Source organism: Paucilactobacillus suebicus DSM 5007 = KCTC 3549 (assembly GCF_001434475.1).
Taxonomy (GTDB): domain Bacteria; phylum Bacillota; class Bacilli; order Lactobacillales; family Lactobacillaceae; genus Paucilactobacillus; species Paucilactobacillus suebicus.
This window is the reverse complement of the sequence record NZ_AZGF01000008.1, coordinates 57672-108794: the sequence shown is the minus strand read 5'-3', so window position 1 is coordinate 108794 and position 51123 is coordinate 57672. Positions and strand designations below refer to the sequence as shown.

49 protein-coding genes, 2 pseudogenes and 1 riboswitch (1 of these 52 cut by a window edge) are annotated in these 51123 nt (G+C 40.4%); of the genes and pseudogenes, 35 read left to right on the top strand and 16 right to left on the bottom strand.

The genetic code is table 11. The features are described from left to right. Positions 1-191: 191 nt before the first annotated feature. Positions 192-767, bottom strand: coding sequence for an LOG family protein (locus tag FD16_RS05145; RefSeq protein WP_010621213.1), 576 nt, complete (start codon positions 765-767; stop codon positions 192-194). A gap of 286 nt (positions 768-1053) precedes the next feature. Here FD16_RS05145 and FD16_RS05140 point away from each other — a divergent pair, with 286 nt between their 5' ends. The 6 genes from FD16_RS05140 (at position 1054) to FD16_RS05115 (ending at position 7618) form a co-directional block, all read left to right on the top strand. Continuing rightward, complete coding sequence (locus FD16_RS05140; protein WP_010621214.1) at positions 1054-1818, top strand: threonine/serine exporter family protein; 765 nt, start codon at positions 1054-1056, stop codon at positions 1816-1818. A gap of 10 nt (positions 1819-1828) precedes the next feature. Next, complete coding sequence (locus FD16_RS05135) at positions 1829-2275, top strand: threonine/serine exporter family protein (RefSeq protein WP_010621215.1); 447 nt, start codon at positions 1829-1831, stop codon at positions 2273-2275. 68 nt (positions 2276-2343) lie between these two features. After that, on the top strand, positions 2344-3192 hold the full coding sequence (locus FD16_RS05130; RefSeq protein ID WP_029508295.1) for a helix-turn-helix domain-containing protein: 849 nt from the start codon (positions 2344-2346) through the stop codon (positions 3190-3192). A 259-nt stretch (positions 3193-3451) separates the two neighbouring features. Next, a complete protein-coding gene (locus tag FD16_RS05125) occupies positions 3452-4201 on the top strand; it encodes a glucose 1-dehydrogenase (protein ID WP_010621217.1) in 750 nt (249 codons plus the stop codon). A gap of 608 nt (positions 4202-4809) precedes the next feature. After that, positions 4810-6270 carry an APC family permease gene (locus FD16_RS05120; RefSeq protein WP_010621218.1) on the top strand — a complete coding sequence of 487 codons (1461 nt, stop codon included), beginning with the start codon at positions 4810-4812 and terminating at the stop codon, positions 6268-6270. Positions 6271-6274: 4 nt separating this feature from the next. After that, positions 6275-7618, top strand: coding sequence for an aspartate aminotransferase family protein (locus tag FD16_RS05115; RefSeq protein ID WP_010621219.1), 1344 nt, complete (start codon positions 6275-6277; stop codon positions 7616-7618). Between the two features lie 482 nt (positions 7619-8100). On the opposite strand, the gene FD16_RS05110 is transcribed toward FD16_RS05115, so the two are convergent. After that, positions 8101-9003 carry a metal ABC transporter solute-binding protein gene (locus FD16_RS05110; RefSeq protein WP_010621220.1) on the bottom strand — a complete coding sequence of 301 codons (903 nt, stop codon included), beginning with the start codon at positions 9001-9003 and terminating at the stop codon, positions 8101-8103. A gap of 180 nt (positions 9004-9183) precedes the next feature. Here FD16_RS05110 and FD16_RS05105 point away from each other — a divergent pair, with 180 nt between their 5' ends. After that, the gene (locus FD16_RS05105) at positions 9184-10359 is read left to right on the top strand and encodes an MFS transporter (protein WP_010621221.1); all 1176 of its coding nucleotides are present in this window, start codon (positions 9184-9186) and stop codon (positions 10357-10359) included. A 322-nt stretch (positions 10360-10681) separates the two neighbouring features. On the opposite strand, the gene FD16_RS05100 is transcribed toward FD16_RS05105, so the two are convergent. Continuing rightward, positions 10682-13030, bottom strand: coding sequence for a LysM peptidoglycan-binding domain-containing protein (locus FD16_RS05100; protein ID WP_010621222.1), 2349 nt, complete (start codon positions 13028-13030; stop codon positions 10682-10684). Positions 13031-13334: 304 nt separating this feature from the next. Then, positions 13335-13520: an LBP_cg2779 family protein gene (locus FD16_RS05095; RefSeq protein ID WP_010621223.1), complete on the bottom strand. Its 186-nt coding sequence runs from the start codon at positions 13518-13520 to the stop codon at positions 13335-13337. Between the two features lie 160 nt (positions 13521-13680). Here FD16_RS05095 and FD16_RS05090 point away from each other — a divergent pair, with 160 nt between their 5' ends. The 6 genes and pseudogenes from FD16_RS05090 (at position 13681) to FD16_RS05065 (ending at position 19781) form a co-directional block, all read left to right on the top strand. Continuing rightward, complete coding sequence (locus tag FD16_RS05090; RefSeq protein WP_010621224.1) at positions 13681-14307, top strand: LVIS_2131 family protein; 627 nt, start codon at positions 13681-13683, stop codon at positions 14305-14307. Positions 14308-14439: 132 nt separating this feature from the next. Continuing rightward, entirely contained in the window at positions 14440-15501 is a 1062-nt protein-coding gene (locus tag FD16_RS05085) for a YdcF family protein (protein WP_010621225.1), read from the top strand. A 12-nt stretch (positions 15502-15513) separates the two neighbouring features. Next, positions 15514-16128, top strand: a complete 615-nt coding sequence (locus FD16_RS05080) for a uracil-DNA glycosylase (RefSeq protein WP_010621226.1) — start codon at positions 15514-15516, stop codon at positions 16126-16128. Between the two features lie 226 nt (positions 16129-16354). Then, positions 16355-17662, top strand: coding sequence for an ammonium transporter (locus FD16_RS05075; protein WP_010621227.1), 1308 nt, complete (start codon positions 16355-16357; stop codon positions 17660-17662). 563 nt (positions 17663-18225) lie between these two features. Next, positions 18226-18894: pseudogene (locus FD16_RS05070) on the top strand (response regulator transcription factor). Then, positions 18891-19781 carry a sensor histidine kinase gene (locus FD16_RS05065; protein ID WP_010621229.1) on the top strand — a complete coding sequence of 297 codons (891 nt, stop codon included), beginning with the start codon at positions 18891-18893 and terminating at the stop codon, positions 19779-19781. The pseudogene FD16_RS05070 and the gene FD16_RS05065 overlap by 4 nt, the downstream one beginning before the upstream one ends. A 158-nt stretch (positions 19782-19939) precedes the next feature. On the opposite strand, the gene FD16_RS05060 is transcribed toward FD16_RS05065, so the two are convergent. After that, a complete protein-coding gene (locus FD16_RS05060; protein ID WP_010621230.1) occupies positions 19940-20716 on the bottom strand; it encodes an ABC transporter permease in 777 nt (258 codons plus the stop codon). Further along, complete coding sequence (locus FD16_RS05055; RefSeq protein WP_010621231.1) at positions 20709-21632, bottom strand: ABC transporter ATP-binding protein; 924 nt, start codon at positions 21630-21632, stop codon at positions 20709-20711. Before FD16_RS05055 ends, FD16_RS05060 begins: the two co-directional genes overlap by 8 nt. 201 nt (positions 21633-21833) lie before the next feature. On the opposite strand from FD16_RS05055, the gene FD16_RS05050 reads away from it, so the two are divergent. Next, positions 21834-23378: an ABC transporter substrate-binding protein/permease gene (locus FD16_RS05050; protein ID WP_010621232.1), complete on the top strand. Its 1545-nt coding sequence runs from the start codon at positions 21834-21836 to the stop codon at positions 23376-23378. Between the two features lie 195 nt (positions 23379-23573). Here the strand turns inward: FD16_RS05050 and FD16_RS05045 are convergent, their stop codons facing one another. Continuing rightward, positions 23574-23822, bottom strand: coding sequence for a hypothetical protein (locus tag FD16_RS05045; RefSeq protein WP_010621233.1), 249 nt, complete (start codon positions 23820-23822; stop codon positions 23574-23576). 261 nt (positions 23823-24083) lie between these two features. Here FD16_RS05045 and FD16_RS05040 point away from each other — a divergent pair, with 261 nt between their 5' ends. Both FD16_RS05040 and FD16_RS05035 read left to right on the top strand, forming a co-directional pair. Continuing rightward, positions 24084-24665, top strand: a complete 582-nt coding sequence (locus tag FD16_RS05040; RefSeq protein ID WP_029508297.1) for a sugar O-acetyltransferase — start codon at positions 24084-24086, stop codon at positions 24663-24665. A 163-nt stretch (positions 24666-24828) separates the two neighbouring features. Continuing rightward, positions 24829-26412: a BCCT family transporter gene (locus FD16_RS05035; protein ID WP_033385482.1), complete on the top strand. Its 1584-nt coding sequence runs from the start codon at positions 24829-24831 to the stop codon at positions 26410-26412. On the opposite strand, the gene FD16_RS05030 is transcribed toward FD16_RS05035, so the two are convergent. Both FD16_RS05030 and FD16_RS05025 read right to left on the bottom strand, forming a co-directional pair. Then, positions 26402-27037: an NAD(P)H-hydrate epimerase gene (locus tag FD16_RS05030; RefSeq protein WP_155804317.1), complete on the bottom strand. Its 636-nt coding sequence runs from the start codon at positions 27035-27037 to the stop codon at positions 26402-26404. The genes FD16_RS05035 and FD16_RS05030 overlap by 11 nt on opposite strands. 5 nt (positions 27038-27042) lie before the next feature. After that, positions 27043-27951 carry a linear amide C-N hydrolase gene (locus FD16_RS05025; protein WP_010621237.1) on the bottom strand — a complete coding sequence of 303 codons (909 nt, stop codon included), beginning with the start codon at positions 27949-27951 and terminating at the stop codon, positions 27043-27045. 134 nt (positions 27952-28085) lie between these two features. On the opposite strand from FD16_RS05025, the gene FD16_RS05020 reads away from it, so the two are divergent. The 5 genes from FD16_RS05020 (at position 28086) to FD16_RS13015 (ending at position 30242) form a co-directional block, all read left to right on the top strand. Next, the gene (locus FD16_RS05020; protein ID WP_010621238.1) at positions 28086-28478 is read left to right on the top strand and encodes a hypothetical protein; all 393 of its coding nucleotides are present in this window, start codon (positions 28086-28088) and stop codon (positions 28476-28478) included. A 189-nt stretch (positions 28479-28667) separates the two neighbouring features. After that, the gene (locus tag FD16_RS05015; protein WP_010621239.1) at positions 28668-29003 is read left to right on the top strand and encodes a DUF7671 family protein; all 336 of its coding nucleotides are present in this window, start codon (positions 28668-28670) and stop codon (positions 29001-29003) included. A gap of 50 nt (positions 29004-29053) precedes the next feature. Further along, entirely contained in the window at positions 29054-29374 is a 321-nt protein-coding gene (locus FD16_RS05010; protein ID WP_010621240.1) for a hypothetical protein, read from the top strand. Between the two features lie 6 nt (positions 29375-29380). Then, a complete protein-coding gene (locus FD16_RS05005) occupies positions 29381-30094 on the top strand; it encodes an NAD(P)H-dependent oxidoreductase (protein ID WP_010621241.1) in 714 nt (237 codons plus the stop codon). Then, positions 30072-30242: a hypothetical protein gene (locus FD16_RS13015; RefSeq protein WP_010621242.1), complete on the top strand. Its 171-nt coding sequence runs from the start codon at positions 30072-30074 to the stop codon at positions 30240-30242. The genes FD16_RS05005 and FD16_RS13015 overlap by 23 nt, the downstream gene beginning before the upstream one ends. Positions 30243-30671: 429 nt before the next feature. Here FD16_RS13015 and FD16_RS05000 read toward each other — a convergent pair whose 3' ends face one another. Next, positions 30672-32063 carry a glutamate--cysteine ligase gene (locus tag FD16_RS05000; RefSeq protein ID WP_010621243.1) on the bottom strand — a complete coding sequence of 464 codons (1392 nt, stop codon included), beginning with the start codon at positions 32061-32063 and terminating at the stop codon, positions 30672-30674. 147 nt (positions 32064-32210) lie between these two features. Here FD16_RS05000 and FD16_RS04995 point away from each other — a divergent pair, with 147 nt between their 5' ends. The 6 genes and pseudogenes from FD16_RS04995 to FD16_RS04970 all read left to right on the top strand — a co-directional run bounded on the left by FD16_RS04995 (position 32211) and on the right by FD16_RS04970 (position 37737). Next, a complete protein-coding gene (locus FD16_RS04995; RefSeq protein ID WP_010621244.1) occupies positions 32211-33395 on the top strand; it encodes an ATP-binding protein in 1185 nt (394 codons plus the stop codon). Then, positions 33395-34753 (top strand): vWA domain-containing protein, encoded by a 1359-nt coding sequence (locus FD16_RS04990; protein ID WP_010621245.1) that lies wholly within the window; start codon positions 33395-33397, stop codon positions 34751-34753. Before FD16_RS04995 ends, FD16_RS04990 begins: the two co-directional genes overlap by 1 nt. Continuing rightward, positions 34750-35043: a hypothetical protein gene (locus FD16_RS04985; protein WP_010621246.1), complete on the top strand. Its 294-nt coding sequence runs from the start codon at positions 34750-34752 to the stop codon at positions 35041-35043. The genes FD16_RS04990 and FD16_RS04985 overlap by 4 nt, the downstream gene beginning before the upstream one ends. A gap of 185 nt (positions 35044-35228) precedes the next feature. Continuing rightward, on the top strand, positions 35229-36539 hold the full coding sequence (locus tag FD16_RS04980; protein ID WP_010621247.1) for an NCS2 family permease: 1311 nt from the start codon (positions 35229-35231) through the stop codon (positions 36537-36539). A 139-nt stretch (positions 36540-36678) separates the two neighbouring features. Then, positions 36679-36936, top strand: a pseudogene (locus tag FD16_RS13340) (cysteine hydrolase family protein); the annotation flags it as partial. A gap of 147 nt (positions 36937-37083) precedes the next feature. Then, complete coding sequence (locus tag FD16_RS04970; RefSeq protein ID WP_010621248.1) at positions 37084-37737, top strand: sugar O-acetyltransferase; 654 nt, start codon at positions 37084-37086, stop codon at positions 37735-37737. Positions 37738-37905: 168 nt separating this feature from the next. Here the strand turns inward: FD16_RS04970 and FD16_RS04965 are convergent, their stop codons facing one another. Continuing rightward, on the bottom strand, positions 37906-38118 hold the full coding sequence (locus FD16_RS04965) for a heavy-metal-associated domain-containing protein (RefSeq protein WP_010621249.1): 213 nt from the start codon (positions 38116-38118) through the stop codon (positions 37906-37908). 145 nt (positions 38119-38263) lie between these two features. Here FD16_RS04965 and FD16_RS04960 point away from each other — a divergent pair, with 145 nt between their 5' ends. Both FD16_RS04960 and FD16_RS04955 read left to right on the top strand, forming a co-directional pair. After that, the gene (locus tag FD16_RS04960) at positions 38264-40165 is read left to right on the top strand and encodes a M13 family metallopeptidase (RefSeq protein WP_010621250.1); all 1902 of its coding nucleotides are present in this window, start codon (positions 38264-38266) and stop codon (positions 40163-40165) included. A gap of 132 nt (positions 40166-40297) precedes the next feature. After that, positions 40298-41728 carry an MFS transporter gene (locus FD16_RS04955; RefSeq protein ID WP_010621251.1) on the top strand — a complete coding sequence of 477 codons (1431 nt, stop codon included), beginning with the start codon at positions 40298-40300 and terminating at the stop codon, positions 41726-41728. Between the two features lie 72 nt (positions 41729-41800). Here the strand turns inward: FD16_RS04955 and FD16_RS04950 are convergent, their stop codons facing one another. Beyond that, a complete protein-coding gene (locus FD16_RS04950; protein ID WP_010621252.1) occupies positions 41801-43156 on the bottom strand; it encodes a nucleobase:cation symporter-2 family protein in 1356 nt (451 codons plus the stop codon). Between the two features lie 73 nt (positions 43157-43229). Then, positions 43230-43328, bottom strand: a riboswitch (purine riboswitch). Positions 43329-43438: 110 nt separating this feature from the next. Between FD16_RS04950 and FD16_RS04945 the strand changes: the two genes are divergently transcribed. Then, the gene (locus tag FD16_RS04945; protein WP_010621253.1) at positions 43439-43954 is read left to right on the top strand and encodes an O-acetyl-ADP-ribose deacetylase; all 516 of its coding nucleotides are present in this window, start codon (positions 43439-43441) and stop codon (positions 43952-43954) included. On the opposite strand, the gene FD16_RS04940 is transcribed toward FD16_RS04945, so the two are convergent. Then, positions 43944-44792, bottom strand: a complete 849-nt coding sequence (locus tag FD16_RS04940) for a PfkB family carbohydrate kinase (RefSeq protein WP_010621254.1) — start codon at positions 44790-44792, stop codon at positions 43944-43946. The two genes, FD16_RS04945 and FD16_RS04940, sit on opposite strands and share 11 nt — an antisense overlap. A gap of 106 nt (positions 44793-44898) precedes the next feature. Then, entirely contained in the window at positions 44899-45390 is a 492-nt protein-coding gene (locus FD16_RS04935) for an ECF transporter S component (RefSeq protein ID WP_010621255.1), read from the bottom strand. Positions 45391-45613: 223 nt separating this feature from the next. On the opposite strand from FD16_RS04935, the gene FD16_RS04930 reads away from it, so the two are divergent. Continuing rightward, positions 45614-46798 (top strand): MFS transporter, encoded by a 1185-nt coding sequence (locus tag FD16_RS04930; protein ID WP_010621256.1) that lies wholly within the window; start codon positions 45614-45616, stop codon positions 46796-46798. Continuing rightward, on the top strand, positions 46791-47987 hold the full coding sequence (locus tag FD16_RS04925; protein WP_010621257.1) for an MFS transporter: 1197 nt from the start codon (positions 46791-46793) through the stop codon (positions 47985-47987). The genes FD16_RS04930 and FD16_RS04925 overlap by 8 nt, the downstream gene beginning before the upstream one ends. A 51-nt stretch (positions 47988-48038) precedes the next feature. Here FD16_RS04925 and pnuC read toward each other — a convergent pair whose 3' ends face one another. Next, complete coding sequence (gene pnuC / locus FD16_RS04920) at positions 48039-48812, bottom strand: nicotinamide riboside transporter PnuC (RefSeq protein ID WP_010621258.1); 774 nt, start codon at positions 48810-48812, stop codon at positions 48039-48041. A 352-nt stretch (positions 48813-49164) separates the two neighbouring features. Here pnuC and FD16_RS04915 point away from each other — a divergent pair, with 352 nt between their 5' ends. Then, positions 49165-49956 (top strand): zinc ribbon domain-containing protein, encoded by a 792-nt coding sequence (locus tag FD16_RS04915; protein ID WP_010621259.1) that lies wholly within the window; start codon positions 49165-49167, stop codon positions 49954-49956. Here the strand turns inward: FD16_RS04915 and greA are convergent. Further along, positions 49953-50420: a transcription elongation factor GreA gene (greA, locus tag FD16_RS04910; protein ID WP_010621260.1), complete on the bottom strand. Its 468-nt coding sequence runs from the start codon at positions 50418-50420 to the stop codon at positions 49953-49955. The genes FD16_RS04915 and greA overlap by 4 nt on opposite strands. Positions 50421-50586: 166 nt before the next feature. Here greA and FD16_RS04905 point away from each other — a divergent pair, with 166 nt between their 5' ends. Then, positions 50587-51045: a CopY/TcrY family copper transport repressor gene (locus FD16_RS04905; protein WP_010621261.1), complete on the top strand. Its 459-nt coding sequence runs from the start codon at positions 50587-50589 to the stop codon at positions 51043-51045. Between the two features lie 14 nt (positions 51046-51059). After that, positions 51060-51123: the 5' portion of a heavy metal translocating P-type ATPase gene (locus tag FD16_RS04900; protein ID WP_010621262.1), read on the top strand. The gene runs 2357 nt beyond the window's last position; only the first 64 of its 2421 coding nucleotides appear in the window; it begins with the start codon at positions 51060-51062; the stop codon falls past the right edge of the window.

The window sequence follows — 51123 nt, the reverse complement described above, 5'->3', positions numbered from 1 at the left end:
TATCAGTACCAAATATTGTAGAACCAAAAAAACGGGAATCCATGAACTTAGGATTCTCGTTTTTTGTGCTTATATGAACGGAGTCAGCCCTTTTTATCACGTTTCAGCCAAGCAGCAGAAAAGAGATGGGAATCCATGAACAGACAAAAAAGTCGGAGACTATAGTCCCCGACAAATTATCAATATCATCTTTAATTAGAACCCGCAGCATCCAATCCATTTTGTACTGCTTCATTAACAATATCTTCAAGCAAATCTTGATAATTATTGCTAAACAAACAGTTGTCGACAATGGCTGGGTTCATAAATTGTTCTTCGCTGCACGTATCTAGTAATTGGCGAAGAGAATCATAGTAACCATTCATGTTTAGAACGCCCATTGGTTTAGTTTTAATAAGCCCAATGTCCATCCATGATAATGCCTGCATCAATTCTTCAAGGGTTCCAATACCTCCTGGGAAAACAAGGAAAGCATCAGCCTCAGTTAGCAACAATTTCTTTCGTTCATCGATCGTCTTTGTTGTAATTAAGCGTGTTGCGTTGTGTCGTGGTAATTCGGATTTGAATAGATTTTCTGGATAGATACCTAATACGTCACCATTATTATCAAGCGCAGCCTGACTGATGGTCCCCATGATACCAGATTGTGAGCCACCATAAACAAGTTCAATATGGCGAGCAGCTAGTTGGGTACCCAATTGTTTAGCAACCAATTGATATTGATTAGCACGTCCAAAGCGAGAACCACAAAAGACAGTTAGTTTCATAAAGATCACCTCTTTTTTTAAATTAATAACTCATGAGGCAATTTTACACGGAAGTTGGGTGAAAAGCTATCAGAACGCGAAAGAGACTGGTTAGGACACGAGCATTAATGTGACAAATATCTTGTTCCATGGTCTTTGGAACGAGATATTTGTCGGATTAAGCGGAATGTCCTAGTCTCTTTCGCGTATTTCAGCTCACCTCCCGTGATTTATCCAAAACACAACACCAATATTTTCCAATGTGCTAGTATAAATGAGTCATATAAAAACGGAGGTGGTGGTCAAAGTGGATCGTAATCACGAAAATCAAGTTATCGAGTTATGTGGTCAGGTTGGCAAAATATTGCTGGTTAATGGAGCAGAAATTCCCCGAGTTGAGGAAACTGTTGAGTATATCGGCCATTCTGCAGGTGTCGCAATTTCATGTTATGTCACGCTAACTGCCATTTTTATTTCAGTTGACACCGAACCGATGACCCATGTTGTAAAAACTAATCCAGGAAGCTTCAACCTACAGAAGGTTGATGAAATTAATGAATTGTCACGCGAATTTGTGGCCCAGGAAATTGGTTTTGATGAATTATCTAGACACGTTGCTCAAGTAGATCGTAAAGTAATTGATTTTAACTGGCCAAGTAAAATTATTGGTGCGGGATTAGTTTCGGTTGCACCAATGTTATTGTTTCGGACCGCATGGTCGGATCTAGCAATGGCATTCTGGATTGGTATCGTGGGTTATTTAGCGGCAATGTACGTGAAGAAAATTGCCGCAATTCCATTTATCGGTGAAGTAGTTGGCGGGTTCTCGGTAGCACTGTTAGCATTATTGGTTGTTCATTTTGGCTGGGCTAACAATAGTAATAACATCATTATTAGTGCACTAATGCCCCTGGTACCAGGTGTTCCAATTACAAATGCCTTCAGAGAGATTATTGCCGGTCATCTAATTTCTGGGGTGATGCGCACAATTAATGCTCTTTTAGTAGCTGGATTCATTGGATCTGGAGTGATATTAGCTGGTTTATTATTCAGAGCAGTTTTTGGTGTCTAGGAGGAACATGATGAAATTATTAATTGAATTTATCGTTAGTTTTTTATCTACGGTTGGATTTGGCATCATCACGAATGTACCTCGTAGGGCCTTACTTCCAGCCGGCATTGCGGGATCAATATCTTGGATTTGTTATTATCTCTTGATTGGCAACGGCACCCATATATTCTTACCAAACTTCGTAGCAGCAGTCGTTATTGGTGTTTTAGGTAATATTGGAGCGGTTCTAAGAAAGGTCCCTGTGAACACAATTTACGTGCCAAGTCTAGTTTCTTTGGTTCCAGGTGCCATTATTTTTCTAGGTATGAAAAATTTTACAAGTGGCAATACAGGTATTGCACAACAAGAATTTTTGAATACGGTACTGATTGCATTGGCTCTAGCACTGGGTTTCCTGTGTTCTGAAGCAGTAGCAAAGCCAATTCGGGCAAAAATTCAAGAATTAAATCGTTCTTAAGCAATTTTAATTATTTTATTATTCTGATAGAATGTACGTATAATAACTTAAATTGGAATGATTATATTATGAATATAGATCGATTCATAGAAGCAAGAAAACAAATGGGACTGTCACAAGCAGAACTGTGCGAAGGTATTTGCACACAGGCAACTCTCAGTAAATTTGAAAATTCAGGTAAGGCTCCAGCAATTAGAATCCTAATTAAGCTGTGTGCTCGTTTGCACTTGACCTTGGACGATGTTTTTCCAATCACACTGCATTCGCAAACTAAGCAAGAGCGGATGTTAGATGAAGCTGAGTTTACGCTTATCACTAGTGATTTCGACAGCGCCCGTGACAAATTAGCACAAATTCAAGCAAACAAGCTGTCACCTATGATTAAGATGCAATATTTTTACGTTATGGGTTATGTTTCGGCACTTACGGATCGACCAATCATCGATACGCTATTTTATTTTGACCAAATCATTAATGGTTTGGACGAACATCATGAGACGATCTATTCGCAATTGGCGTTTACGGGAATTGGTATTGCTTATAGTCATAACCAAGAGTATGACAAAGGTGAATTTTATTTCCAGAAAGTTTTCGAGGGTCTACATGAACTGCCACTAAACGATGATAAGGCACTGTGGCGTGCTTTAAATATGATTTTCTACACGGCTGAGTTTTTTGCACAAATTGAGGATTATAGTACTAGCGATTCACTACTAGATTATGGCTACGATGTGTGTTCCAAGAATCATGTTACGTATTATGTGGCGCGAATTAGATTCCGCCAAGCTCAGAATGCCAAAGCGAATAACAAATCGCAAGCCGAGATTATTGAATTGCTGAATGATTCAAGGGCGTTTGCTAAAATTAATGGTAATCAGAAATTGTTGGAACGGGTTAATGATAGTGAATTAGTTTAGTTGGTTTGTGGGACTGGCCTTTTGGGGTTGGTCCTTTTTTTGGTTGGGATTTGATTAAACGTGCAAAAGACGCAGATACTCATTTTATAAGGCACACCAACACATCAACTGCATAGACCGCAGTTAATGCATTGGTGTGCCTTATAAAACAGTATCTGAGCGCGTCTTTTTACACTCTTTGTTTGTGTAACCCCTTACAAAATGCTACCATTAAATAAGTAAGAGAGAACCAACTCATACAGGATGGAGGAATTTTTTTATGGCAGATCGTCTTAAAGATAAAGTTGCAATTATCACTGGTGGTGTGGCTGGAATTGGACTTGGTGTTGCTGAGTGCTACGTGCGCGAAGGCGCTAAAGTTGTTTTAACAGCCAACCATAACGTTGATGGTGGTAAGAAGGCAGTTGCACAATTTGGTGATGACAAAGCGTTGTTTGTCCAAATGGATGTGGCCACCGAAGAAGGCTGGAATAAGGTCATTAAAGAAACTATCGCTAAGTTTGGTAAGCTAGATATCTTGGTTAACAATGCGGGTATTGGCGGAGATGGCAGTCCAATTGAGAATATGAGTCTTGATAACTGGAACAAAGTTATTAATGTTAACTTGACCGGTAATTTCTTGGGCGTGAAGGCCGCGATTAACGCAATGAAGGATACAAATGGTGGACACGGTTCAATCATCAATGTTTCTTCCGTTGCTGGCTTAGTTGGATTACCAATGGCGCCAGATTACTCAGCATCAAAGGGTGGAACCAGAATGTTTAGCCATGCGGTTGCTCTATCATTGGCACAACGTAAAATTGATATTCGAGTAAATTCAGTTCATCCGGGATGGATTGACACATCGATTGTGCCAGAACAAGCAAAAGCAGCGATCTTACAAACCATTCCTGTGGGCCACATGGGTGAACCAAAGGACATTGGAGAAATCTGTGTATACTTAGGTAGCGAAGAATCCAAGTATGCGAATGGAGCAGAATTCACGGTGGACGGCGGAGTTAGAGCCTAAATCAGAGTGATAAAAAGAGCGGGTTGACCCACATCATATAAGTAGAAAAAGCGGTGCATCACCGATCTGTGGTGATGCACCGCTTTTTCTACTTATATGATGTGGGTCAGCTCTTTTTATCACGTTTCAGACAAAAAGTTAAATTCATCTAAATCTTGATGCTAGACGTTAAGCAACGTGAATCATCCTTTTCATGGATATTTCAGAAAAAGTCTGAAATTTTTCCAACCAAAACCACCACGAATGATATAAATCTCTCATAAATAACAACCTACATATCCAAATATATGAATAAAATAATAACAAATGTTGCAAAAATACATAAATGGCAAATTCAAGATAAAAATTTGAAAAGAATTTTAAATTTTTATAAGTTCCCAATTTATAAGCATGTAAGCGGTACCTGTATAACTATAAATACTGATACTAAGGCTTTCTAAGTTAAAAAAATTCGAAATCAATTTGACCGTTTTTCACTAAGCTGTTAGAATATATTAATCAGATTTTAATATTCATGGGTAGAGTCCGAATACATAAAATATAAATCAGAAAATCTAATCTATTCTATTCACATTACTTTAGGTTCTGCCCTATAGGAGGATATGTGTATGGCAAGTTTGAAGGAAAAGATCTTCCGAAAAGAAGATCCTAGTGTTTATGACACAAAAGATGCGCATTTGGTGCGTTCATTGCGGGTGCGTGATTTCTTAGCACTCGGGGTTGGGACCATTGTTTCAACTTCTATTTTTACTCTACCAGGGGTTGTGGCAGCACAACATGCTGGTCCAGCCGTTGCATTGTCATTCTTGGTTGCTGCGATTGTTGCCGGCTTGGTGGCTTTTGCATACGCTGAAATGTCTGCTGCAATGCCATTTGCTGGTTCAGCTTATTCATGGATTAACGTTATTTTTGGTGAATTTTTTGGTTGGATTGCCGGTTGGGCACTATTGGCAGAATACTTTATTGCCGTGGCCTTTGTTGGGTCAGGGCTGTCCTCTAACTTCCGTGGCTTGATTGCACCTCTTGGACTTAGTTTGCCAAAACAGCTATCTAATGCCGTTGGTGTTAATGGTGGTGTGATCGATTTAGTTGCCGCAATTGCGATTGTGATTGTTGCTTTGCTGTTGTCGCGTGGCGTTTCATCTGCAGCCCGCGTTGAAAACGTGCTGGTTGTTTTGAAAGTTCTCGCCGTATTACTGTTCTTGGCAGTTGGTGTAACTGCAATTAAGGCTCACAACTACGTGCCATTTATTCCTAAATATCGCGCTACTGCTGATGGTGCATTTGGTGGTTGGCAAGGTATCTATGCTGGGGTTTCAGAAATCTTCCTTGCATATATTGGTTTTGACTCAATTGCCGCCAATTCGGCTGAAGCAAAGGATCCACAAAAGACAATGCCTCGTGGTATCTTAGGTTCACTTGTGATTGCCGTGGTCTTGTTCGTGGGTGTTGCTCTTGTCCTAGTTGGTATGTTCAAGTATTCAGATTACGCAAACAACGCTGAACCCGTTGGCTGGGCACTTCGTGAAAGTGGTCATGCTGTGGTAGCTTCAGTTGTGCAAGCAATTGCCGTTATTGGTATGTTTACTGCTCTAATTGGGATGACACTTGCCGGCTCACGTTTGATCTATTCATTCGGCCGTGATGGCTTATTGCCAAAATGGTTGGGCAAATTGGACTCAAAGAAGCGTCCTAACCGCGCACTTGCAGTTATTACTGTAGTTGGTGTTGTTGTTGGCTCACTATTCCCATTTGCATTCTTGGCACAACTTATTTCTGCCGGGACACTAATTGCGTTCATGTTCGTTTCGCTTGGTGTATATGGATTACGTCGTCGTGAAGGTAAGGATATTCAAAATCCAAGCTTTAAGATGCCGTTCTACCCAGTATTGCCAGCCCTTGGTTTTATTGGTTCGTTGATTGTCTTCTGGGGCCTTGGTACAGACGCTAAGATTTATGCTGGTGTTTGGTTCTTACTCGGACTGGTTATTTACTTTGTATACGGTTCACGTCACTCATACTTGAATGACAACGGTAAGCAACAGGCTAAAGACAGCAAAGAAGGTTAATACCATGAGTCAAAGCGAAAATGAGAAATTATTAGCTGAGGAAACTTCTGCGTATTCATCTGCAGCACGGGTCAAGTATTACAATATTGTTATTAAAAGCGGTAAGGGTGCTACCATTACAGACGCCAACGATCGTACCTATATTGATCTGTTGGCCAGTGCTTCGGCAACAAACACGGGGCATAGTCACCCACACGTTGTCAAAGCAATCCAAGATCAAGCAGCCAAGTTGATCGAATACACTCCTGCATATTTTGCTAATGATCAAGGGGCACGGTTGGCTCCACGGTTGACCAAATTAGCACCAATTAGCGGCCCTGTTGAATTAGCCTGGGGCAACTCGGGTTCCGATGCTAACGATGCGATTATTAAGTACTCGCGCGCCTATACGGGTCGGCAGTACGTTGTTAGCTTCACTGGTGCATATCATGGTTCAACATACGGATCAATGACGGTTTCCAGCGTTAGCTTAAATATGAGCCGAAAAATTGGACCGTTGTTACCAGGGGTTGTCAAAGTGCCATATCCGGATCCATGGCAAAAATTAAAGGGTGAGAGCGAAGATGATTTCGTGGAACGCATGTTTAACGCGTTCAAATTACCCTTTGAAACGTATTTGCCGGCTGAAGAAGTAGCTGTTATCTTGATTGAACCAATTCAAGGTGATGGCGGGATCTGCAAGGCGCCTACTGAGTACATCAAGAAGGTTTATCAGTTTGCCCATGAACATGGAATCTTGTTTGCCGTTGATGAAGTTAATCAGGGAATGGGTCGGACAGGTAAGTGGTGGTCGATTGAGCGCTTTGGCGTTGAACCCGACTTAATGTCAGTTGGTAAGTCACTTGCCTCTGGACTACCATTAAGCGCTGTAATGGGTCGTGCTGAAATAATGAACTCTTTGGAATCACCCGCACATGTATTTACAACGGCTGGTAATCCAGTCAGCTGTGCGGCCGCTAATGCAACAATTGACGTTATTGAAGATGAACATTTATTAGATCGTTCAACAAAACTCGGCAAATTGGCCGAAGATTTCTTTAACGATGCTAAGAAAAAATATGATTTCATTGGCGACGTTAGGATGTATGGATTAGACGGTGGAATTGATATCATTGATCCTAAAACAGGTAAGGGTGATGATGAAGCAACAACTAAGTTGATCTACAGAATCTTCGAGTTGGGTGCCATCATTATCAGTTTGAGGGGCAACGTGTTGAGATTCCAACCACCGTTGGTCATAACAGAAGAACAGCTAAAACAAGCGTTTAAAATCATCGATCAAGCATTTTCAGAGTTAAAGGAAGGTAAACTTTCCTTACCTGATAATGCGGATGAGATTGGTTGGTAAACAAATTAGGTGCGGATCTAAGCGATTAGATCCGAGCAATAATTGAGAACCGGGCATCATCGGCACTTTCGATGGTGTCCGGTTCTTGATTATGCACAGGATCTGCTTAGAGGAGCCGGTTATCAAAAAAAGGTGCGGATCTAATCGCTTAGATCCGAGCAATAATTGAGAACCGGGCATCATCGGCACTTTCGATGGTGTCCGGTTCTTGATTATGCACAGGATCTGCTTAGAGGAGCCGGTTATCAAAAAAAGGTGCGGATCTAATCGCTTAGATCCGAGCAATAATTGAGAACCGGGCATCATCGGCACTTTCGATGGTGTCCGGTTCTTGATTATGCACAGGATCTGCTTAGAGGAGCCAGTTATCAAAAAAGGTGCGGAGAGTATCAAACAAACTTGACACCCGAGACTACAATTTAAAGAGACAAAGAGACAAAGTAAACTAATCGCAACTCCAGTGATCAGTTTACTTTGTCTCTTTATTTTTCCAAAACATTGTTTAATTCCTTATACTGACTAGTCATCCACTTAACATAAGTCGTATGAGCTGGCATCGTTTCAGTGACCTTCAATACCGGAACGTTGTGCTTTTTAGCTAATTGTACGAAGTTAGACACAGTGGTACTTGAAACTTGTTTGTTGTCCACAAAAAATCTGATTTTACGATCAGTGATGCCTTGCTGCATTGTTTCAATTGATTTAACAGAGGGGTCTGTACTTTTTTCAATGGCATTTTCAAAACTAACATCCGCAACCTTGAAACCCATCGCTTTGATGGAGTAGTCAAATACAGGTTCACTTACATAGACAGATTTAATTTTACTTGCTTTAGCAGTTTTCTTTAACTGTTTCAGTTCGTCTTGCATTGGCTTTAATGATTTAATATATTTTTTTGCGTTAGCTTCAAAATATTTTTTATGTTGAGGTTGTTGCTTGGCTAGTTTGGCGGCTAAGTAATTGGAATACTTAATCATAGTGGTGGGGTTATACCAAACGTGTGGGTTATCACCTTTTTTAAGCCCCATGATGTCGCTACCTACTTTAATATAGACATGATCTGAGGAATTATTAACTAGTTTATCCATCCATGAATCGTATCCAAGCCCGTTGGCAATGACAATATCAGCCTTGCTAACGGCCTTGGCAGTGTTAGTGGTTGGCTCGAAATCGTGAGGGTCAATTGATGGTTTATTGATGATCGAAGTGACGGTGCCTTTATTACCAACAACGGCTTTAGCTACCTGACCGTAGAAGTTGGTGGTGGCTACAATTCTAATTTTACCAGTGTGGTCGCTGGTTTGCTGTTTGCCACAGCCAGCGAGTACCACCATTAATATTAATCCCAAGCTTAACAGCATGAGACGTTTGAATTTAAATTTCATTTATGCGGCTCCTATATCGTAACTATTACTATCCAAGGTTAACTGAATTATTGAGTAATGTAAATTTAAATTTTTATATTGATTGCATCCATACGTGGTACAACCGGTATTAGTGGACAATCATAATCGTTTACCTATATACTGGTTGTTATGCTGAAAAAATCGTTAGGAGGTATTGATATGCAACGGACAACCAGGCGCGCGATTTTTATCTTGGTGTTTAGTGAATTTTTGGTATGTTTGGGAATCAGTCTTGTGATCCCTGTAATGCCGTTTATTAAAAATGAACTTCATTTAACAGCAACCGACATGGGAATTATGACATCGTTATTTGCTCTCACCCAGTTTATAGCGTCACCGATTATCGGGCGCGTATCCGATCAATTTGGTCGTAAGCCGGTACTAGTTATCGGACTCTTTTTATATATGTTATCGGAATTTTTGTTTGCGATAACGAATTATTTGTGGATGTTTGACATCTCACGAATTGTCGGCGGTTTATCAGCCGCCATGGTGGTGCCGACGGCAATGGCAATGGCCGCTGATATTACAACAAAAAGGCAACGTGCAAAAGTCATTGGCTGGCTTTCTGCTGCGTTTAGTGGTGGTTTGATACTTGGACCCGGATTGGGCGGTTTACTAGCTAAAATCGACTATAAAGCACCATTCTGGGTAGCTGGTGTATTGGGATTGCTCAGCATGTTTGCAATGATTGCGATGTTGCCCAAACAAGATGCATTACCTCACAACGTTGAGGAAAAACAGCATGAGTCTACTAAACAGGGCTGGACGGCCGCTAAGTCTCTATTATTAAGTAGACCGGTGGTACTGCTATTCATTATGATTCTTGTATCTTCATTTGGCCTGCAAGGATTTGAAAGTATTTATAGTATTTATGTCAATGAGGTATTTAAGTTCAGCTTAAATGATATTGCAATTGTACTAACATTTAACGGACTGATTTCTCTATTTTTCCAAGTAGTGTTGTTTGATCGAATGGTATTGTGGTTGAATGAAACGAGATTGATCAGGTATAGCTTCTTTCTCAGCTTTGGGGGGACAATCTGGATTATGGTGGCACATACAAAGATTGAAGTCATGATTGCAACTTTAATTGTGTTTACAGCGTTTGATTTATTAAGACCAGCGATTACTACAATGTTAACGAAGATTAGTCCAAACAACCAAGGCTTGATTAACGGACTCAATATGTCGTTAACAAGTGTCGGCAATGTCATCGGTCCGATCATTTCAGGTAGTTTATTAGATTGGAATTACCACTATCCATACATGGTAGTCGCAGTATTCCTGATCGTATCATTTTTCACTACGTATAGCATCAAGCAGAGAACGTAGTGAGGCGATTAGCTCGTGTAAAATAAGGGAAAGATGGTCATTAAGACGTGAACTTTGTCCTGATGACCATCTTTCCCTTATTTTATGTCGAGTTGCCTCACGGAGTTCATTTTAACAGAGAACGTAGAGGGGCGGTTAGCTCACGAGCATTAACTGAATGAGTCGCGTAATCCCTGAACTTGGGATTGCGTGACTCATTTGGTTAAGCGCAGTGAGTTGCCCCTCGCAGTTCATTTAATCTATATTGAATAAATGAAATACAAATATTTCCAAAAAAACAACCTTACATCACGAAGATGTAGGGTTGTTTGCATTCAATGTATTAAAGCTTAATTTTTTGACCAATCAAAATGGTATTAGTATCTGAAATACCATTGAGTGAAGCCAAGGTACTTACTGAAACGCCATACTTAGCAGCGATAGCTGATAAGGTATCACCACTCTTAACTGTGTAAGCAGATGATGAGCTTGATGAGCTAGTCTTAGAACTGCTTGATGATCCGCTTAACTTAATGGTCTGACCAACCAAGATTGAGTTAGCATTTGAAATGCCGTTCAGTGAAGCTAAGGTACTTACCGAAACACCATATTTAGCAGCGATGGCTGATAAAGTGTCACCACTCTTAACCGTGTAAGCAGAAGAACTTGATGAACTACTGCTTGTTGATGAAGAACTGCTTGATGATCCGCTCAACTTGATGGTTTGACCAACCAAGATTGAGTTGGCATTTGAAATACCGTTTATTGAAGCTAAGGTACTTACTGAAACACCATATTTAGCAGCGATAGCCGAAAGTGTATCACCACTCTTAACAGTGTATGACCCACTAGCAGAAGAGCTAGAAGAACTACTTGATGTTGTTGAGCTTGATGCACTCAACTTAATGGTTTGACCAACATAGATCAAATTAGCATTGCTAATGTTGTTGATTGAAGCAAGTGCTGCCGAAGTAGTTCCGTACTTTGTGGCAATTGCAGAGAGTGAATCGCCGTTCTTAACTGTATATGTGCCTGAAGCACTTGAAGTAGTTGTTGAACTGCTTGATGAAGAACTGCTTAACTTTATCACTTGACCAACGTAAATCAAGTTGGCATTGCTGATGCTGTTAATTGTGGCAAGTGCTGCCGAAGTAGTTCCATGACTTGAAGCGATGCCTGAAAGTGTATCACCACTCTTAACGGTATAAGTACCGGTAGCACTTGAACTTGTTGATGAAGAGCTAGTTGACGATGAGCTTGATGTCGATGCCTTCACGAGTAACTGCTGTCCAATGTAAATCAAGTTGGCATTACTGATGTTATTCAATGATGCTAACGTAGCACTAGTCGTGTTGTAATTTGAAGCAATGCCTGAAAGTGTATCACCACTTTTAACAGTGTAGTACGAAGAGTTAGTTGAACTTGAAGAACTGCTTGAACTAGAAGTTGAACTACCACTTGATTGAAGACTGGCACCAGCAAGAGCAATTGCATCAATCTGAGTTAAGTTATAAGTCTGAATAAGTGAAATTAATGAACTTGCATAGTTTGGATCAGTTGCATAACCATCTGATTGTAAGTCTTGAGCAACTGTTCTGTAGTTTGTAACGCCTAACAAGTTCTTGTACCGTGAGTTTGAATATAGGAAGTAACCATGATCGGCAACACTTTCAGAGTTGTTTGCATAAGCTCTGAATTCTGCGTAGACGGTGATGTACTTGCCATTTACATATTCACGAGTTGGGTAGTTAACGTAGTTGCCGTTATAAGATCCCTTGATTCCAAAGAGGTTATGAGCCTGTGTTGATAATGAAGACTTACCCCAACCACTTTCAAGAATTGCTTGAGCAACTGTAACTGAAGGTAGGACACCATATTCTTCCCAACCTTGGATTGCCCCAGCTTGGACACTTTCAATGAATGCTTGAAGTGAAGCGTTTGAGCTATATGTTGGTTGAGTGGCCGTTGCACTGGCTGCGACCGCGGTAACGGTTTGTGCAACACCAGTTTCTTTGTATACTTCTGCGGCTGCAGATTTTGCGGCTTCAAGTGCATCACTGTTTTCAGTAACCAAAACAGCAGTTTGAACAGCTGATGAAGCGGCGGTGCTTGTTGCTGCACTAGCGCTGGTTAATGTTTTAGCAGCAGATGATGCAGTTGCTGTACTACTTGAAGAAGTTGCTGATGAAGCAGCACTAGCAGAAGTTGCAGATGTAGATGCTGAAGATACGGCGTTTGATTTTACAGCAGAACTGGCTGCACTACTCTGGGCTGTTGAAGCACTTGCGGTGGTTGCTGAACTTGATGCTTGGCTTGCAGAACTTGTGGTAGCCGAAACAGATGAAGTTGCGTCACTTAAAGCAGCTGAGGCACTGTTAGCATCGGCACTACTTGCTGATGTGGCATCCGAGTTAGCTGATGAAGCAGCAGTTGCATCTGAACTTGCAGATGATGATGCATCAGAACTAGCACTTGCTGTAGAAGTAGCGGTTGAACTTGATGCGCTTAATACTGCAACATTACTTGTAGTGCTTGAATTCTGGTCGGCAGCTGATTGAGTCGTATCGGCATGAGCTGTAACACCCGTTGCACCAAGGCCGATTGAAATGGCTGCAATACTTGCAAAGACCCATTTGCGACCCTGCTTGTACATTTTATAATGTAATTGGTGATCAATATTATGTGATTGCATTCTGCGTCTCTCCTTTATTGAAAAAAAGCAAATTAAGTTGTGAATTTATTGATAAGAAAAAATAACAAATATTAAGGAAACATTAAGATTATTAATTTAGTTACACGATAATCTAAAACCACTGTGGTGTCAACGACTTGTAGAATGCAAACATCTGTTTTCATCAAAGCCTGAATGTGTGGTCATATGTGCCTTTCCAAAGAAAAAGCGCGGGAACATAATTGCGTTTCTCGTGCTTTTGTAACATATTTGTAATATTAAAATTGAACTTTTAATACGTGAGAACTTCTCTACCTATATATGATTACGCATTTTTCATAAAACGGCGTAATGCTTGAACTTCTTGGTCACTCGGAGTAGTCGTCATCGATTTAATATTGTGAACTTGTTCCACCGATAATTGACTACCAAAAGCGATGTCGTTATCCGCCATATGCTTTTTCTTCTCAAAATCAATGATTTCTTCCGCTAGTTTACTCAAGTTATCCATTTCCAACCACTCCTTATAAAAATATTATTAAGTATTACCAAACCTATAGCTCTATTGTAACTTTTTTCGGTAAAATAATCACAGAAAATTCTGTTTTGAAGATTTTATGGTATATTTATGTCATAATTTAGAGAGACAATAGAGATGGGAGTTAGCAATTATGTTAACAGGTTGGAATTGGATTGGTGCATTACTTTGGATAGTCGCCATCGTATACTTGATTTTTGTTATTCATTTTATTAGAGTACGGCAGTTAAGATTAATCGTTAAAACAAAAAAGTCTTTTGCATGGAAAAACTTTTGGCAATATGCTGGCTTACTGGTAATTGCAGCAGCAGCCTTTATAATGATGGCTTACTTCACCTTCTTCCGTAAGGTGGACTATGGCAATCACAACGAAGTGACAATTAGTACCACATATCGTCCACTTGTATTAACATCCGTCAAAGACGATTTTTACTATGCACAGGCACAACGTCGAGACAGTGGTTCACACCCCGTGATCTCGTATTCATATTGGACTAAGGGTAGTAAGTACACTGTTAGTGGACATAATGCTTCAGTTGCAGTAGGAACTAAACCGATGGATATGGCTGCATCAGTCTACCCATGGAACAATAAAGAATTAAAGAAGCAGGATGAAAAAAATGGTAAGGCATTTGTTGCCGAAATGAGCGTGAAGTACAAGAATAGTTTTATTAATGGGTTGGGTATGCGTAGCGGACGAGATGCCGATCATTACACGCTGATTCGTGTACCATCAACAAACTTTGTTGATAAAAATTAGATATTTCATTTTTGAAGCTGTGGAAGTTCAATTCCATAGCTTTTTTTGTGCAATGAAAGATACAATATCGTGTACAATGGTTGAATTAATTTGTAAAATCTAGATAGTGAATGCAAAGATGGAGGAAAAACGATGCAATGGTTATTATTAGTCGGATCATGGGTGGCAGTCGCAATAATTGTCGGCGGATTAATGCTGAGCTTAAAGTCGAATAAAGTCCGACTATTAAATGGAGTAATTGGTAATCTATTGCTCGTAATGATCTTTTTTTCTTTAACGATGACTGTTATTTACATTAATGACAGACGGTTAAGTAGCGTCTTTATAGTTTTACTAATCCTGATTTTAATTCCGATCATTATTACATATTTACTATCTGGGATTATGCTATTGTGGAATGCCCTAATTGTATGGCGCCATGAAAGCCATACCTTGCAGAATATGCTGACATTATTAATTGGGTTAGCCATCATTGTTAGTCCATTTGTATTTGGGATGATCGATAAATATTTTCCAAGCTCAATTGCGGCAGCTATTACCGCTGTGACGGATGTAATTGTACTGTACGTGATTTTCTGGTTTTTAAACTTCTTAACGTCGTTTTTCTTATCTAGAATTTTTAGACCTAGCTACGATAAACAGTACATCATTGTTTTGGGAGCTGGTTTAATTAAAGGACGCACAGTGACACCATTGTTAGCAGCCCGTATTAAACGAGCTAAGGATTTCAGTGATTTACAGATTAGTAAAACAGGGTTGGCTCCAGTAATTGTCATATCCGGTGGTCAAGGGCCGGACGAAAAGGTGCCAGAGTCACAGGCAATGAAAGAATACGCCCTATCACTAGGCATCGATAATGATCACATTTTTATGGAGTCAAAATCTAAAACAACACTACAAAACATGCAATTCTCGAAGAAAATTCTAGAAAATAACGATATTGATCTGAGCAAAGGATTATTTGCCACTAGTGATTTTCATACGTATCGAGCCGCAGGTTATGCGCGCTATGTTGGTCTGAATATTAATGGATTATCCGCTAAAACTAGCCATTTTTTCATTCCTAATGCTTTGTTACGAGAATATGCAGCAATTTTACTAAGTCATAAAAAATTCCATATAATTGCGTTAGCGGTACTAATTATATTTTCAATCGTGCAAACAACTACGCATGTGATTCCGCATTTATTCTAAGGAGAGATTACAATGACAACTTTCTTAACGAATTCAATGATTGAAAAAACTAAAAATATGATTGATGCAAACGACAAATTGGAAGGCTTTGTGCCTGGCGAAGGATCACTGACACCGCAATTTACAATTGTCAGCGAGGCTCCTGGACGTGTGGAGGCTCAAACCGGTCACGGATTCATGGGGCCGGCTGGTAAGACACTAAACGAATGGTTGGCAAAGTTGGATGTTACACGTGATCAAATTTATTTAACCGGTGCCGTCAGAAGCAGGCCGTTCAATGAAAGAAATGGTCGTAAAAGTGACCGCAAACCAACCAAAAAAGAAGAGCAGGCATTTGCACCCTTACTTGATTTTGAATTAGGGCAGTTACCAGTGAACCATGATTTACTAATTCCACTGGGAAATACTGGATTACAACGACTAGTTGGTACATCAGTAAAAATTGGGGATGTGCATGGTCAACTTTTTAATTCAGCAATTAGGGTATGGAATGGTAAAAAGTATGAATGGTCACAACGTCAGTACCCAATTGTGGCACTGTATCATCCTTCATACGTGCGTCGTTTTCCTAAAATGGCGACAACTGCAAATGAAGATTTAAAACACCTGAAGTCAATATTGATGTAAAGATTGTAAATAGAAGCATGATTGCCTCTATTTTTTTTGTTATGAATAAGGCCGAAAATACTGTTTCTACTAAGTTAATGTTATGTTTTATAACATTGTTGAGACGGTTACACTAACTTTTAGTGGATTTTTTGAATTAATTACTAAAATACCATTGACCATCGCAAATGATGATGTTATGTTTTATGACATAGAGTAAATCTATCAGCATAAGGGAGAGGGATATATGAATTTAGCCAACACATCATTTATGATTTTATCAACAATTTTGGTCTTATTTATGACTCCGGGATTAGCGTTTTTCTACGGTGGTCTTGTATCAAAAAGAAATGTTGTTAATACAATGCTTTCAGTATTCTTTATTTGCGGCCTAGCGGTTGTTTTGTGGTTCTTAGTTGGTTATTCACTTTCATTTAGTGGTGATCACTTCGGAGTGATTGGCGGATTGAAACAAGTTTTCCTGCGACACTTTGATATGACGGCACTAACGATGTCGACCACTAAAATTCCAAATGGTTTGTATTCACTGTTTGAAATGATGTTTGCTATTATCACGCCCGCTTTGTTTGTTGGTGCGATTGTCGGTAGAATGAAGTTTAAATTTTTATTTCTCTTTGTTATTTTCTGGTCAATCTTTATTTATTATCCAATGGTTCACTTGGTATGGAGTCCAGACGGGATCTTTTATAAAATGGGTGCTTTGGATTTTGCTGGTGGCACGGTTGTTCATATTGATGCCGGGATCACTGCGTTAGTACTATCGATCTTTCTTGGACATCGTGTGGAAGATAAAGAACCGGTTCACTACAATCTGCCTTGGGTGTTACTTGGAACGACGATTTTGTGGATTGGTTGGTATGGATTTAATGCTGGTAGTGCGTTTGGTGTTTCGAATGTTGCTGTTCAAGCGACATTTACCACTACGATTGCCACGGCTAGTGCAATGATGACTTGGCTAGCAATCGATGTTATCAGGACTGGCAAACCATCGATGGTTGGTGTATGTAATGGAACGTTATGTGGACTTGTTGCAATTACACCTGCTTGTGGTTATGTAACTGGTGCCGGTGCGTTTTGGATTGGCATTGCTGGTACATGTACAAGTTATTTCTTCGTAAATTATATAAAGCCACGAATCCACGTTGATGATACGTTGGATGCATTTGGATGCCATGGTGTCAGCGGGATCGTTGGTAGTCTGGCAACTGGATTGTTTGCAACAAAGAGTGTTAATTCAGCAGTTGCTCACAACGGAATGTTCTACGGTGGCGGGTTTCATCAGTTTGGCATTCAGCTAATTATCACGGCATTTACCATTATTTTTGTAGCAATCATGGTAAGCATCATTGTCGTCATCATGAAAGTCTTCGTGCCAATGCGTGTTTCGGCAAGAGAAGAAAAACTCGGCCTAGATCTCGGTGAACACGGTGAAAGTGCCGACTACAAGGTAGCGAGTGAGGCGGCCAAGGATGTCGACATCTTCAGAAAAGAATTTGCTGGTCAGTTGGCTAATTTGAATAAGAGGCCGGACTAAAAAAGAGTGGTCAGTAAGCTGTTTAGGTCCAGTTATGTAAGTGAATTAGGCACGTATCCCGGTTTTGGGGATATGTGCCTAATTCACTTACATGGCAGGACCTGGCTTACTGACCACGTTTCGGCAAGACCGCCAGAAAAAGCAGGCTTGGGATGTTAGGATGATTTTCCTACATGGCAGGACCTGGCTTACTGACCACGTTTCGGCAAGACTGCCAGAAAAAGCAGGGCTTGGAATGTTTGGATGATTTTCTTACATGGCTGGGGCTGACTTATTGACCACGTTTCGACTAGATTGCCGAGAAAAGGCAGGGACTTTAGGATATGTGCCTGATTCTCATGCAGGCGTCTCATACAAAAAAAGTTCAAAATGCTATAATAAGCACGATGAATGAAGCTAACAAACCATTTTTTAGGCACTTTAGACTAAATGTGTAAAAACTTGCAGATGCTCATTTTCTGGACCGTAAACGCACCAGTTGCAAAAAGCGCAACTAATAAGCTTACGGCCCTTAGAGAACAGTATCCGGGCGCAATCTTTCACACTCTTTTAGGAGATTAACAATGCAAACCATTCTAGTAGTAGAAGACAATAATGATATGCAACAAATGCTGCTTAGCATGCTACAACAGAATTATTTGGTAATTCAGGCCTTCTCAGGTACAGAGGGTGAACTATTATTTTCTCAACACAGAGTAGATCTGATATTACTAGATCGAATGCTACCAGGAAAAAACGGCGATGAGGTTTTGAACGATATTAGAAAAGATAGCGATGTACCTGTAATTATGCTGACTGCGCTTGATGACTCAAGTGAAGTTGCCGAACTGTTAATGAATGGAGCGGATGATTACGTGACTAAGCCGTTCAACATCAATGAGTTACTAGCACGAATTACGGTTCAATTACGCAATCATCATGATAGTTCGCAGACCTCGATCATGCAGTACAAAAATATTCAGTTATTGCCAGATGAATATGAAATTGAGAATGGCCCAAAGAAAATTCAATTAAAGAAAAAGGAATTTGATATTTTAGCATTGTTATTCAAAAATCCTCAGCAGATTTTTACCAAGAAACAGTTATACGAGATTGTTTGGTAAGACGAATACTATGGGGATGAAAATACAATTAATGTGCATATTAGTAATCTGCGAAACAAAATTAGTCAGGTAGATGCTGATGAGCAATATATTGAAACCATTTGGGGAATTGGGGTGCGACTTGCATGATCATTCTTTTAACTGTCTTGGCGGTAGTTGTGATAATTATGGTCGGTTACCTGAGTTACGTAATTCTAGACATCCGTAGATTGAATCAACAAATGCGGTTTATTAATCGGCAAACAACGAATGGACACCTTCAACTTCACTCACGTAATCGTGAGGTGGTGGAATTAACCCGTGAAATTAACCAATTGATTGATAAACACCAGCAATCAGCGCAAAACTATGTGCAATCAAAGAACCAACTAGATTTGGCGATTCATAATATTTCTCACGATTTACGGACTCCACTGGCTGTCTCAAGTGGATATACTCAAATGTTATTGAAAAATGGCCAGCTTAAAGTTGAAGATCGCGAGCAGTTGGAACAAGTGAATAGTAATCTAGTCAGCCTGACGGAAAATCTTGATTTATTGTTGCTTTATAATCGGTTAATTGAAAATCGCATTCAAATTAATCTTGAATCACTCAATGTGTCGGAGATACTGCAGCAGGCGGCTTTGAAAATGTACGATGCCTTGAATGCACATCACATAAAATTAGAGCTGGATATTCAACCAGATGTAATATGGCAAATAGATAAAATTTCATTTGAGTGCATTGTGCAGAATGTTTTAGGTAATGTGTTGGATCATGGTTATCGTGATGCAAAAGTCACTTTAAAGATTGTGGAAACTCAACTTGTATTGGACGTAGAAAACAGTCTGGACAAACCAATTAAAAACCCACAAAATTTAGTTGATCGGTTTTACACCGAAGATTTAGCTGGTAAAACGCAAAATGCGGGACTGGGATTATACATTATTTCTCAACTAGCAAAATTATTGAACGGTAATGCGGATATTAAAACGCAAGATTTATCATTTGAAATCAGACTGACATTAGAAAAGTGAGGTTAGAACAAAGTTTTAATTTTTTAACAAACGCATGTCTAACCTAAATGCACGATAAATGACCACGTAAGGCACTCTCAACTAAAATCCAAATTCGGGATTTTAAATGAGAGTGCCTTATATTTTTGAAATTAAAATTTTGGTTCATGATAGTTCTTTTATAGATCGCGCTTTCTAAATGTCAGATAAGCTAAAAGCAAGCAGACAAATATAAAACCAAATGAGTAAGTTAGCATTGTGTGGAGGTGTGCAGTCGAGTAATTAGTATAGTAGGCAGAATCAATTCGGTTTTGGAAATTCAGGTTTTGAAGCCAGTGTTGTTTTTCAAACACCGCACCTAATACACTGATACAGACGGGAAAGATAATTGTGGTGATGACTGAGGCAATAGTTGAAAACGTTAAGTATAACGCAAGCACCGCAATCGAAAAAATGGCACTTACTTCTAAAATTTGAGTGCCAACAGTTTCAAATAGTTTGGTAAAAAAATGACCATTAATGTGACCAAAGCCATTTTTAAAACCAGCAATTAAGAAAATGGCAGCGTAATAGAAAATGAATTGCAGAATTGTGATGACAATAAATACACAATATTTAGAAATAAAATAGTTTAAACGGGTCATACCACTGCTGAGTGGGTTCTTGTAAATTTTACGTGAAAATTCAAAACCAATTGTCATAATAAATAACGGCAAAATAATGTAAATTAACAGGCTGGTCATACTAGTCATGGCGTTAGTAGCGTGAACCGCATTCCAGTAGTGCCCATTATTAGCGGCCTGAAATGTTGATAGTGAGCCAGAATTACCAAGAATTAAGCCAACTGTTTTGTTAAAAATAGAAATTAGCACAATGAAAATAAGAACGACTTCCGTAATATAAAGGCCCTTAGAGCGAAAAAGGCGGTAAAAATCTGCTCGTGCCATGTTAAGCATCTTGTTCACCTCCAGATTCAATAATCGATTTAAAGTAGTTTTCGAGGTTAATGTGTTGTTTAACGATCGTTTGCACCTCAATTTGAGCGGTCACCATTGCCTTAACAATTTCATTGTTGCTAGCATGAATGTCGTAAATGTTAATAGTGTGGGCGTCAATAACTTTAAAATTATCAATCCCGATTTGATGTAATACAGCGGTAGCATCACTAGCTTCGCCTATTTCCAATTTGATGTAGGCTTTGCTTTGTTCTTCAAATTCCTCTTTGGTGACTTCTTTAATAATTTCACCGTTGTTGATAATACCGAAACGGGTTGCCATTTGATAGAGCTCCTCCAGAATGTGGCTAGAAATCAGGATCGTCATTTTTTGAGTTTGATTAAGCTTAATCAGTAAATTACGAAATTCCGCAATGGCAATTGGATCTAGTCCATTGATTGGTTCATCCAAAATTAATAAATCCGGTTTATTGAGCATCGCTACGGCTAAACCTAATTTTTGTTTCATTCCCAAAGAAAAATTTTTAAACTTCTTTTTTCCGGTATCCTCAAGTCCAACGAATTTTAATGCTTCGTCAACGGCATTTTTATCAACGATGCCCTTCATTTTACAGTAGTATTTTAGATTTTGGCGAGCCGTGAGTTGTGCATTAGCGACAGGAGTTTCGATGACACTGCCTGTTCGTTTCAACTGCTTAAAATATTCGGTACCGTCTGATTGACCAAATAAAACAATTTCGCCGGCACTTGGTTGAATTAATTTTACGATCGATTTTAAAATGGTTGTTTTGCCAGCGCCGTTTCGACCGATTAATCCATAAATATCACCACGTTGAATCGTTAAATTGACATGGTTAAGCGCAGTCTGTTTACCAAATTTCTTGGTAACGTTATGCAGCTCGATGACATTTTCCATGATGTTTCCTCCTTAAGTTGATGACTTCAGTATATCGATCGGCTATTAATGAAATGTTAACTGAATTATTAACTGTTTCTTAACTCACAACAAAGTAACGAATGAAGTATGAGAATCAAATGAAAAATCATCTGATTCATTGAATATTTATACAGTTGTATTGTATACTAAATCGGTTAATTTGTTATAGGAGACGATTTTATGAAAAAATTTTGTAAGTTATTAGCGCTGAGCTTGCTGAGCCTGATGATGATTATGCCAGCATTGACAACTTCTGTGAGTGCTGCGCAGAACAGCAGCAGTTCGAGCAGTGTCAGTTCACAATCATCATCAAGCACTAGTGGTAGTTCCAGTACTTCCAGCAGTGCAGTAACAACTAGCAGTGATGATTCACTGGCTAGAATTAAAGCCAAGGGAGAAATTGTGCTTGGCACGAGTCCAGATTATCCACCTTATGAATTTACCTCAAATGGCAAGGTAGTGGGGATGGATATTCAAATCGCTCGTAAAATTGCCAAAGACATGGGCGTTAAGTTGGTCATTAAAAAGATGTCATTTGATTCATTATTAGTTGCGCTAGAGTCTGGCAAGGTTGACATGGTTATTTCAGGTGTTAACCCAACAGCCAAGCGAGCTAAGAGTGTCGATTTTTCAAATTCGTATTACAAGGCGGGTCAGTATATTTTAATTAACAAGACCGATAAGGGCGTCTACACGAGTCGTAATTCATTTGCCAACAAGACGTTAGGTGCGCAAACCGGATCGTTACCATATAATTTGGCTAAGGATCAGGTGAAGGATGCCAAGGTTAAAGGAATGGACCAAGTTTCTGACTTAGTAATTGCCCTTAAATCACACAAAGTTGATGGTGTGGTAGTTGATGAGCCAACGGCTAAAGCGTATGCTTCAAACGATAAAAATGTGGTCGCAATTAACGGAAAATTTAATCTAGGTTCATCGCAGACAAATGATGTTGTGGCAGTACAAAAGGGATCTACATCACTGCGTAATCAAATCAACACGTCGATTGCTGAAATTAAGAAGGAAAACTTAATACCAGGTTACCTGAAAAAAGCAGGATCCTACATGAAGGTCAACACTAATAACACATCAATGTGGCACTACTGGCACTACTTTGCCATTGGTGTTGAATACACAATTGGAATTAGTGCAATTTCAGTTATTTGTGGGTTCATTCTTGGTGTCATTCTCGCATTTATGCGTTTAGCTAAGAAAATTAAAGTACTTAGATGGATTGCGACTGCTTACGTCGAATTCGTTCGTGGTACTCCACTAATGGTTCAGATTTTGTTTGTTTACTTTGGTTTAGGCGTGATTGTCAATATTCCGGCGGTTGTTTCCGGGATTATTGCGGTATCGTTGAACAGTGGTGCATATGTCTGTGAAGTGATTCGTGGTGGTATTTTGTCTGTTGATAAGGGCCAGGATGAAGCCGCTCGTAGTCTAGGGCTGAACTCGCATGACACGATGTTCTCAGTAATTTTGCCACAAGCACTAAAGAATATCTGGCCAGCACTGGGTAATGAGTTTGTCTCTTTAATCAAGGAAACATCAATTGTCTCTATCATTGGGGTTTCTGACATGATTTATCAACTAAAGATTGTCCAAGCGGATACCTATCGTGGGGTCATTCCAATTGTGATCACCATGATCCTATACTTCATTTTGACTTTCGCAATTTCAAGAATTTTGAGACATTATGAGGTTAAGATGGCCAAAAAGTAGAGCGATAAAAAGCACGGTTAGATGCATTTAAAATAAGCAACACTCTTATTGATCACGGGTTTGGTGATCGATAAGAGTGTTGCTTATTTTAGGGTGCATCTGTGCTTTTTATCAATAGCCAGAAAGTGATCCCAAAATAGTGACCATGAACAAATCAATCGAAGCTTATCAGAAAAATCCCAGTAAAAAAAGACGCTACTTCCGCCTACGTTCACGACTTCTAACAGCCCCAGACCACATTCCAACCAATATCATCTCGCCAATAATAATCACAATAATTGATCCAACAATACTTCCGTTTCCGTGTCCGATCATGATCCAGATCATATAAATCAAAAAGGCAAGGCTAGGAATAAAGCCAAACCATTTTGGTAAAAAGTAGTCGAGTAAATAAATGATCACGACCAGAGCAATAATAATAATTGCTCCCTTAAAGTTATACATGAGTGTCCTCCAAATTTAAATTTCCTAGTAATAGAGTATCTAAAATAATCGAGTAAATCAATTAATGGTTAACATCCTTGAACATTGAAATGACGGCAAAAATGGTCATTTTAGAAAAAAATAAAAAAATTAATTTTAAAAATTTTTAATCGTTAGTCTTATAACAATGTATCCGCTTTCCAAAAATCTAAAATATGACTAAAAACGCCGATTTCTCGGCGTTCTTTTAACAAAGTGACTAATAAGTGTTACTCTAATACCATTATGAAAACGCAAAGAGAGAAAATGACAGATGGCGAACCGTACCAGCAGTTTGATCCTGAGTTAATTGAGCGACGAACGTTCATTCGACATAAACTGATTGGTATTAACCAGCTGGATGATAATGAACAACGTAATCAAAAGGTCAAAGAACTATTTGCCCAAACTGGAAAAGACTTCTTCGTTGAAGGTGGGCTTGAGTTTGACTATGGTTTCAATATTCATATTGGCGACCATTTCTACGCTAATTATCACTTAACGTTACTTGATACTTGTCCAATTACGATTGGATCGCATTGCTACATCGGACCGGATGTTGGGTTTTATACTCCTGTTCATCCGTTATCCGCAAAAAAACGGGATGCCGATGTAGAGCTAGGTAAGCCGATTTCTGTCGGCAATAGCGTCTGGATGGGTGGCCACGTCACGATCTTACCGGGTGTGACGCTTGGTGACCGAGTTGTTGTCGGTGCAGGCTCCGTTGTTACTAAATCATTTGGTGACGACGTGGTGATTGCTGGCAACCCGGCTAGAATTATCCATCATCTGGATGAAAATGGGGATGTGATCCCCGGCGATTAATTCAATCAAAAATTGAGCGAATTCATGAGTATTTGTATAAGATGGCAAGCAAAAGCACGCTGTGCAGATATCCCTAGTGGATCAACTGTGTCAGTGTGCTTTTTTGTGTAGAGAGAAATTGGAGGAATTTTTTATTTTAAGAAAGCAAAATATCGATAAGAAGATGTTTGTGCCAACAGCTGCATTGTTTTTATTAGTATCCGTGGCCTTGATTGCCGGTGGATCAGGATTAAAGACAACCTTAAGTGGATTGATGAACGTCATCAGTGCCAAATTAGGATGGCTGTACTTCGGGATTTATATTGTTAACTTTGTATTCTTTTTGTATATCGGATTAAGTCACTTTGGCCGAGTAAAGTTAGGTAAAACCAACGATAAGCCGGCTTACAGTACTTTCCAATGGGGTAGCATGGTTTTCGCAACTGCCATTGATGCCAGTATTTTGATGCTTAGCATGGTCGATCCGCTTCGTTACGTGCAACAGCCATTATTTGGTGCTAAGCCGATGTCCGCTGCTAATTATCAAAATGCTCACATGCTTGGACAGTTTGATTGGGGCCCAATGGCGTGGATGATGTTTGCATCGGCCGCAGTTGTAATTGGCTATATGATGTACGTCAAAGATGTCCATGTGATGAGAATTAGTGCCGCAATTCCAATGCTAGATGGTGATCAGCCATATAAGGCGTTCTTACGTAAATTAATCGATTATCTTGTGGTGATCGGGATTATGGGCGGAATTGGATCATCCGTCGGTATGGAAATTCCAGTGTTGTCAAAAATTATTGCCCAGCTTCTGGGTATCTCTGATAGTATCTGGTTAAAATTAGGTATGTTTGTTGTTCTGTTTGCCATTTTTACGTTAACGATGCTTAAGGGAATCAAGGGTGGTATTGATCGACTAAGTTCAGCACACATTTGGACGGCGATTGCCTTTTTAGCAATTGTGTTATTAGTTGGCCCAACAATGTATATCTTGAAGATGGAGGGTCACAGTTTAGCATTATTAGTCACCAAATTTGCGGCGATGAGTACTGGTACTGCTTCAGTCGCCAGTGGTGCTTCAAATACGGTTAACCAGGAAACAATCTTTTACTGGGGATGGTGGATGACATACATGCCATTCATGGGACTATTCATTGCCCGCATTTCGCGTGGCCGTACAATTCGTCAAGTGATCTTTGGCATGCTCGGCTTTGGTGCTTTAGGTTGCATGAGTTTCTATGCTATTTTAGGTGGCTACTCAATGTATCTGCAACAAAGTGGTGCAATTAACCTGATTCATATCTTGAACACCCAGGGACAAGCGGTCGTGATTGCTACGATTATTGCTACCTTACCAATGAAGTATCTGATGTTGATCATCTACGCTGGTTCAAGCTTTATTTTTCTTGCAACGACAATATCTTCATCAGCATTTGTTGTTTCATCATTTGCCAGCGGCAAATTAGAACCTGGACAACAACCCAGCCTATTTAACCGTTTAGTCTGGATGGCAATCTTCATGATCTTTTCATTTGGGATTGTGTTCGTTGGTGGGTTCAAGACAGTTCAAGTGATTAGTTCAATTGCTGGTCTTCCGCTAGTAATTGTCTGCGTGCTACTGATTATGTCAACCTGGAAGATGCTTCGCCAAAACGACGACGTCTTCGTGGCCGACAGTGCAATTACGCGTCTTAATCGTCAAATTGAAAGACGTAAGGCAAATACAGCAGCTGCAAAACTAATGAATTTAATTAATCTGTAGCGTAGGTGCCCATATCATCTGCGACGACGATGCGACCAGCATATTGCTGGCCGTTTTTTGTTGTTAAACCAATTTTGTTAAAGGTAAAAGTAACCGTTGTGTCGGCTTTAATGGCGGTACCGAGCACCTCACCAGTATCGGTGTTAATTCCAGATGGTACGTCCACGGCAATGATTGGAGCACTAGCTGCGTTCATTTGATTGATGATTGATGCGTATGGATCACGAACTTCCCGGTCAATACCAATGCCAAATATAGCATCGACAAGTAAGTCCGCGCTGTCGATAGTATCAAGCGTGGTGAGCTGTGGAATACGATAATAATCACAGGTTTTAGCTTGTGCGCGGTGTTCCTCAGAAAAATGATTTGGATTACCGGCTTCGATCACTGTGGTATGCTTGCCAGCAATTTGAAGTAAGCGAGCGACACATAAACCGTCACCACCATTATTGCCAGATCCGGCCACAATAGTAATATTTTGAGCTTGCGGATACTGCTTTAGAATTTCGTCGCGCAAGGCTAACGATGCGCGTTCCATCAGTACCATTGAAGGAATACCGATAGTATTGATGGTGTATTGATCATAATGTTTCATTTGTGCTGCCGTAATTGCTTTTGTCATAATATCCTTTACTCCTTTGCGAAGGTTCGAGTCGGTTCACCAGCGAGGTCTTTAATGGAGACTTTAGTGGTAGTAGGATCGTTGACTCCTTGAAACCAGTATTCTTGGGTCGCTGTATCGATGACGCCATAGTAATGTGTATAATCATGGCGATCGTTGTGCTTGTCAATCTTGACCGTGTGTAAAAACTGAATGATATCTCGTTGACTCAGATTTGTTGGTGCGTCACGGTACTTCCAAATGCTGGTTTTGATGAAGCGATCGGTGGGGATGGTTCGATTAGGAATTTCACCGTTAAACTGTTTCACCTTGGTCTGCGTGGCGCCACCCCAATTTGCATCATTTAAATTTAAAAATTGATTGAGATTAGCAATTTGTCGATCAAAGTTGGGCGTGTTGGTCAGCACCCCAACAGGATTTTTTCGAACGGTCAGTTGTTGACCAGTTGGTTCAATCAAATATGACCCAGTTTTGTCTGCTAGGACCCAGTGAAATGGATAAATGGCCTCGAGATCGTACCATTGAACACCAATGAGGGCCACTTGTGATAGTTCAGCTGTGATTTCCGCAACACTAGCATGCTGCGCCAGTAACCAGGTTGTGAAGTCTTGTGGTGATAAGTTGATTTTTCCTGCAACTGGGGCATCGTAGTACGTTGCCTCGACGGGAAAATATAGTTCAGCCACGGTTAGACCAGCGTCGTTAATACCGTCGCCAATGAGATAATGCCCGTGTGTTTGTCGCATTCCTCCAAGGATTACGTGTCGTGAGGTAAAGACTTGACCGCCCGTGACGGAACGAAAATGGTATTGAGTTGGTAGGTACGTTAATTGCCACGGTGTTTTGGTAGGGAAATCCATGGTGCGACCAAACATTAAATGATTGTTGTCAGCGTTAATTGTCAAACTTGTGCACATGTTATCATCTCCAGATTGACGATTTAACGTCATAATATCACTTATCATAAAAACAGTGAGAATTTTTTGTTGCTGATTGGGTGACTTTTAATACTAAATCTATTAAGATGAATGGTGAGATAGGCGGTGATCAAATGGACTTAGCAAAGTATGTCGATTATTTTAAGAGTATGCGTAATCGTGAAATCCCGTGGACGTCAATGGATGGCGAAGACGGTATTTTACAGATGGGTTATCCAAAGTATGATGAGCAAATGTTGCAATTTATTCGTGAATTCAAGGAAAGTTCAGATTTTGATCCGCGGTACAAGAAGACGCTGCGGCACTACCATATTCGAGTAAAAATGAATCACTTAACAATCGGACAGGTAATGTTGGTAAAAGAAATGCCGCTGTACAAGGCAATGCTTTCCTTAATAGTGACGGCAGAACAAGTAGACGCCGGCAGTTGGGCCAAGGCACTGCAAGAGGGTTATCTATATCAGGTGACCAAGGCGATTGTGTCGGAAGAACAAACAAGAGTGTAAAAAAGAGCGGTTAGATGCCAGAGTGTAAGCCGGAAATAACGGTACTCCCGAACTTGGAGTATTGTTATTTCCGGCTTACACAGCAGGCATCTGCTCTTTTTTGCACGTTTAATCAAACAAGATATCAAAACACGAAAAGAGCCGGGAAAAAACTTCCAGCTTTTTTATTTTCAGGGAGCAAACATCAAAATGGCAAAAAACGCAAAATACGAAGTTCATCGCTACACGGGCTTACCAGTTGAAATGGACAATTCAGGTAATTATTACTTTAAACAAGATGCGCACGGCGAAGCCAAGTTTCATGTGTGGCGAACTGGCAAACACACTAAGGGGAAATTTAAACACTTAGGTCAGTTATTCTTAACTGAAAATGATTTGCTAGTGGCGGTGATTAAGGTTGAAAAAATGGCTTTCAAGGATCGGCACAGCGAAGTGCCGCTGCAGCGATTCACGTCTGAGACGATCAGTGATGAATTATTAAAAAACGGCCTATCATTGCTTGAACAGGTTGACGGTGAAAAATAAACCTAGGAGTGGTAGAATTCATACCAACTAAGCGAGTGGGGTGGAATTTAATGTATACCGTGTTTACGATGTTAAAGTTAATCAATGTTAATCACCGTCATATCAGGAATTCACAGGTGGTTGTCACTGATGAAGCTGGGAAACCGAATGCTTTACTGACTGATTTATTAAGAGACGTTATTAATAGTATTAATATTTTTGTTAATATTAACGATACTTATTCGGTGGATGAATTGGTCGATGCATTAACGGTACACACTCCACTGCCGGATGATGTTTTGGAAGAGTATGAAAAAATCTTGGGACAGGAAATTCTGGGGATTAACTTTGCCACCCGTAAAGGGCAGATTGAGTTTATCCTGGAAAGGTGATAACTAATGAAGACTCTAATCATTGTGGCACACCCACAGCGCAACGAGTCAGTAACCCAGACATTTTTTAGGGATAGTCTAGCTAACTTAGACAACGTAACGTGGCATCCGATCGAACCACAGTTTGACGTAAAAGAGGAACGCCAACTGTTGATTAGTAATGATCGGATTATTTTACAGTTTCCGCTTTACTGGTACAGTGCACCAGCACTGATGAAAAAGTGGATTGATGATGTATTTGGCGACACTTTCGCCTTAGCACCAGAATTTGTCATGGAAGACCGTGAGTTGGGACTGGTGGTGACAACGGCGAGTGCTGGCGATGATTTCGGTGCAGGTAAACCTGAACAGTTCACGATGTCAGAAATTTTGCGACCATTCGAAGCGATGACTAAAAAAGTTAAAATGAAGTATCTGGCTCCCTTTGTTGTGCATCAGTTTGGCTATCAAACCGAAGAACAGCATGAGCAGTTACTGACTGACTATCAGCAGTACGCCACGAATTCAGACTTTCAAGATTTTAGCGGCCAAACAAAGTGGTTCTTGGCGCAATTGAAGAATAAGATGAATAAGCTTGATAACGAATATGACATCATTATGGTGCAATCATTGTATGATCAGTTAGAAAGTGGTCAAGACGAACTCAAGGATTTACAGTGGACCTTATCGATGATAAAAAACGCAGGTGAAGATAAAAATGGCAACAACGGATTGGATTAACCAAGCAGTAAGTCAACTTCAGCAACATGCGGATAACTACCCGGATCAGGCGTTTTATGCAGTGCTTGAAAAGGTGATGATAGAACAACAAAAACGCATTGATCAGGCACAGGGTGAGATAGATGGGAGAAGTTGGAGTGGCTGGTAGAAACTAGAGCGTGGAGAAACACGGGTTGAGATTGTATAATAAGAGGCTTCGAGAATTTAATCGCGGGTTATGCGATTGAGTTCTCGAAGCCTCTTATTATATGAATCTCAGTGTTTCGGAACGCGTTTCAGATCAGAGAGAAGAAAAGAATAGTTAAAGCAAAAATTGAAAATATCCAAAAATTTAATCGCGGGTTATGCGATTGAGTTCTCGAAGCCTCTTATTATATGAATCTCAGTGTTTCGAAACGCGTTTCAGATCAGAAGATAAGAAATTACATCATTTTTAAACATACTTTGATCAGCCAGTTGATAAATAAAAAAAGCCCCACCAACATGGTAAGGCTTCCGAACCCTTGGGAGAAGGTTCATGAGTAAAAGTTCGTATACACGAACTATAATAGGATACTAATTTTAAGACGAAATTCAATTATTTTTGTTTAGAATCTGTTTTAATTTGTGGTTCCTCAGATTTATCAAATAGTTTATGTCTCAGTTCGTTTTCTGGCATATCTGGTTGCTTCTCAAAGCCAGTGAAAGGTGTTGGGTTTTTATGCGCACGTCGTTGGTAACGAGCACCCATTTGCAATGCGTACAGCGTGAGCGAATGGTTCTTAATGTTGTCGCACAAAATAGCGCCTGGTGTCAGATTGACATTGTCGAGACGATCTTGCATTAGATCCAATACTTCCTGGTATTCTGGCCCCCAGTGAATGGTGGCACCGAAGTCTTGAAGTTGATCCATTAATTCTTGCCCTTCACGTTGGTAAATGGTCTTTTCTTTAGGATTTTCGAGCGCCACGGTTTCGTTCATTGCCATGCCCTGAGCCAATTTGGCCTGCATTTTGTCAGGACTAGTTAGTGCCGGTGCAAACAAGAAATAAGTCATCATCATACGGATAAAACGAATCGTGGAAGTTCGCACGCCCACGGCAGTCCCCGGATCGAGGTCCAACATTCTCAATTCGATGTAGTCGACGCCAGAGTTAAGGGCTTCTTTAATAGAAGCATCGCTCTTCTTAAACCGCACACTGCCATGGAATTCAGCTTCATTAAGCAATTCACCACTATCGATACCAGCTTCGATCTTATCAATGTAGTTAGCCACAGATGAATAGTCACCTTTTAGGTTATTACCGAGACCAAAATGAGATTCACGAATACTGCGAACTGAAGATGTCGGTGCCGTATCGTCGTCAAAAAAATTCTTTTCCGCAATTGGACTGTTACCGAATAGGTAAGTGATTAGCCATTCGTATGAAACAATGCCTTGAACAATTTTTTCATATAGGTGGTTAATGTAAGCCGCTTTGTCAGGGTGAGCATGTTGTTGAGCGGCATGCCATAATGTATCAATCACCTGGTCATTAATGCTAATATTAAGGTGAACGCCAGTAGGAATACCTGAAGTCATACCGTGGATTTTAGCCCACTGTTCATAGTAGGCCTTTTTGTCAGGATCAACGTCTGAAATCGCAATTTCGTGTTTGTCCTTTGGCAAGACTGGTGGCATGCTGAGGGGCCAGAGAATTTCATCAGGGGCAAGTGCGTTTCTGAGGGTGTCATTTAGTTGCATGAGATAGTTCATGGCGTCACTGGAATGGGCGGTCGTTGGCGTGATAATTTCTGTCTGCATTTGTAAGAAATCATTTTTTATGTACTTATTTTTGCGCTGGTTACCAACAGCCTTTGGGTAAGGACGGTTGCTGAGGTGCCCGGTGGTATCGACGCGGTGCATCTCGACTTCAATGCCCATATTGAAATCACTGGCAGTAGCCACAATTTCATTTTCAAAGATAGTTTTACCAATTTCGTCAAACATCGGATTACCTCCTATGTAAATTATGATTTACGGTATTTTACCGCGGATTACGTATATAAACAATTCATTCGCAACAATTCTTAATTGCATTTATTATCAATCGTGTTAACGTAAAAGAAATATTGCTATTAGTAAAGGAAGAAAAATATGTCACTTTCATATCAATCATTGCTTACCGCCGTGCCACTAGTTATTCGGGCGGGTAATGTACCAAACATTGTTGGTGAGGCCGGCATTGGTAAATCTGCATTGGTCGGTAATGTCGCCGATGCGATAGGTGCTCATCTATTTACCACGGTCGTTAGTTTATCTGAAAAAGGAGACTTGGCAATTCCGGTACCACCATTAACTGATGAGTCATTCGTTAAAACGCGTGATTATGGGACGCTGGCAAACGTCCAGTTTGGTTATTCGCAGACGTTAGTTGATATTATTAAATATGCGGAGAATAATCCAGCTCAACCGATCATCTGGTTTCTAGATGAATTTAACCGTGGTACGCAGGCCGTTCAGAGTGAACTAATGAACCTAGTGTTGCAACGTGAAATTAATTCTCTGAAGTTGCCTGAACAAGTTCACATTGTCATTGCTGAAAACCCGGACAGTACCATGGCTGGATTTGAAGATTCTAATTATGGTGTCACTGCCGGTGATGCGGCAATCAAGGATCGAACTGTGCGGTTAGTGATGCGTGTTGATGTTAACGATTGGTTGGAGTGGGCCGGTAACGGCAATATTCATTCACTTGTTCAAGGCTACATTCAAGAACAACCAGAGATGTTGCACCCAGCACAACATGGAGATGATCTGTATCCAACACCGCGGGCTTGGCAACGGGTTTCAGATAATTTAACTCAGCTGGACGAGTTAGACGAGGCGTCACGGGCGTCAATTCAGTTAGACTTATTGCAGGGCGATCTTGGACAAAATGTTGGTATTGCATTCAATAGTTTTATTCAGGAACAAAATAATCAGTTAAGTGTTGCCACTATTTTTGAAGGCGATGATTTTGAGGAAGTTAAGGAACAGTTTAGCAAAGCAGATGAACTACGCAAGCAACGTCTACTGAAGCAATGCATTGCGCAAACTGGCGAATATTCGTTAGCCGAAGAACAAAACGCATCTCGTTTTGTGGAATTACTGCAGGAGTTGAGTTATGACGGTCAGTACTCGGTAGTTTTAGCAGCTGGTCAGATTGAACATCAGCACGATATTTTAGAATCAATGTACGACCAAATCCAACAAACAGGAAACGATGAGTCAGCTGTGGCTCGTTTGTATCGTTATCTAGCGGTGATCGCAACACGCAATGATGCAGGGGAGAATGCGTAGTGAATCAGCAAAATTTTCAACATTTAATGACGCAACTCAGAGAAACTGGATCTGACCCGGTAACGGCTGGTAAATTGGCCGAACAAATCATGAGTGAGTCAGTGGTCGATTTATTACAAAATGAGCGTCTTTATGGTGAGGTGTTGCTGCAATTGCCGCGCCGTTATAGTTATGAAATATCGGCAATTATGGGATTGAAGTGGCGGAATAATTCACTGGAGTTAGTCATTAATCCACACGAATTAAGTAAACTTAAATTGAGTGATGAACTACCCAACTTATTAAAACACGAAGTTTTGCACATTGTCTGGCAGCACCCAATCCGTTATCGTAACTACTCGCATCAAAATAACGTGTCCATTGCGACAGACGTAGCGGTTAATCAATACTTGTCATCTGCACCTGTGGGCACGATGACCTTGGAAAAATTGCAGCCTTTGCTTGATGATAAATTACCAACTCGTGAAGATTCACAACGCTATCTAACAATTATTGAGCATGGCAAATTGAACAATGATGACCGGTCTGATAGTGATGAATCAACTAAGTTAGATCGACAAGCGGATACTGACAGGCAACAGATTAGCAATAGTCCAAGTCAGAATGTGCATACAGATTCACATGATGGATGGCAGACTGATAGTGATCAACAAAATGAGAGTCAACAAGTTGCCAACTTAAAACAAATGCTTGATAGTGCCTGGAAGAATACCCCAGACAAGCAAAGGGGACTGTTACCTGGCAAAGTTCGCGAACAACTGGAACAGGTCAATGATGAACCAAGATTAAATTGGCGACAACTGTTTAAAAAATCCTTGGGTACCATTCCATTAGGCAAAAAGAATTCGTATGCACGATTTAATCGTCGACAGCCGGTACGAATGGATTTACCCGGACAGATCACTAATATGGTTGTTAATGTTGAAGTGTTTGTGGACAATTCTGGTTCAATGGGACAACGTGAGATTAGTTACTTACTTAACCAAATTCGCGACATTATGAAGGTATACGAAGCAAAATTAACGGTTTATAGTTTTGATACCGTGGTTCATGGGGATGATGCTTATGAAGTTAAGCAGTACAGCCAAATTCGTTTTGAACGAATCGGTGGTGGCGGTACCAGTTTTCAAAGTATTTTTAATTTTCTACACCAACAGCATGCTACTAATAACGACACGCTAGCGATTGTGCTGACCGATGGCTGGGGCGAGTCTAAAATCGAGCCTTACCACTTCACGAACGTGCTTTGGGTGCTAACAACACAACGCAGTGAGTTGTCAGTTGAAAATGTTAATCAACGGGTCGTTTCACTTCAAGATGATCCGAATTATCAAGCAATCACAGGAGGATTAAAATGACACAAACTTATTTATCGCCAGCTGATATGCAGTCAGTGATGGTACATGATGTTTCATATCAGCGGGCTATTCGCTTGTTGTCCGAGAATTGGGATACACAAGAAAATCATTTGTTTAGTGACTTGATTAAAACCAGTGATGTTGTTTGGGCACGTAAGCTACAGACCGCTGGATTAATTAAGGGTAAACGTGATTTTACACAGTATAAAGACATTCGTCAGTTTATCGTGGCACACGATGAATGGCTAACACCAGCAGCTAAAAGAGAGCTGCTATCATCATTTGATTAATCCAACTCATACAACGGTTTTGAAATACCGGAGTGTGAGCTTTTTTATTATCGATAATCATGTTTAACGGTCTATTATTGACGTAAGCGTTTTAATTCCATTTTTACTCTTTACATTCAATAACGAATATTATAAGATAGCTTACGTGATTTCGTTCGTATATTTAAGAGAGGAATGGAAACTTCATGTCATCAATTACAAAGTATTTCCAATTAAATGAATTACATACGACGTTCAAGCGGGAAATATTGGCCGGCTTTACCACTTTTATTTCAATGGCTTATATCTTGTTCGTCAACCCCAGCGTGCTAGGCGCCGCCGGAATGAATAAGGGCGCAGTGTTCACTGCAACTGCTTTGGCAAGTGCCCTCGGCTGTATTTTGATGGGTGTGTTGGCCCGTTACCCAATCGCCACCGCCCCTGCACTAGGAATTAACGCATTTTTTGCTTATTCGGTTGTTATCGGTATGAAAGTGCCGTGGCAAACAGCTTTGGCAGGCGTTGTTGTCGCGTCACTTATTTTCTTATTGATCACGATTTTTAAACTTCGTGAATTGATCATTGATGCTATTCCAAGTGATTTAAAATATGCCATTTCTGCCGGAATTGGCTTATTTATCGCCTTTCTTGGTTTAAATGATGGAGGCTTAATTGTTGCTAATAAGTCAACGGTTGTTGGACTGGGGTCATTATCAGTTGGTACCACTTGGCTCACCATTTTTGGCTTAATTGTGACTTCAATTCTGATGGTCCGTCGTATTCCTGGTGGAATTTTCATTGGGATGTTCTTAACCTCAATCCTTGGCCTGGTAACTGGTTTAATTAAAATGCCAAGTTCAATTATTTCAGGTGCACCAAGTTTAAAGCCAACATTTGGTGTTGGTATCAGCCATATTGGTGACATTAATACTGTCCAATTATGGGTCGTTGTGCTGACCTTCTTACTGGTAACGTTCTTTGATACGGCCGGTACTCTAGTTGGCTTGGCTCAACAAGCGGGCTTCATGAAGGATAACAAGATGCCACGTGTCGGCAAAGCTCTTATGTCAGATTCAACTGCCATGTTGGTTGGCTCAGTCTTGGGAACATCACCAGTTGGGGCCTACGTTGAATCATCAGCCGGAATTGCGGTTGGTGGTCGTTCAGGAATCACGGCTGTAACAACTGGATTGTTCTTCATTTTAGGGATGTTCTTCTCACCATTATTAACGGTCGTCACGGACCAAGTAACGGCACCAGCTTTGATTATTGTTGGTGTATTGATGGCACAATCGCTCAAGCACATCAACTGGGGTGAAATGGAAATTGCCATTCCATCATTCTTGATTGTATTGGGAATGCCATTAACATATAGTATTTCAGATGGCCTAGCATTAGGCGTTATCGTCTACCCAATCACAATGATTGCAGCAAAGCGCGGTAAGGAAGTACACCCAATTATGTATGCTTTGTTCTTTGTGTTTATTGGATTTATGTGGATTTTAAATGTAGAGTAGTGCAAAAACAAACGGGTTGATCTCGTGGTATAACAGACAAATCTCCTTATGGCCTGAACTTCGGCCATAAGGGGATTTGTCTGTTATACGATAGAGATCAGTTTGTTTTTGCACGTAATCAGCAGTCAGAAGAAAAACCCATCCAGATGCATTTTATAAAACTCAGCTTGAGTATCTGTTGAAAAACCTAAATATTAATGAACTAGAAATTTGTGAAGCAGAAGTCCCTTTTTGTGTTGATACTACCAAAGTGGCGTTCGATCTTGGATATAAAATTTTCATGACCCATGGAACTGTCTCAACTGTTGAAACTGGAAATGAGTTGATTCCTTTAGATATATTGTATAAGCATTACGAGTACGTGTGGAAGAGTAGGTTTGTGACGTTTTTAGAGTAGATACTGATAACTTAAATATTATTAATCAAATTCATCCGTACAACCAAAAAATAAATTTCAATAAATATTTACCATCACCCTAAATCTATGAGAAAATGATCAGTAATGAAAGCGATTAGATAACTAAGGTGAAGGGAAGTATTAACCGTGTCAGAAGAACATGACCAATTAAACAAGATGATTAATGGTGAGTTATATCATCAAACACAAGAACTATTTGATATTCGGATGAAGGCTCGTGATCTGTTATTTGAATATAATCATTTAAATTACCGTGAACTAGATCGTCGCAAAGAAATTATCAAAGAGTTATTTGGCAAAGTGGAAAGCAACTATTTCGTTGAAATTCCATTTGCGACCGATTACGGTTTTAACGTTAAACTTGGAGAAAACTTCTTCTCCAATAATAATTTAACTTTGCTAGACGCTGCACCAATTGAGTTTGGTGATAACGTGTTGATTGCCCCCAATGTTGGTATTTACACGGCAGGACATGCACTAGATCCAGATTTACGACTTAAAACAGGAGCAGAATACGCTTATCCCGTTAGGGTTGGCAATAATGTGTGGATCGGCGCAGGTGTCACTATCTTACCGGATGTCACCATTGGCGATAACGTTGTAATTGGTGGCGGTGCCGTCGTTACCAAAGATATCCCAGAGAACTCATTAGCCTATGGTAATCCAGCTAAAGTGGTGCGCAGGTTTGATAAACGGGATCGTGAGTATTACTTTAAACAACATAAAGTGACGCAGGATTATTTGGATCGATTAAACAGTGGCGAAATATTTCATAGGTAATCAGAATTGTAGTGTTTGAGACAATAAAAAAAGCCAACCATAAAGGTTAGCTATCCTCATACGTACTGTAACTAGAGCTTGCGAACTTGTGGAGACTGTGACAGCAGTCTTCACTTTTTATATACATAACTATAACTGGGTTAACTAAAACTTACCAGCGCCGAGTCACTATTCTTCAGTAACAGCGGTAATTGAAAATTTGGTTCCATCAAATGCGGCATTTAATCGCTCTTTAGTTAAATTAGTCCCAGTAATTGTAGCCTTACCGTTTTGAAGATCAACGCTCACATCTTCCACACCATCTAAATTCGATAAAGTATGGTGAACGCGCATTTTACAACGAGCGCATCTCATTCCTTTAACCGTTGCAATTTGTGACATATGATCACTCCTTCTATGTATTCAGTTACGTAACTGATGGTGATTATTTTACGCTAAAACGATGAATGGTCAAATGAGCAAATAATGTCAAAAGTACGCCGTAAAAGGTATAATTAGGAGGAAAATTAGGATTGGAGGATCAGTAATGGCAATTAACGAAGCATTGATTAAAGATGATCTATATGAGGCGGTGAACGGTGACTGGATAAAAACGGCCAAGATTCCCGATGATAAGCCCGCGACTGGTGGTTTTAACGACCTTGTCGATGAAATTGATAAACAATTAATGGGTGATTTTGACGAATTAGATGGCAAAATTGATGCACAAACCCCATTGTTACAAGAATTTTTAAAGTACTATCGTCTGGCACGCGATTTTGACCGTCGTGATCAAGAACAGACTGCGCCACTGAAAAAGTTGGTTGCTCCAATCGAACAAATGAATTCGTATGCTGATTTTCAACAGCACTGGAGTGAATGGCTACTAGCTGGATTGCCAAGCCCACTCGGATTTGATATTGATGCTGATATGAAGAATGCACAAATTAATGCCCTGTTTATCGCAGCACCAAATTTAATCCTGCCAGATAAGACGTATTACGCTGATGGTAACCCACAGGCAGATACATTATTAAAGATATTTAGTTCGATGATGACCAAGTTGCTGAATGCAATGGGTTATGATGACGCTAAGACTAAGCAGCTGATTGACGATACACTGACATTTGATCGGCTACTAGTGCCACACGTGAAGAGTGCTGAAGAATCCGCTGATTATAGCAAAATGTATAATCCACAGACCTTTGATGAATTTACAGCCCACAGTCAGCAGTTAGATCTTGGCGCTGTTATTCAAGAACTAGTTGGTGCCAAGCCTGAAAAATTGATTGTGATGGAGCCTAAGTTTGTCGATGCTTTTGACGAAGTGATGAGTGATGATCATTTTGCCGCATTTAAGAGCTGGATGATCGTCAAGACTGTTTATGGCTTGAGTAGTTACTTAACTGATGATTTGCGTGTGATTTCTGGTGAATATAGTCGGGCACTATCTGGTAGTAAAGCACCTAAGAAACAAAAGAAGTTTGCTTATTACCTAGCAATGGGAATGTTTGGTCAAGTTGTCGGTGATTACTACGGACGTAAGTATTTTGGTGAGACAGCTAAGGCTGATGTTCGTGGCATGGTCGAAAAAATGATCAGTGTTTACCAAAATCGATTGGCCAACAATACATGGTTGAGTAAAGCCACCCGCGATAAGGCAATCGTGAAGCTCAACAAGTTAGGCATCCAAGTTGGTTATCCTGACAAGATTGATCCACTATATGCCAAATTACACGTTGATGAATCGCAAACCTTACTTGATAACGCGATCAACATGACTCGCGTGATGACTGAGGATATGTTTGGTAAGTGGAACCAACCAGTCGATCGTGATCGCTGGGAAATGAGTGCGGCAACCGTTAATGCGTACTATCACCCATTTAAAAATATTATCGTGTTCCCTGCCGCCATTTTACAGGCGCCGTTCTACAGTCTTAAGCAGGGTAGCAGTCAAAATTACGGTGGTATTGGTGCGGTAATTGCACACGAAATTTCACATGCGTTTGATAATAACGGTTCATTGTTTGACGAATATGGTAACTTGAACAACTGGTGGACGGACGAGGATTATGCTCAATTTAAACAATTGTCACAGAAAATGATTGATGAGTTTGATGGGATCGAGTTCGCTGACCAAAAAGTAAATGGTAAACTCACTGTGTCGGAAAATATTGCTGATGGTGGTGGCTTAAGTTGTGCACTCGAAGCTGCCAAGTCTGAAGACGATGTTGATATTCGTGGATTCTTCATTAACTGGGCAACAATTTGGCGTATGAAAGCTACAACACAGTACATGCAGTTATTACTTTCGATTGATGTGCATGCGCCTGCTAAGCTACGTGCCAATGTTCAGGTACAAAACTTGGCTGATTTCTACTCTGAGTTTAATATCAAACCCGGCGATAAGATGTATATGGATCCAGATAAGCGCGTTAATATCTGGTAAACATAATTGAACGTCACCTCTCGATTAATTTGTAATGATTAAGCCGAAAAGATGTTGCAGGAATGAAAGTTCCTGCATATCTTTGAATATTATCCCGTAGTTATCTGCATTCTACTAATTGGGGGGATCAAAATGAAAGCAGAGACACATAAGGGGAGTACCCGAACTTTAATTGTCTTGGGATTATTTTCTTTTTTGACTAGCTTAGCTGGATCAAGCATCAATTTGGCATTACCTAAAATTTCGTTAGATTTGAATATTTCTAATAGTATGTCGACATGGGTTGTGCAGGCCGGTCTGATTGGTACAACCTGTCTGTTGGTGTTATTCGGTCATATGGGTGATCTGTTTTCAAAGGACTACGTTTTTATTAACGGTGGCAGTATTTTCCTAATTGGGTCCGCAATTAACGGATTTGCGCCAAACTTTACTGTTTTGATTTGTGGCCGTGTTGTCCAGTCAATTGGCATTGCGATGATTATGGCCAATTCAATGGGAATTGTGACTGAATCGTTTGATGACCAGCATCGGGCAGAAGCATTGTCGATGATCTCAGTGTTTATATCTGCAGGAGCCATCTCAGGACCAGCAGTCGGTGGCTTTGTGCTGTCGGTACTTTCATGGCGTTGGATTTTTCTATTAAACGTACCGATTGGGTTGGTTGTACTGCTATTTGGGTGCAAAGCATTACCAATTCCTAAAGAATCGTGGCAAAATATTAAATCACAGTTGAAAGTCGCTAATTGGACTGGGCAAATCTTATTCACCATCGGCGTAATTATTTTCTTTTTAAGTAGTTCGTTTTTTACGGCTGCTAATCATAATTATTTGATGGGGTTGGGCGTTCTGATGGTTGGCCTAGTGATTACGATATTCGCATTTGTACAGGATGATTTGTCAAAAAGCCCGTGGATTGATCCATCCATTGCGCGCAATGAAGCTTTTTTGGTGTCGATCAGTGCGCTGTTTTTGGTTAATTTAGTCAATGCAATTTCAAACATTTTATTGCCATTCTATCTGCAAAGTTTTGACGGCTATTCAGCGTTTGCGAGTGGGCTGATTATGATTGGTCAGCCGGCTGCAATGATTCTTGTGACGCCAATTACTGGTTATTTGGCTGATCGTATGAATCGAAATTTATTGACTATGTTTGGCTTAATCGTCTTGTTGCTGTCTCAATTAGGGTATGCTACCTACTCACAGAACGCCAGTTTACTCAGTATTTTGATACCAATTATTGCTAACGGGGTGGGAATGGCAATGTTTCTATCACCAAACAATGCAATTACAATGGGCACGGTTGATAAGAGTTTGTCTGGCGTAGCTGGTTCGTTCAATTCATTTGCACGAACTTTCGGAATGACTATTGGTATTAGTGCTGCGTCAGTGATGCTATTTGCACAATTGCCAGGAGTGCAGCATATTACACCAGCATTGGGATCATCTTTTGTGAAGGCCTTTTCCATTTCATTTATTGTCGGTGCCTTAATTTCGGTGGTGGCACTGTTGATTGTGACGTACCGATATTGGAGTGCACGAAGGGCTAAAAGACAGGCTGCTTAATAAAAAAACGTTCGAATTGTTAAGGTTCGAACGTTTTTTTTGATAAAGTGCGTACATTAATAATTAGAAAGATTATTCAGTAGCTTCTTGTTTTGCGGTGTTCTTCTTAAATGAATCGTGATTTAAAATCAAATTAAGTATTACGGCTGTTACGCTACCAACAACCACGCCGTTGCTCAACATTAACTGCCATTCTGTAGACAAGTGCTGGAAGATTTGAGGATAAACGGTGACACCGAGTCCCAAACCAATCGACATCGAAGCAACCATTAAGTTGCTGTTCTTGGAGAAGTCAACCTTCTTCAAGATCTGAATGCCTTGAACACCGACCATACCAAACATGACGATCATTGCACCTCCCAGGACAGCTGAAGGAATAATCGTGGCAATGGCCGCAAACTTGGGTAAGAGTCCTAGTAAAACAAGGAAGAAGGCGGCGAAATAGACAGGCTTACGAGTTTTAACACCAGATAATTTCAGTACTCCGACATTTTGTGAAAAAGTTGAGTATGGGAAGGTGTTGAACAAACCACCTAAAACGGCGGCAATTCCTTCAGCACGGTAACCACGCTTCAAGTCATTAGTTTTTAACTTCATCCCGGTCACGTCACTGAGCGCAAAGTATACCCCAGTTGATTCAATCATGGTGGTGATTGAAACTAGCATCATTGTCACGATTGAAGACGTGTTGAAAGTTGGTACGCCAAAGTAGAAGAATTGCGGTAGGTGGAACCATGAAGCCTGCGCCACTGGGTTTAATGAAACAATTCCCATTGCTCCGGCAATTAATGAACCAGCTACGATTCCAATCAGAATGGCGATAGATTTAATGAACCCCTTGGCAAATGCGTTAACAGCAATAATAATCAAAATGGTAATAAAACCGATGGCTAGGTTGGAAACACTACCAAATGATTTGGCAGTTACATCGCCGCCACCAAGATTTTGAAAGCCAACTGGTACTAGTGTAAAACCAATGACAGTAATTAGAGAACCAGTCACAACTGGTGGAAAAAGATTTTTAATTCGAGCAAATAATCCGGCAATCAGGAATACAAAGATGCCGGCACAAATAATCGCACCATACATGTAAGTAATCCCCAGTGTGCCACCAATTGATTCTAATGGTGACACTGCCTGGACAGCACAGCCTAAAACAACCGGTAGACCAATCCCCGTTAATGGGGTGGTGCGCAGTTGTAGCAGTGTTGCAATGCCACACATGAAGATATCTGCTGAAACTAAATAGGTCATTTGGGCAGAATTAAAGTGAAGTGCACCACCAATTAATAATGGTACTAAGATATCACCAGAATACATCGCCAATAGGTGTTGAATCCCTAAAATGATGGCTTTCCATGTTGATACCTCACGAGATTTAGCCTGTGCTTGTGAATGAGTCGCACTAAGAGTTACAGCAGCTTTCAAAATAATCCTCCTAGGTGCAATTGTCTGAAAATAAAAAGGACTCTTTTGCCTGCATTAATGCATAGGCAAAAAGAGTCCAACTCAGTTTGCTTATAGTCCAAAGTTTACGGTTTTGGGTAGAAACTTACCGCCCGTATTGCGGCATTATATAGGCAATTGCGATTTAATTTATAACTGAATGTTACCACCGAAAAAATACGGAAACAAGGTAAAAATTGGGAAATCTACATGTAAACGATACCAAGTTAGAATACAATTAGAACGGTAAAGGAGACGATTTTAATGACGAATATTAAGGTAATTAAAGGTGACATCACCACCATGCACGTGGACGCAATCGTGAATGCAGCAAACACTACCTTATTAGGAGGTGGAGGCGTTGATGGGGCGATTCATCGAGCCGCGGGACCAGAGCTACTGGCTGCAACGATGAAATTGCACGGTGCGCAGACTGGCGAAGCAAAAATCACGGCTGGTTTTCGGCTGCCGGCTAAATATGTGATACATACTCCAGGACCAATTTGGCATGGCGGAAATCAAAACGAAGCACAGTTATTACACAATTCTTACTTTAATAGTTTGACACTTGCGGAACAAAACAACTGTCATACGGTGGCTTTCCCATCAATTAGTACCGGTGTTTTTCACTTTCCTTTGTCACAAGCAGCGAAAATTGCGACAGAAACGCTTCGTGATTTTTTGGAGACAGCAAAGACTGTAACTGAAGTGACAATGGTGTGCTTTGACGACACAACGTTTGCTGCGTACCAAGATGCGTTAACTCAAATTAATCTCTAGATGTATATGAAGCAATATCATTAATTAATTTGGTTAAACGAATACCAAATTTACGTGGAATGTCAGATTGACTGGTTTCTTGAAGTGCGATAAAGGTTCTGCTCGTGGCTAACCTGATCGCCTGTGGCAGAGGTTCTTCATTTAGCAAGTAGCCAGTTAGTAATGATGCAAATACGTCTCCGCTACCGTAGAAGTGACCTGATAAGATTGGCCTACCAACGAATTGAACTTGACCGTTATCGTTGATCCAAGCACAGCCCACTTTGTTTGAAAGTACAATGCCAGTAATAACAGCGTGTGCCTGCGGTTTGAGTAATTTTTGAAGGGCATTTAACAATGGCAGTATTTGATCTACAGTGTTGATTTGGTTTGTGGACAACCCAGTCAAAAACTGCGCTTCGGTCAAATTAGGGACGATCACATCGGCAGCTCTGATGAATTTGCGCATGTGCTCAGGATAATCAGATGGCAACTGCGGGTACAGGGATCCTTGATCACCCATTACTGGGTCAACAACTATTAGGTTACGGGGATGTCGTGTAATTACCTCAGCTAATTGGTCAATGATGCGGTTAGAACCTAAATAACCAGTCAGTGCACCACTAATCTGGATCTGTTGTTCTTGCCAATGCTGTAAAGCACGAGGTAAAAAGTCGGATAATTCTATTTTAGCAGGTGTACCAAATTCTTCGGTTTGTGTCGACAATAGACTGGTCGGTAAGATGGCTAGGGGCTGACCGAAGGCCGACAAAATTGGTACTGAGACACCCATTGAAAGGGTGCTGACTGCCGACAAGTCCTGTGCCACCATAAATGGTGATGTTTGTTGGTGAGACATATCATCTCGCTCCTTTGGTGAAATCATGAAAACAAGACTATCTAGCTGGGGACTGTAATACAGTTCACATCCAGATAGCCTTGCGGGCGTTAACGTAAATCTAAAATTATAATTTTAAAGTCTTTTTTAGTCGTAATCCCAGTGGTAAACCAATTACAACGCCAACGATTCCTTGAACGATGTTCATTGGTACACCGGCTAACCCAGTTGGAATTTTGTATAAAATGCTGTCTGTGACAAAATACCCAAATACCATGAAGGCGGCACCCAGTACCATGGCTAAGATTTGCATCTTGCGACTCTTATTGTAACCTAACCAACCGAAAATGAATCCCTCAAGTCCGTGGACAATGAGTGAAAAAAACATATAGTTGGCGTAACCGGATATCAGGTCAAGTAAGAATCCTGATAAGCCGCCCACAATCAGGCCATCCCGTTTCCCGTATAGGATAGCTGCAATAGCAATGCCGGCATCACACAGATTGATATATCCGTGAGTCATTGGTACCGGAATAATAAACATACGTGAAATAGCAACGGTCACCGCCACCAGCATGGCGGGGATGATCACGCGTTTCACCGAATAACTTGATTCCATAATCCTTCTCCTTTAAATCTCTCTTATATAATTGCTACAAACTCATTATAACCATATTTATACGCGAGTAAACGAATAAAATGAGAGCTAGATTAAATTATTAGAATCTTCTATCCGCTTTCACAAAATTTTGCCTCATAATTTTATGTTATTGCTATCAGCTGGGATCTAAATGTAGTAGGATGTTATAGGAAGTTTCATGTTCGAAAGGGGGAGGGGCTAAATGAATAAGTATCGTTTACAGGCCACCGTCTTTGTTTTGGTGGCTTTTATGTTGGGCTGTAACGAATTCATGGTTGTTGGGGTACTATCGGATATCGCCAATCAGTTCAACGTTTCCATTGCGACAGTCGGTTACTTGGTTACCGTTTTTGCGACGGTGTATGCCATTTGTACGCCTGTGATAACCGTCTATTCCAGTCGATTTAACCGATATAAAACACTGATGGTGTTGATGGCGGTGTTTTTTATTGGTAATACGTTTAGTGGCTTTGCACCAAATTATTTTGCACTGGTGGTTTCACGAGTGATTACTGCGGCGGTTGCCGGTTCGATTATCTCATTAATCATGACGTTTGCTAATTCAATTGCGCCTCGCCACAAACGGGCAATGTTGGTGTCGTGGATCTATTCCGGATTTAGCATCGCTTCAGTTATTGGGGTGCCACTGGGAACGACGATTAGTACAAGTTATGGCTGGCGGTATACATTTATCATTATTTCAGGAATTACAATCATCACCTATGTATTGCTTGCGTGGCTATTACCAAGACAGGTGCCACAAGTTAGAAGTACGATGCTAAAGCAGCTGGTGCTATTAAAGGATCCACGAATCTATATTAGTGTCATCACGGTCTTGTTTTCCGCCGCTACGTTGTATGGATATTACACTTATATCAGGCCCTTACTTACCACTGGACTTGGATTTAGTGTTGATAGTCTGAATTGGTTACTGTTCTTAATTGGCATTATGAATATTATTGGTAACCAATTATCTGGTCAATTAGCAAATCATGCCGGTCTTAAAAGTATTCCATGGGTTTATGTCAGCATTGTGATTATGCTAGTTATTATGCCACTAACGATGGGTATCAAATGGCTTGGGTTGGTGTTCTTAATGATTCTCGGCACAACCAATACACTTCAGAGTGCACCAATGCAAATCCACTTTCTATCGGTCGGTGAACGCGACTATCCACAAGCTCTGGTATTAGCATCGTCGTTAAGTTCAATCTTCTTTAACTTTGGTATTTCACTAGGTTCGGCCACCTCTTCAGCACTGGTTGATGTGATTGGCCTGGACAAGTTACCATTGGAAGCCGCAGTGTATGCCGCACTGACGTTAATTTTTGCTATTACATTAAATCGCGTTATCAAACGCCATGACGAGAGGAGTGCTCATGAATAAGTATCGTCTACAATCAATTGTTTTTGTTCTTACGGCCTTTATGCTCGGTTGCAACGAGTTTATTATGATCGGGATTATCTCCGATATTGCCCACCAATTCAATGTTTCCATTGCCATTGTTGGTTATTTGGTGACTATTTTCGCGACCGTTTATGCGATTAGTACGCCATTAATTACAATGTTTACCAATAACTTCAATCGGTTCAAAACGCTGATGGTCTTAATGGTGATCTTTTTAATCGGTAATACCGCAACGGGATTAGCGCCCAACTATTTCACACTGATTTTGGCGCGGATGCTAACGGCGGCCTTGGCTGGTTCCATTATTTCTTTAATCATGACGTTTGCGAGCAGTGTGGCTCCCCGTGAAAAACGACCAGCGTTAATTTCGTGGATCTTTTCAGGGTTTAGTATTGCATCGGTTTTTGGTGTGCCAATCGGTACTGCGATTAGTACTGCGTATGGCTGGCGAAATGCGTTCTTGATTGTCACGGTGATCAGTGTGATCACACTCGTTTTGCTTTTCCTCCTGTTACCACGAGATATAAAACAAGTTAGTGGCTCAATGCGTAATCAATTAACTTTAATGAAGGATTCTCGCATATATCTGGGAGTCATTTTGGTTTTATTTGGTGCAGCAACGATGTACGGGTATTACACATACATCAGACCGCTGTTAACCACAGAATTGGGCTTTAGTTTGAATTCACTTAATTGGCTACTATTTTTACTAGGATTAATGAGCATTTTCAGCAATCAATTATCTGGCCAAATTGCCTCACACGGTGGGCTAAGAAAGATGCCCGGAGTGTATGTCGCAGAAATTATTCTTTTAGCGGTTTTGCCATTTACACTTCATCTGCAAATTCCAGGACTACTGGTGTTATTAGTGCTCAGTCTAATTACATCAATGCTCAATTCGCCAATTCAATTACATTTTTTGAACGTTGCGGAGCAAGATTATCCACAATCAATTGTGCTGGCGTCATCGTTGAACTCAATCTTCTTTAATTTTGGTATTTCATTAGGATCAGCGACTTCATCAACGATGGTTGATATGGCCGGTGTCCACAATATTGGGTTTGGCGCGGCTGTCTATGCACTGATAGCATTGGTCATGGTGATTTTACTGAATAAGGCAATTAAGAGTCACAGTAACTTTGGCAGTAGCCATGATCTAGATATCTAAGTAACAAAAAAGAGTTGCTCTACACGAGCAACCCAAATACATATTATTGATTTAAATTGATGAATGCTGTAATGAATTATTTTTACTCATATTAGCAGCATATTCGTTTTCCTCAGAGATCAAACGAGCACGTTCCTTCTTGTTATACCAAGGGGAAATAGTGAATGCTAACACATCATTAGCAAGGTATACGGCACTGTTGATGAACATTGCTAGTGTAGCTGATCCTTGACGGAACGAGATGTACCACAGGACCATTTGTGCCAATCCGGAAGCAATCCACCAAACGTATTGGTTGTTGAAACGCAAGAAGCAAATAACACCGGCAGTTAGGCAGATAGCAAAGCTGATGGCATCAATCCAAGGACGAGGGTCATCGGTTAGGGCACCAATCAGGTAACCGGACACAACGTAAACGACTGCTGTAGCAACGATCGCAACTAACCAGCTTCTGCCGGTAAACTTACGAATTTTAGATGCCATGTTGACGTTCCAGTTGGCACTGATGATCACGGGAATGTCCAAAGTTAGCATGTAGGCAACCTGCTCGCCGATTGATAGGTAGTTCTTGGCCGCAAAGCCAGTAATGATGAAGCAAATTGCTGAAATTACACCAAGCCAACCATTAATTGACTTAGCTGCATTGATAGCGAGAACACATAATACACCAAGAGTGGTTCCAATAAAGGTAATAATTGTTAAAGGTGTGATCTTCGTTCCGACTAAAGTCATGATTTGACAGCCAAGACTGAAGTAGAATAAGTAATAATTCTGCTGTGGCCAACCTTTCAACTGGTGACCCAAAAATTTAAAGTAATTGATCATAATAGCTCTTTCCCCTTAACAAATTGTATTTGCCACAATACAGTACTATATATAGTGGCTACTGATTTAAAATACACAACATGTTGTGTTTCTCTTTTCGCGACGTTTTCTAGTATAACACGTTATTGCTCCTGAGCAATAGTTAAATTTTCGAATAATCGACTGATAATTATGAACACATCCTACTAGAACAGTCTAGCAACGAGCCTAAAAAAATTATATTTGGAATATTTTGATACATAAATTTGGAATTCATTAATCTTTTGACAAAATTGTCGCAATTTAACAAAGATGTGATACGATTACAAAAACAATCTTCATGTGATTTTGTAAAAGTGGGGAGCTTTCCATCATGAAAAATGACGTTCATTTCTGCCCGAAATGTGGTGCGAAATTAAACGGTCAACCTAAATTTTGTCCAAAGTGCGGGTATCAACTGACGCAGATTAATGAATCAGAAGAAACACCTTCGAGAAGATCAAATCCAAATAAAAAACCACCGAAAAAAAGACGGTGGCGGGTAGTTTTAGTAACATTAATTATTTTATTACTGGCAATTACCATCGCTTACTTTGTGGGACGGACGATTAAGAACACCCAAGTTGGTTCGGCCAGTTCATCGCATTCCGCCACTGTGCACCACATTAAGGAAGGCGCTAATTCCAGTAACGATTTTAGTGACGAATCAACTTCCAGTGGTGATCAATCAGACTCTTCATCATCTGAATCCGGTGATCAGCTGGATGCAAGCACACTAAATGCGACCCAAACGGCTGCCGCAATTACTTACTATGCTGATCAAAATGGTATTTGGCCAGGAATGGTTAGCGCTGGTCAACCTGGCGGTTTAACAGCCACTCAGACTGCCAATAATATTAATTTATCTAATGAAGACAGTGGTAATGATAGATATGATGTGACCACCAGCAGTTCGTCGTCAGATGAAACCTACTCATACGTAGTTAACGGATCGATGGTCTATTTTTACGTTATTCCAAGTGATGCAGCCACGGTGTACACTGATAACTCGCTGAGTCCGTTAGCGAGTGTCTCACTGTCAGACATTGTTCAGTATGCGAACGATAATTCGGCAGCTCAAACTGTGGAAGATTTAGCCTCGCAGACGACGGTCACTGGCAGCTAAATCTGAACATTAATTATTTTGACGTTGTATTGGTCATCCGGCGCGGTGACTGAGACAACGTCATTTTTGGTGTGGTTGGTAAGCGCACGACCTAGTGGTGAATCAAATGAAAGCTTCTTATTCTTGAGATCAGCTTCTTGCTTACCAACAATTGTATACGTTTCTTGAAATTCGTCATCTAAGAACTCAATAGTTACTTTTTTACCGATATCAATTTTGCCTGATGCACTGGGCTTAACAATTTGGGCATACTGCAACTGTTTATTAAGAAATCGGAGGCGACTTTCTAAATGACGCAAATCTCGTTTAGCCGCACTGTACTCAGCGTTTTCAGAAAGATCACCAAGAGCGCGTGCCTCTTGTAGCTGTTTAATTTTAGCAGGGCGATCTTCTTTTAGTGCTTCAATCTCAACTTCGATGTCGTGATAACCGCCTGCGGTCATTTTATTAAAGTATGGTTGCATACATATAACTCCTCATAAAATTAATAACTCGATTATAGCTCACTCACGTTGTGGGTTAAATAAGTGCGTACTGGAATGGTAATGTTTCGATTTTTGAGTTGACAAATGTAAACGTTGAGTGTAAATTGATCTTATCAGTTACAACCGTAAACGGAGGATAACGAAAATGGATAGCACAAGTACACAAACAAAAATTGATGATATCACGCCAGCAGAATGGGAACTCATGAGAATCGTTTGGACGAAGGGCTCGGTCTACAGTCGAGAATTAATTAGTCTAATGCAGCAAAAGCGTGACTGGTCTGACTCAACAATTAAAACGTTGCTAAGACGACTAGTCCAAAAAGGATTACTTAACACAGAAAAAGAGGACCGCAAGTTCAAGTACACAGCTGCGGTCGAAGAAATTAAGGCCATGGATGTGACAGCTCGACAGTTGTTCGATCATCTGTGTGCGATGAAACGCGGGCAAACATTAGTGAACTTAATTGATCATTTGGAACTCAGCCAATCTGATATTGAGAGTTTACAAGCTGTGCTGACTGAAAAGAAGAAGACGGCACCGGAAACAGTTAAGTGTGATTGCCTTCCTGAAGGCATGGATGAAACGTGCGACTGTAATTAGACGGGGATGAGAGAATGGAGAACGCACAATTTAAAATTACTGGAATGGTATGTGCTAGTTGTGCACAAACCATTGAAC

Excerpts from the sequence above, each read along its gene's own strand:
- FD16_RS05075 (WP_010621227.1), top strand. The coding sequence starts at position 16,355 with ATGAATTTAGCCAACACATCATTTATGATTTTATCAACAATTTTGGTC.
- FD16_RS05120 (WP_010621218.1), top strand. The coding sequence starts at position 4,810 with ATGGCAAGTTTGAAGGAAAAGATCTTCCGAAAAGAAGATCCTAGTGTT.
- FD16_RS05125 (WP_010621217.1), top strand. The coding sequence starts at position 3,452 with ATGGCAGATCGTCTTAAAGATAAAGTTGCAATTATCACTGGTGGTGTG.
- FD16_RS05130 (WP_029508295.1), top strand. The coding sequence starts at position 2,344 with ATGAATATAGATCGATTCATAGAAGCAAGAAAACAAATGGGACTGTCA.
- FD16_RS04960 (WP_010621250.1), top strand. The coding sequence starts at position 38,264 with ATGGCAATTAACGAAGCATTGATTAAAGATGATCTATATGAGGCGGTG.
- FD16_RS04965 (WP_010621249.1), bottom strand. The coding sequence starts at position 38,118 with ATGTCACAAATTGCAACGGTTAAAGGAATGAGATGCGCTCGTTGTAAA.
- FD16_RS05020 (WP_010621238.1), top strand. The coding sequence starts at position 28,086 with ATGGACTTAGCAAAGTATGTCGATTATTTTAAGAGTATGCGTAATCGT.
- greA (WP_010621260.1), bottom strand. The coding sequence starts at position 50,420 with ATGCAACCATACTTTAATAAAATGACCGCAGGCGGTTATCACGACATC.
- FD16_RS05090 (WP_010621224.1), top strand. The coding sequence starts at position 13,681 with ATGTTAACAGGTTGGAATTGGATTGGTGCATTACTTTGGATAGTCGCC.
- FD16_RS04940 (WP_010621254.1), bottom strand. The coding sequence starts at position 44,792 with ATGTCTCACCAACAAACATCACCATTTATGGTGGCACAGGACTTGTCG.
- FD16_RS05055 (WP_010621231.1), bottom strand. The coding sequence starts at position 21,632 with ATGGAAAATGTCATCGAGCTGCATAACGTTACCAAGAAATTTGGTAAA.
- FD16_RS05095 (WP_010621223.1), bottom strand. The coding sequence starts at position 13,520 with ATGGATAACTTGAGTAAACTAGCGGAAGAAATCATTGATTTTGAGAAG.
- FD16_RS05060 (WP_010621230.1), bottom strand. The coding sequence starts at position 20,716 with ATGCTTAACATGGCACGAGCAGATTTTTACCGCCTTTTTCGCTCTAAG.
- FD16_RS05145 (WP_010621213.1), bottom strand. The coding sequence starts at position 767 with ATGAAACTAACTGTCTTTTGTGGTTCTCGCTTTGGACGTGCTAATCAA.
- FD16_RS05110 (WP_010621220.1), bottom strand. The coding sequence starts at position 9,003 with ATGAAATTTAAATTCAAACGTCTCATGCTGTTAAGCTTGGGATTAATA.
- FD16_RS04995 (WP_010621244.1), top strand. The coding sequence starts at position 32,211 with ATGTCACTTTCATATCAATCATTGCTTACCGCCGTGCCACTAGTTATT.
- FD16_RS05015 (WP_010621239.1), top strand. The coding sequence starts at position 28,668 with ATGGCAAAAAACGCAAAATACGAAGTTCATCGCTACACGGGCTTACCA.
- FD16_RS05100 (WP_010621222.1), bottom strand. The coding sequence starts at position 13,030 with ATGCAATCACATAATATTGATCACCAATTACATTATAAAATGTACAAG.
- FD16_RS05005 (WP_010621241.1), top strand. The coding sequence starts at position 29,381 with ATGAAGACTCTAATCATTGTGGCACACCCACAGCGCAACGAGTCAGTA.
- FD16_RS04925 (WP_010621257.1), top strand. The coding sequence starts at position 46,791 with ATGAATAAGTATCGTCTACAATCAATTGTTTTTGTTCTTACGGCCTTT.
- FD16_RS05010 (WP_010621240.1), top strand. The coding sequence starts at position 29,054 with ATGTATACCGTGTTTACGATGTTAAAGTTAATCAATGTTAATCACCGT.
- FD16_RS05045 (WP_010621233.1), bottom strand. The coding sequence starts at position 23,822 with ATGTATAACTTTAAGGGAGCAATTATTATTATTGCTCTGGTCGTGATC.
- FD16_RS04905 (WP_010621261.1), top strand. The coding sequence starts at position 50,587 with ATGGATAGCACAAGTACACAAACAAAAATTGATGATATCACGCCAGCA.
- pnuC (WP_010621258.1), bottom strand. The coding sequence starts at position 48,812 with ATGATCAATTACTTTAAATTTTTGGGTCACCAGTTGAAAGGTTGGCCA.
- FD16_RS04915 (WP_010621259.1), top strand. The coding sequence starts at position 49,165 with ATGAAAAATGACGTTCATTTCTGCCCGAAATGTGGTGCGAAATTAAAC.
- FD16_RS04985 (WP_010621246.1), top strand. The coding sequence starts at position 34,750 with ATGACACAAACTTATTTATCGCCAGCTGATATGCAGTCAGTGATGGTA.
- FD16_RS04945 (WP_010621253.1), top strand. The coding sequence starts at position 43,439 with ATGACGAATATTAAGGTAATTAAAGGTGACATCACCACCATGCACGTG.
- FD16_RS04935 (WP_010621255.1), bottom strand. The coding sequence starts at position 45,390 with ATGGAATCAAGTTATTCGGTGAAACGCGTGATCATCCCCGCCATGCTG.
- FD16_RS05115 (WP_010621219.1), top strand. The coding sequence starts at position 6,275 with ATGAGTCAAAGCGAAAATGAGAAATTATTAGCTGAGGAAACTTCTGCG.
- FD16_RS05135 (WP_010621215.1), top strand. The coding sequence starts at position 1,829 with ATGAAATTATTAATTGAATTTATCGTTAGTTTTTTATCTACGGTTGGA.
- FD16_RS05050 (WP_010621232.1), top strand. The coding sequence starts at position 21,834 with ATGAAAAAATTTTGTAAGTTATTAGCGCTGAGCTTGCTGAGCCTGATG.
- FD16_RS05065 (WP_010621229.1), top strand. The coding sequence starts at position 18,891 with ATGATCATTCTTTTAACTGTCTTGGCGGTAGTTGTGATAATTATGGTC.
- FD16_RS05085 (WP_010621225.1), top strand. The coding sequence starts at position 14,440 with ATGCAATGGTTATTATTAGTCGGATCATGGGTGGCAGTCGCAATAATT.
- FD16_RS05080 (WP_010621226.1), top strand. The coding sequence starts at position 15,514 with ATGACAACTTTCTTAACGAATTCAATGATTGAAAAAACTAAAAATATG.
- FD16_RS05035 (WP_033385482.1), top strand. The coding sequence starts at position 24,829 with ATGTTTGTGCCAACAGCTGCATTGTTTTTATTAGTATCCGTGGCCTTG.
- FD16_RS05025 (WP_010621237.1), bottom strand. The coding sequence starts at position 27,951 with ATGTGCACAAGTTTGACAATTAACGCTGACAACAATCATTTAATGTTT.
- FD16_RS13015 (WP_010621242.1), top strand. The coding sequence starts at position 30,072 with ATGGCAACAACGGATTGGATTAACCAAGCAGTAAGTCAACTTCAGCAA.
- FD16_RS05105 (WP_010621221.1), top strand. The coding sequence starts at position 9,184 with ATGCAACGGACAACCAGGCGCGCGATTTTTATCTTGGTGTTTAGTGAA.
- FD16_RS05000 (WP_010621243.1), bottom strand. The coding sequence starts at position 32,063 with ATGTTTGACGAAATTGGTAAAACTATCTTTGAAAATGAAATTGTGGCT.
- FD16_RS04955 (WP_010621251.1), top strand. The coding sequence starts at position 40,298 with ATGAAAGCAGAGACACATAAGGGGAGTACCCGAACTTTAATTGTCTTG.
- FD16_RS04930 (WP_010621256.1), top strand. The coding sequence starts at position 45,614 with ATGAATAAGTATCGTTTACAGGCCACCGTCTTTGTTTTGGTGGCTTTT.
- FD16_RS04980 (WP_010621247.1), top strand. The coding sequence starts at position 35,229 with ATGTCATCAATTACAAAGTATTTCCAATTAAATGAATTACATACGACG.